Annotated in this window: 50 protein-coding genes (1 of these 50 running past the window's edge); 49 read left to right on the top strand and 1 reads right to left on the bottom strand. The window is 49.9% G+C overall.

Annotated elements, in window-relative coordinates; translation table 11 throughout:
• The 27 genes from M0R35_02365 to M0R35_02235 form a co-directional block, all read left to right on the top strand.
• A protein-coding gene (locus tag M0R35_02365; GenBank protein ID MCK9594502.1) for a DUF1957 domain-containing protein crosses the window boundary here: on the top strand, window positions 1-92 show its 3' portion. It extends 1,489 nt beyond the left edge of the window; 92 of the gene's 1,581 nt are visible here — the last part of the coding sequence; its start codon lies off the left edge, out of view; its stop codon occupies window positions 90-92.
• Between the two features lie 35 nt (window positions 93-127).
• Entirely contained in the window at window positions 128-838 is a 711-nt protein-coding gene (locus M0R35_02360; GenBank protein ID MCK9594501.1) for an isoprenyl transferase, read from the top strand.
• 30 nt (window positions 839-868) lie between these two features.
• On the top strand, window positions 869-1,669 hold the full coding sequence (locus M0R35_02355; protein MCK9594500.1) for a phosphatidate cytidylyltransferase: 801 nt from the start codon (window positions 869-871) through the stop codon (window positions 1,667-1,669).
• Between the two features lie 4 nt (window positions 1,670-1,673).
• Window positions 1,674-2,837 carry a 1-deoxy-D-xylulose-5-phosphate reductoisomerase gene (locus tag M0R35_02350; GenBank protein ID MCK9594499.1) on the top strand — a complete coding sequence of 388 codons (1,164 nt, stop codon included), beginning with the start codon at window positions 1,674-1,676 and terminating at the stop codon, window positions 2,835-2,837.
• 1 nt (window position 2,838) lies between these two features.
• Window positions 2,839-3,927, top strand: coding sequence for an RIP metalloprotease RseP (gene rseP / locus M0R35_02345; GenBank protein ID MCK9594498.1), 1,089 nt, complete (start codon window positions 2,839-2,841; stop codon window positions 3,925-3,927).
• A gap of 11 nt (window positions 3,928-3,938) precedes the next feature.
• Complete coding sequence (gene ispG / locus M0R35_02340) at window positions 3,939-5,024, top strand: flavodoxin-dependent (E)-4-hydroxy-3-methylbut-2-enyl-diphosphate synthase (GenBank protein ID MCK9594497.1); 1,086 nt, start codon at window positions 3,939-3,941, stop codon at window positions 5,022-5,024.
• A gap of 15 nt (window positions 5,025-5,039) precedes the next feature.
• A complete protein-coding gene (proS, locus tag M0R35_02335; GenBank protein MCK9594496.1) occupies window positions 5,040-6,281 on the top strand; it encodes a proline--tRNA ligase in 1,242 nt (413 codons plus the stop codon).
• On the top strand, window positions 6,282-6,746 hold the full coding sequence (locus tag M0R35_02330; protein MCK9594495.1) for a ribosome maturation factor RimP: 465 nt from the start codon (window positions 6,282-6,284) through the stop codon (window positions 6,744-6,746).
• Window positions 6,747-6,822: 76 nt separating this feature from the next.
• On the top strand, window positions 6,823-8,052 hold the full coding sequence (gene nusA, locus M0R35_02325; GenBank protein MCK9594494.1) for a transcription termination factor NusA: 1,230 nt from the start codon (window positions 6,823-6,825) through the stop codon (window positions 8,050-8,052).
• A gap of 32 nt (window positions 8,053-8,084) precedes the next feature.
• Window positions 8,085-10,334 (top strand): translation initiation factor IF-2, encoded by a 2,250-nt coding sequence (gene infB, locus M0R35_02320; protein ID MCK9594493.1) that lies wholly within the window; start codon window positions 8,085-8,087, stop codon window positions 10,332-10,334.
• Window positions 10,335-10,343: 9 nt separating this feature from the next.
• On the top strand, window positions 10,344-11,333 hold the full coding sequence (trpS, locus tag M0R35_02315; protein MCK9594492.1) for a tryptophan--tRNA ligase: 990 nt from the start codon (window positions 10,344-10,346) through the stop codon (window positions 11,331-11,333).
• Window positions 11,330-12,088 carry a segregation/condensation protein A gene (locus tag M0R35_02310; GenBank protein MCK9594491.1) on the top strand — a complete coding sequence of 253 codons (759 nt, stop codon included), beginning with the start codon at window positions 11,330-11,332 and terminating at the stop codon, window positions 12,086-12,088. The genes trpS and M0R35_02310 overlap by 4 nt, the downstream gene beginning before the upstream one ends.
• Complete coding sequence (gene ruvB, locus M0R35_02305) at window positions 12,057-13,157, top strand: Holliday junction branch migration DNA helicase RuvB (GenBank protein MCK9594490.1); 1,101 nt, start codon at window positions 12,057-12,059, stop codon at window positions 13,155-13,157. Before M0R35_02310 ends, ruvB begins: the two co-directional genes overlap by 32 nt.
• Window positions 13,158-13,231: 74 nt before the next feature.
• Entirely contained in the window at window positions 13,232-13,447 is a 216-nt protein-coding gene (locus M0R35_02300; protein MCK9594489.1) for a DUF2905 domain-containing protein, read from the top strand.
• 98 nt (window positions 13,448-13,545) lie between these two features.
• A complete protein-coding gene (locus tag M0R35_02295; protein ID MCK9594488.1) occupies window positions 13,546-14,604 on the top strand; it encodes a SpoIID/LytB domain-containing protein in 1,059 nt (352 codons plus the stop codon).
• A gap of 62 nt (window positions 14,605-14,666) precedes the next feature.
• A complete protein-coding gene (gene queA, locus M0R35_02290; protein MCK9594487.1) occupies window positions 14,667-15,659 on the top strand; it encodes a tRNA preQ1(34) S-adenosylmethionine ribosyltransferase-isomerase QueA in 993 nt (330 codons plus the stop codon).
• A gap of 20 nt (window positions 15,660-15,679) precedes the next feature.
• Window positions 15,680-18,163, top strand: coding sequence for a glycogen/starch/alpha-glucan phosphorylase (locus tag M0R35_02285; protein MCK9594486.1), 2,484 nt, complete (start codon window positions 15,680-15,682; stop codon window positions 18,161-18,163).
• Between the two features lie 109 nt (window positions 18,164-18,272).
• Window positions 18,273-18,647, top strand: a complete 375-nt coding sequence (locus tag M0R35_02280) for a response regulator transcription factor (protein MCK9594485.1) — start codon at window positions 18,273-18,275, stop codon at window positions 18,645-18,647.
• 4 nt (window positions 18,648-18,651) lie between these two features.
• Window positions 18,652-20,757, top strand: a complete 2,106-nt coding sequence (tadA, locus tag M0R35_02275; GenBank protein ID MCK9594484.1) for a Flp pilus assembly complex ATPase component TadA — start codon at window positions 18,652-18,654, stop codon at window positions 20,755-20,757.
• On the top strand, window positions 20,754-23,543 hold the full coding sequence (locus tag M0R35_02270; protein ID MCK9594483.1) for an ATP-binding protein: 2,790 nt from the start codon (window positions 20,754-20,756) through the stop codon (window positions 23,541-23,543). The genes tadA and M0R35_02270 overlap by 4 nt, the downstream gene beginning before the upstream one ends.
• A 27-nt stretch (window positions 23,544-23,570) precedes the next feature.
• Window positions 23,571-23,933 carry a response regulator gene (locus M0R35_02265; protein ID MCK9594482.1) on the top strand — a complete coding sequence of 121 codons (363 nt, stop codon included), beginning with the start codon at window positions 23,571-23,573 and terminating at the stop codon, window positions 23,931-23,933.
• Between the two features lies 1 nt (window position 23,934).
• Window positions 23,935-24,678, top strand: a complete 744-nt coding sequence (locus tag M0R35_02260; GenBank protein MCK9594481.1) for an ATP-binding protein — start codon at window positions 23,935-23,937, stop codon at window positions 24,676-24,678.
• On the top strand, window positions 24,671-25,054 hold the full coding sequence (locus tag M0R35_02255; GenBank protein ID MCK9594480.1) for a response regulator: 384 nt from the start codon (window positions 24,671-24,673) through the stop codon (window positions 25,052-25,054). The genes M0R35_02260 and M0R35_02255 overlap by 8 nt, the downstream gene beginning before the upstream one ends.
• Before the next feature lie 4 nt (window positions 25,055-25,058).
• On the top strand, window positions 25,059-25,838 hold the full coding sequence (locus M0R35_02250) for a response regulator (GenBank protein MCK9594479.1): 780 nt from the start codon (window positions 25,059-25,061) through the stop codon (window positions 25,836-25,838).
• A 15-nt stretch (window positions 25,839-25,853) separates the two neighbouring features.
• On the top strand, window positions 25,854-26,606 hold the full coding sequence (locus M0R35_02245) for a response regulator (protein MCK9594478.1): 753 nt from the start codon (window positions 25,854-25,856) through the stop codon (window positions 26,604-26,606).
• Between the two features lie 27 nt (window positions 26,607-26,633).
• Complete coding sequence (locus tag M0R35_02240; protein ID MCK9594477.1) at window positions 26,634-27,899, top strand: ATP-binding protein; 1,266 nt, start codon at window positions 26,634-26,636, stop codon at window positions 27,897-27,899.
• 34 nt (window positions 27,900-27,933) lie between these two features.
• Window positions 27,934-28,311, top strand: a complete 378-nt coding sequence (locus tag M0R35_02235) for a response regulator (protein MCK9594476.1) — start codon at window positions 27,934-27,936, stop codon at window positions 28,309-28,311.
• Window positions 28,312-28,317: 6 nt separating this feature from the next.
• On the opposite strand, the gene M0R35_02230 is transcribed toward M0R35_02235, so the two are convergent.
• Entirely contained in the window at window positions 28,318-29,358 is a 1,041-nt protein-coding gene (locus M0R35_02230; protein ID MCK9594475.1) for a polyprenyl synthetase family protein, read from the bottom strand.
• 40 nt (window positions 29,359-29,398) lie between these two features.
• Between M0R35_02230 and tgt the strand changes: the two genes are divergently transcribed.
• The 22 genes from tgt to M0R35_02120 form a co-directional block, all read left to right on the top strand.
• The gene (gene tgt, locus M0R35_02225) at window positions 29,399-30,523 is read left to right on the top strand and encodes a tRNA guanosine(34) transglycosylase Tgt (protein MCK9594474.1); all 1,125 of its coding nucleotides are present in this window, start codon (window positions 29,399-29,401) and stop codon (window positions 30,521-30,523) included.
• An 18-nt stretch (window positions 30,524-30,541) separates the two neighbouring features.
• The gene (gene trmD / locus M0R35_02220; protein ID MCK9594473.1) at window positions 30,542-31,264 is read left to right on the top strand and encodes a tRNA (guanosine(37)-N1)-methyltransferase TrmD; all 723 of its coding nucleotides are present in this window, start codon (window positions 30,542-30,544) and stop codon (window positions 31,262-31,264) included.
• Window positions 31,257-31,616, top strand: coding sequence for a 50S ribosomal protein L19 (gene rplS, locus M0R35_02215; GenBank protein ID MCK9594472.1), 360 nt, complete (start codon window positions 31,257-31,259; stop codon window positions 31,614-31,616). The genes trmD and rplS overlap by 8 nt, the downstream gene beginning before the upstream one ends.
• A gap of 69 nt (window positions 31,617-31,685) precedes the next feature.
• On the top strand, window positions 31,686-32,288 hold the full coding sequence (locus M0R35_02210; GenBank protein MCK9594471.1) for a ribonuclease HII: 603 nt from the start codon (window positions 31,686-31,688) through the stop codon (window positions 32,286-32,288).
• Complete coding sequence (locus M0R35_02205) at window positions 32,281-32,652, top strand: YraN family protein (protein MCK9594470.1); 372 nt, start codon at window positions 32,281-32,283, stop codon at window positions 32,650-32,652. Before M0R35_02210 ends, M0R35_02205 begins: the two co-directional genes overlap by 8 nt.
• A 10-nt stretch (window positions 32,653-32,662) precedes the next feature.
• Window positions 32,663-33,220, top strand: coding sequence for a cyclodeaminase/cyclohydrolase family protein (locus M0R35_02200; protein MCK9594469.1), 558 nt, complete (start codon window positions 32,663-32,665; stop codon window positions 33,218-33,220).
• A complete protein-coding gene (locus M0R35_02195) occupies window positions 33,198-34,034 on the top strand; it encodes a bifunctional 5,10-methylenetetrahydrofolate dehydrogenase/5,10-methenyltetrahydrofolate cyclohydrolase (protein MCK9594468.1) in 837 nt (278 codons plus the stop codon). Before M0R35_02200 ends, M0R35_02195 begins: the two co-directional genes overlap by 23 nt.
• 13 nt (window positions 34,035-34,047) lie before the next feature.
• Window positions 34,048-34,155: a DMT family protein gene (locus M0R35_02190; protein MCK9594467.1), complete on the top strand. Its 108-nt coding sequence runs from the start codon at window positions 34,048-34,050 to the stop codon at window positions 34,153-34,155.
• A 48-nt stretch (window positions 34,156-34,203) separates the two neighbouring features.
• A complete protein-coding gene (gene rlmD, locus M0R35_02185; GenBank protein MCK9594466.1) occupies window positions 34,204-35,370 on the top strand; it encodes a 23S rRNA (uracil(1939)-C(5))-methyltransferase RlmD in 1,167 nt (388 codons plus the stop codon).
• Window positions 35,371-35,467: 97 nt separating this feature from the next.
• On the top strand, window positions 35,468-36,337 hold the full coding sequence (locus M0R35_02180; GenBank protein ID MCK9594465.1) for a methylenetetrahydrofolate reductase: 870 nt from the start codon (window positions 35,468-35,470) through the stop codon (window positions 36,335-36,337).
• 5 nt (window positions 36,338-36,342) lie between these two features.
• Window positions 36,343-37,248 (top strand): FAD-dependent oxidoreductase, encoded by a 906-nt coding sequence (locus M0R35_02175; GenBank protein MCK9594464.1) that lies wholly within the window; start codon window positions 36,343-36,345, stop codon window positions 37,246-37,248.
• Window positions 37,241-39,454 carry an acetyl-CoA decarbonylase/synthase complex subunit alpha/beta gene (gene acsB, locus M0R35_02170; GenBank protein ID MCK9594463.1) on the top strand — a complete coding sequence of 738 codons (2,214 nt, stop codon included), beginning with the start codon at window positions 37,241-37,243 and terminating at the stop codon, window positions 39,452-39,454. Before M0R35_02175 ends, acsB begins: the two co-directional genes overlap by 8 nt.
• A gap of 70 nt (window positions 39,455-39,524) precedes the next feature.
• Window positions 39,525-40,019 carry a peptidoglycan-binding protein gene (locus M0R35_02165; protein ID MCK9594462.1) on the top strand — a complete coding sequence of 165 codons (495 nt, stop codon included), beginning with the start codon at window positions 39,525-39,527 and terminating at the stop codon, window positions 40,017-40,019.
• A 243-nt stretch (window positions 40,020-40,262) separates the two neighbouring features.
• Window positions 40,263-48,452 (top strand): HEAT repeat domain-containing protein, encoded by an 8,190-nt coding sequence (locus M0R35_02160; protein ID MCK9594461.1) that lies wholly within the window; start codon window positions 40,263-40,265, stop codon window positions 48,450-48,452.
• Between the two features lie 369 nt (window positions 48,453-48,821).
• A complete protein-coding gene (gene polA, locus M0R35_02155; protein ID MCK9594460.1) occupies window positions 48,822-51,371 on the top strand; it encodes a DNA polymerase I in 2,550 nt (849 codons plus the stop codon).
• Window positions 51,372-51,517: 146 nt separating this feature from the next.
• Window positions 51,518-52,909 (top strand): glycogen synthase GlgA, encoded by a 1,392-nt coding sequence (gene glgA / locus M0R35_02150; GenBank protein MCK9594459.1) that lies wholly within the window; start codon window positions 51,518-51,520, stop codon window positions 52,907-52,909.
• A complete protein-coding gene (coaE, locus tag M0R35_02145) occupies window positions 52,887-53,501 on the top strand; it encodes a dephospho-CoA kinase (GenBank protein ID MCK9594458.1) in 615 nt (204 codons plus the stop codon). Before glgA ends, coaE begins: the two co-directional genes overlap by 23 nt.
• On the top strand, window positions 53,477-54,748 hold the full coding sequence (gene rho / locus M0R35_02140) for a transcription termination factor Rho (protein MCK9594457.1): 1,272 nt from the start codon (window positions 53,477-53,479) through the stop codon (window positions 54,746-54,748). Before coaE ends, rho begins: the two co-directional genes overlap by 25 nt.
• 149 nt (window positions 54,749-54,897) lie before the next feature.
• A complete protein-coding gene (gene rpmE, locus M0R35_02135; protein MCK9594456.1) occupies window positions 54,898-55,098 on the top strand; it encodes a 50S ribosomal protein L31 in 201 nt (66 codons plus the stop codon).
• Between the two features lie 8 nt (window positions 55,099-55,106).
• A complete protein-coding gene (prfA, locus tag M0R35_02130; protein MCK9594455.1) occupies window positions 55,107-56,171 on the top strand; it encodes a peptide chain release factor 1 in 1,065 nt (354 codons plus the stop codon).
• Window positions 56,149-57,000, top strand: a complete 852-nt coding sequence (prmC, locus tag M0R35_02125; protein MCK9594454.1) for a peptide chain release factor N(5)-glutamine methyltransferase — start codon at window positions 56,149-56,151, stop codon at window positions 56,998-57,000. The genes prfA and prmC overlap by 23 nt, the downstream gene beginning before the upstream one ends.
• A gap of 16 nt (window positions 57,001-57,016) precedes the next feature.
• Window positions 57,017-57,671: UDP-N-acetylglucosamine 1-carboxyvinyltransferase (locus tag M0R35_02120; GenBank protein ID MCK9594453.1), on the top strand; the 655-nt coding region annotated here is incomplete at its 3' end.

Genomic DNA, 57,671 nt, shown 5'->3' with positions numbered 1-57,671 from the left:
TAAGATCCAACTCTATAGACGAGGAATGGCTCGGCGAAATAGAATACAGCGACAACATTTTCCCCGATATAGATTACCGGGTGCATAAATAACGATCACGGACGTTCAGCCCGGATCAGACTTTGCTATGACTAAAGAAAGAGATATCCCGCGGCATATCGCGATCATAATGGACGGCAATGGCCGCTGGGCGCAGGCCAGGAAGCTGCCCAGGGTCCTTGGCCATCGCGAAGGGGCGTTTCGGGTCAAGGATATCGTTAATGCCTGCAATGACCTGGGCGTGGGATTTCTGACCCTGTACGCGTTTTCCACTGAGAACTGGTCGCGCCCAAAGCCCGAAGTGGACATGCTTATGCGTTATTTCGAGAGTTTCCTGAGCAAGGAGATGAACCGGATGCATAAGGATAATATCCGGTTCAAGGTCATCGGAAAGCAAAAGCCGCTGCCGCAGAAGGTCCTGGACCAGATGGCTAAGGCGGCCGAGAAGACCCGGGATAATACCGGGCTGACCCTGGTCCTGGCCTTGAATTACGGTTCCCGGCAGGAGATCGTGGACGGGGTAAAGAAATTCGCGGAGGCTTTTAAAAAGGGCAAGGCGGAGCTGGGAGATATCGACGAGAATAATTTCGGGGAGTATCTTTATACCTGCGGTATCCCGGATCCGGACCTGTTGGTCCGCACCAGCGGCGAGATCCGGTTGAGTAATTTCCTGCTGTGGCAATTGTCATACGCGGAGATGTATTTTACCAAAAAATCCTGGCCGGATTTCCGCAGGAAGGACCTGGAGGCGGCGATAGAGGAATACCGCAAGCGGCAGAGGAAGTTCGGTTCTGTATGACCGGATGATCAAGCCAAGATCGGGGTTTGTATGTTGATCAAGAGGATAATAAGTTCCATAGTTCTCGCGGGCCTGGTAGCCGCGGCCATATTCAACCAATGGATGTTGACCGCGGTGATCATAACCCTTACTGTCCTGGGCCTGTATGAGTTTTATACCATGCTGGAGAACAAGGGTATAAGCATATACAAGTATTTCGGTATCGGCATGGGCGCGATCATCCCTTTCTCGATCATCTTTCGTTTCGAGCTTACCAGGAAATGGGAGTTGTCGTTCATTGTCCTGGCTTTGTTGTTCCTGATCATAATGCAGTTAAAGCGCCGCCAGAATTCCGGGGCGGTAGTGGGGATCTCCACCACTCTTTTCGGGATACTTTATGTTTCATGGTTCTTGAGCTTTTTGATCAAGATCCGCCTTTTGCCCGACGGCATAGGCCTGCTTGTCACTGTCCTGGCGGTAACGAAGCTGGGGGATATCGGGGCATACCTGGTCGGTTCTCGTTTCGGCAGGACGCCGTTGATGCCCAGGATCAGCCCCAAGAAATCGGTTGAAGGGGCGGTCGGCGGTATGGTTTTCAGCATACTGGGCGCGTTGGTCTGTAAGTCGATGCTGCCTTTTTCATACTGGGATATGCTGTTGATCGGGGTGTTCCTGAATATATTGGGACAGTTGGGAGACCTTTCCGAGTCGCTGATGAAAAGGGATTGCCAGGTCAAGGATTCCGCGGGCACGATCCCGGGAATGGGAGGTGTCCTGGATCTGATCGACAGCCTGCTTTTTACCGCCCCGGTGTTTTACTTCTATATAAATATCGTATTAAAACATTTTTAGACGGATGAAAAGGATAGCTGTATTAGGCTCGACCGGCTCCATAGGCCGCAATACCTTGAATATTATCCGGGCTTTTCCGGATAAGTTCTCGGCCGCGGCCTTAAGCGTGAATAATAATACCGCGGACCTTGTCCGCCAGATAAAGGAGTTCCGGCCGCAACAGGTCTGCGTTAATGACCCCGGCAAGGCCGCCCAACTGCGTAAAGTCGCTGGAACCAGGGTAAAAGTTCTATGCGGCCCGCAGGGCGTTGAGCATATCTGTAAGTCCCGGGACGTGGATATGGTGGTCTTGGCGATCAGCGGTTCCGCTGCGCTGCGCCCGTTATTGTCGGCGATCGACAATAAAAAAGAAGTGGCTACAGCCAATAAAGAAGCCCTGGTTATGGCCGGGGGGATCGTCCGTAAAAGGGCGGAAAAGTACGGGGTGCGGATCATCCCGATCGACAGCGAGCAGTCGGCGATATGGCAGTGCCTGGAAGGCGGGGATATTGCCAAATTGCGGCGGATATACCTGACCGCTTCCGGCGGGCCGTTTTTGGGGTTTGACCGCAGCCGGATGAAAAAGATCACTCTGAAGCAGGCATTGAGCCATCCGCGGTGGAAGATGGGCAGGAAGATAACCGTGGACTCCGCGACGCTGATGAATAAAGGACTGGAGGTCCTGGAGGCGATGGCTTTATTCGGGGTTGGCGCGGATAAGATAAAAGTAGTAATTCATCCTGAATCGATAATCCATTCGATGGTGGAGTTCGTTGACGGCGTGGTCATGGCCCAGTTGTCGATAACGGATATGCGTATCCCTATCCAATACGCGCTTTCATATCCCGACAGGCTGAATAGCGGCCTGCCCGGACTGGACCTGATAAAGACCGGGAGCTTGAATTTTAGCGAGCCGGATACGCGGGGATTCCCTTGTTTAAGGATGGCGTATCAGGCGGCCCGCAAGTCCGGGACATATCCCTGCGTATTGAACGCGGCGAATGAGGCGGCGGTGGAGGAGTTTCTTAAAGGGAAGATGGATTTTATTTCTATTCCGGAGGTTGTGGGGCGTGTTCTTACCCGGCATAAAGGCATAAGCGATCCCGGTATTGAAGATATCCTGGATAGCTCGGACTGGGCCAGGAGGATAAGCCTGGAGATAGCCGGTAAATTAAGGAAGGCCGGATAGTATGTTTTCATTGATGCTTTTCATAGCGATATTGAGTGTCCTGGTAATGGTCCATGAGTTCGGCCATTTTATAGCCGCCCGCAAGGCAGGGGTGAGGGTGGAGACTTTTTCCCTGGGATTCGGGCCGAAGCTGGCGTCTTACAAAGGCAAACAAACCGAATATATGGTCTGCGCCGTACCTTTGGGAGGATACGTCAAACTGGCCGGGGATAATCTCGACGAATATAAAGGCAAGGCCGATGAATACCTTTCTAAGCCGGTATCGCGCAGGTTCTGGATAATATTCGCCGGGCCGGCGCTTAACTACCTTTTGGGCATCTTATTTTTCTGGGTTATATTTGCAGCCGGATATCCCAGCCTTACCGCCAAGGTGGGAGGGCTTTTGGATGGTATGGGCGCGCAGCAGGCAGGCATACAAATAGGCGATAAGATCATCGCTGTCGAAGGTACGAAGGTCACTCTCTGGGAAGAGCTGCAAAAGAGCATCCAGGCCCAGAAATCCCAGGAATCGATAGAGGTGACTGTATTGCGGCAGGACAAGGAGTATAAGTTCCAGGTGAAGATACAGAATAATGAGCTCTCCGATATCCTCGGCCAGAAACGCAGTGTCGGCCTGATCGGCATAAAGCCCAAGATGGACGAGAGTATAAAGGTAAGATACGGCTTATTCCGCTCTTTGCCGAAGGCTGTTGAGAAGACCGGGGAGCTTACCGTATTGACTTATAAGGCGTTCTGGCTGATGCTCACCCAGAAGATATCGATGAAAGACTCGGTGACCGGGCCTTTGGGGATGTTCTTTGTGACCTCGGAGGTGGCTAAGCTGGGAGTGGTCGCGGTGATGAATTTTATGGCGTTATTGAGCATAAGCTTGGGGATATTCAACCTTTTGCCTTTGCCGGCTTTGGACGGCGGACATCTGGTGTTGCTGGGATTGGAAAAGGCCCGCGGGAGATACCTGAGCAAAAGATCCGAAAATATATTTAATCAGGTGGGTTTCAGCTTTATTATCCTGCTGGCGGCTTTGGTCTTTGTGAATGATCTGGTAAAATTCGGTTTTATCGATAAAGCGGCTAAATTCTTTATAAGATAGGATACTAAGCGATGCGCAGAAAGACCCGGGAAATAAAAATAGGCAATGTCAGGATCGGCGGGAATAATCCGGTGGCCATACAGTCTATGGCTAAAACCAGGACTGCCGATGTCCCTGCCACAGTGAGGCAGATACTAAGGTTGGAAAAAGCGGGATGCGAGATTATCCGGGTAGCGGTAAAAGACCGGTATGACGCCTTGGCGATCAGCCGGATAAAGAAAAATATACATATACCTTTGGTGGCGGATATACATTTTGACTGGCGCCTGGCGTTATCGGCGATAGACAGCGGCGCGGACAAGATACGGCTTAATCCCGGCAATATCCGAAAGAAAGAACAGATCAAGGCAGTGGCCAGCGCGGCAAAGTCAGCCGGCATCCCCATCCGCGTGGGGTTGAATTCCGGGTCAGTGGGCGGCTCTGGCGATCAGGCGTCCAGGATGGCCAAATACGCCAGGGAATATCTGGGCATGTTGGAAGGGTTCGGTTTTCGGGATATCGTCGTCTCGGCAAAGGCCCAGAACCCCGCTGATACCATAAAGGCGTATCGCTTGATATCTGCTGCCTGCGGTTATCCTTTGCATCTGGGCGTGACTGCCACCGGTCTGGCCGCTAAGGGGTTGTTGAAGTCGGCTGTGGCTATCGGGGCTTTGCTATTGGAGGGGATCGGTGATACAATAAGGATATCCCTCACCGATAAACCCGAGGAAGAGGTAAAGTCAGCCAGGTTGTTGCTGGAGTCTTTGGGTTTGAGAAGGTTCGGCCCGGAAGTGATCAGCTGTCCTACCTGCGGCAGGTGCGAGGTGGACCTGGTAAGGATGGTCAAGGAACTGGAACGGAAACTTTTCGCATACGGCGGTCACCTTTGCCGATTGGATGGCCAAGTGCGCGCTTCTGCGCCGCAACTTCCGGCCAAACCAATTACAGTCGCGGTGATGGGCTGCGTGGTCAACGGGCCGGGAGAAGCGAAGCACGCCGACTTGGGCATCGCCTTCGGCAGGAAAGACGGATTGTTCTTTAAAAAGGGCAAGCCGATGCGCAAGATCCCGGCGAAAAAATGCGTGGACGCGCTGCTCGACGAGATAAATAAATTTTAACAGGGAGTAATCATAATGTACTGGTCAAGATCGTTCATCCCGACATTAAAAGAGGCGCCGCAGGAAGCGGAATCAGTCAGCCATCAGTTGATGCTAAGGGCCGGGCTTGCCCGCATGCTTATGGCCGGGGCATATTCTTATCTTCCCCTGGGGCTTAAGGTGCTTAAGAATATAGAGGGGATAATCCGCCGGGAAATGAACGCCGCCGGCGCTAATGAATTGCTTTTGCCCGCGCTTCAGCCGTTGGACCTGTGGGTCAAGACAGGAAGGGATAAGACTATAGGCGAGGTAATGATCCGGTTTACCGACCGCAGGGGACGGAATGTCTGCCTTGGCCCCACGCACGAGGAGATCATTACCGACCTGGCTAAGAACCATATCTCCAGCTATAAGCAATTGCCGCTCACGCTTTATCAGATACAGACAAAGTTCCGGGATGAGCTGCGGCCGCGATTCGGCCTGGTTAGGGCCTGCGAGTTCATTATGAAAGACGCGTACAGCTTTGACCAGGACGAGGATGGCCTGGAAAAAAGTTATCAGGCGATGTTTAGCGCTTACAAGAATATTTTCAAAAGCTGCGGGCTTGATTGCCTGGCGGTGGAAGCGGATTCCGGGGTGATGGGAGGCAATGTCTCGCATGAGTTCATGGTTCCGGCATCCTGCGGCGAGGACCTGGTCTTTGTCTGCCCGGATTGTAAAACCGCGTTCCCTTATAAAGAAGGCGCAGCGGACGCCTGCCCGAAATGCAAAGCGAAATCCGAAAGAGTGAATACTATCGAGGTCGGCCATATTTTTAAATTAGGGACCAAATACAGCGCGGCATTGGGCGCGAATTTTCTGGACGCCAAGGGCAGCCTTAATCCTTTGATCATGGGCTGCTACGGGATCGGCGTTTCGCGGCTGATCTCCACGATAATCGAGCAGAATCATGATCAGAACGGGATCATCTGGCCGGATGAAGTAACCCCGTATGATATCATAGTGGCGCCTTTGGATGTTACCGACGAGAATATACTGAACCAGGCCCGCAAGCTTTACGATGCGCTGGGCAGCAAGGGAAAAAGCGTGCTCCTGGATGACCGCGATGAGCGGGCAGGCGTGAAATTCAAGGACGCTGACCTGGTGGGCATACCGAAGCAGATCATTGTCGGAAAAGAATTCGTGAAAAAAGGGATGGTCGAATTGAAGGACCGCAGGGGCCAGGATAAGATTATCGATACACCGGAAAACATCCTCAAGCTTTTTGGGGTGGAATAATTGGGCAAGCTTGAGATAGCGGCTGATCTGGAAAAAATTATCCGGGAAAGGCTGGAGTCCCTTGGATTTGATCTGGTGGAATTGATCTGCCGCTATGAAGGCCCGAAACTGGCTTTGCGCGTCTTCGCGGATAAGCCTGAAGGCGGGATAAATATGGATGAATGCGCCGAGGCCAACCGGGCGTTAGGAAGGATCCTGGAAGAGGGCGATCTGATAAAAGAGAGCTTTGTCCTGGAGGTGAGTTCTCCGGGTTTGGACCGGGTTTTGCGTACAACAGCGGATTTTTGCCGGGTTGTAAATAAAAAAGTAAAGTTCTTTCTATCTGAGCCGGTTAATGGTAAAATAGAGCACGATGGGGTTGTGCGCCAGGCTGATCCTGAAGCAGTGGATATCCTGACGGTAAAAGAAGAGGCTGTCCGGATACCCCTGGCTAAAATTAACAAAGCCAGGCGTATCCTTGAATAAACCGAGACCGGGTCTTGCAACTTGTTTACGGACAAGGAGTTCTAAGGCCCGGATTTGCAAGAGATGAGGAAATTAAATGAGTAAAGAATTGATCGCTATAATAGAGCAGATTGAACGTGAAAAAGGGATAAAAAAAGAAGTTTTGATCGTGGCTGTGGAAACGGCCCTTTTGAGTGCGGTGCGCCGTAATGTAGACGTGAAGCTTAATGAAGAGCTTAAGGTGGTCCTGGAACCTGTTTCCGGGGAGATCCGCGTGTTCAAGAATACCGAAGAGATCACCCTTAAGGATTTCGGAAGGATTGCCGCGAGCGCGGCGCGCCAGGTGATCATTCAGAAGATCCGCGAAGCGGAGAAGGACGTTGTCTATGGGGAATTCCAGGGCAAGGTCGGGGAGATCATCAGCGGCACGGTTTACCGTTTTGAGAAAGGCAATATCGTGATCGACCTTTTAGGCAAGGCCGAAGGCCTTCTCTTAAAGAGCGAGCAGTCGCCGAAAGAGGAATTCAAGCAGGGACAGCGTATCCGCGCTTTTGTCGCGGAGGTCAAGAAAGAGAACCGCGGCCCGCAGATAATATTATCGCGCAAACACCCGAATTTCGTGAAAAAGCTTTTTGAGCTGGAGGTCCCGGAGATATACGAGGGGATCGTCGAGATCAAAGCTATCTCGCGCCAGGCAGGGGAAAGGACCAAGATAGCTGTCTGGTCCAAGGACGATAAGGTGGATTCGGTCGGCGCCTGCGTGGGTATGCGCGGAGGCCGGGTCAAGAATATAGTCAACGAGCTTTCCGGCGAGAAGATCGATATTGTCCGTTACAGCGAAGACATCCGGGAATATATCAAGGCCGCTCTTTTGCCCGCTGAAGTGGGCGAGATGAAGCTGGATAAAGAGACCAAGCGCGTCGAAATAACCGTGGCTGACGATCAGCTTTCTCTGGCTATCGGAAAACACGGGCAGAATGTCCGGCTCGCCTCGAAACTGGTGGGTTGGGAGCTGGATGTGCGGACTAAAGCTTCTTTGGAGGCAGCGGCAGCGGCGCAAGACGCCAGGAATAAAGAAGCGGCCGCAGCGGAGGCCGTTGCAGTCAAGGCTGAGTCAGACAAGGAAGAAAAGGGAACGGATAAAGCCCCTTCTTTAGAGGAATTATCCGGCGTGGGAGAAAAGACCCGGGAGTTGCTTAAAGAGGCGGGTTTCAAGTCCCTGGCAGATATCGCCAAGGCTGAAGTAAAAGACCTTACCCAGGTAAAAGGAATAGGCGAGAAAAAAGCCGAGAAGATGATCAAGGAAGCCAAGAAGCTTCTTAAATAATAGACCAGCTGTTTATTTTAGAAAGCGGATAAATGGATAAATTAAAAAAAGAAAAAGCCAAGACAACGGTCAAAAAGGCCAAAGAGATTAAAGCCAAGCCTGCGGCAAAAGTAGAGCACAAGCCGGCCAAGGCCAGACCTGCGGTAAAGGCCGCAGGGCATGCTCCGGAAAAGGCCAAAGAAACGCTTAAGCCGTTGCACAAACCCGCGGTTAGCAAGAAAAAAGAACCTATTAAGCACGCGGCTAAGGCTGCCACTGTTGAGCCGGAGAAAAAAACGCATGATACGCATGAATTAAAAGCGCATGTCGCCCATCATGCGGAGCATCCAAAAGCGCATCATCCGGCAGAGGCCAAGCCTCAGCCGAGATCCGAGTCCGCGCCTGTTCATGCGCATCATAAGGCAGAGCATACCGCCGCACATCCGGCAGCGCATCATAAAGAAGAAGTAAGTAAGCCGGCGGCGCCGGTCGTCGAAGCTAAGCCGGAGATCCCCGCGCAGCCTCAGGCAATACAGCCTGTTCTTAAAGACCTGGAAATGGAACTGCCTATATCGGTAAAGGACCTCAGCGTTAAACTTCAGGAAAAGCCTTCGGTATTGATAAAGACGCTTATGGGTATGCGGGTAATGGCCGGGATCAATCAGAACCTGGCTAAAGAAGTAGTGGAGAAAGTCTGCGAAAAATACGGATTTAAGATCAAAGAGGCGTTGGGCCAGGAAGAGACCGCGTTGATCGGCCATAACAAGCCTGACCTGCCCGAAACCCTTAAGCACCGCTGCGCTATAGTAACCATAATGGGGCATGTTGACCACGGAAAGACGTCTATACTCGACGCCATCCGCAACAGTAAGGTGGCTGAATCCGAGCACGGAGGGATTACCCAGCATATCGGGGCGTACAAGGTCAGCCTGCCGAAAGGCAATATAACTTTTCTGGATACCCCGGGGCATGAGGCGTTCACCGCTATGCGCGCCAGGGGAGCAAAGGTCACTGATATCGTGGTCCTGGTGGTCGCCGCGGACGACGGGATAATGCCCCAGACCCAGGAGGCCATCGATCATGCCAAGGCAGCCGGAGTTTCGATAATTGTGGCTTTGAACAAGATCGATAAGCCGCAGGCTGATCCGGATAAGGTGAAAAAACAATTATCGGCAGTAGGGCTTATGGCGGAAGACTGGGGCGGCAAGACCATAACCGTCCCGGTATCGGCCAAGACCGGCCAGGGGATAGATACGCTGCTGGAAATGATTATCCTGGAGGCGGAGATGCTGGAGTTAAAGGCGAACCCCCACCGGCAGGGTAAAGGCGTTGTTCTGGAAGCGAAGATGGTAAAAAGCAAAGGACCGGTAGCCACGCTTTTGATCCAGGCAGGCACAGTCCATCTTAATGAGAATATAATCGTAGGCGGTTTTTACGGAAAGATCCGGGCGATGTTCGACGATCACGGCCGGCCTTTGACCCAGGCTGGCCCGTCCACGCCGGTGGAGGTTTTAGGCATTACCGGCATCCCCGAGGCCGGCGAACAGTTCTTTGTGATCGAAGACGAGAAAACCGCCAAGGAACTGGCGCTTAAACGCCAGGAAAAGGAAAAACAAAGGCAGATGACCCCGGTGAAAAGGCTGGGGTTGGAAGACCTGTATTCCCAGATCAAAGAAGGCAAGATCAAAGAATTGAATATTATCATCAAGGCTGACGCCCAGGGGTCGGTAGAGGCTATAAAAGAAGCCCTGAACAAGATAAATTCTCCGGAGGTAAAGCTTAATATAATACATGACGGAGCCGGCAGCATCAACTCGTCGGACGTGATCCTGGCTCTGGCTTCCGGCGCTTTGATCCTGGGCTTTAACGTTACCCCGGATGATCTGGCCAAGTCCCTGATAGACAAAGAAGGCCAGGATGTCCGGGTTTACAATGTCATATATGAGTTGGTTAATGATATAAAGGCCGCCCTCGAGGGGATGCTTGCCCCGAAATTGAAAAGGATATTCCTGGGCAAGGTCGAGGTGCGCAAGGTATTCAAGCTTTCCACTTCCGGGACCATCGCCGGTTGTTTTGTCCAAAAAGGCAAGATCCCGCGTAACGCGGCGATAACCCTTAACCGCAACGGCGCGGTTGTCCTGGATAACGCGGAGTTGGCTTCCTTAAAGCGTTTCAAAGACGATGTCAAGGAAGTCGAAGAGGGTTTTGAGTGCGGGCTGGCGATCAAGGGTTATCCCGACGTGATGGTTGGCGATATGATCGAGGCCTATCAGATACAGAAGATCGCCCGGACACTGGAATAATACCGAAATATGTCGCATCAGAAAAAAAGAATCCTCAGCGGGATGCGTCCCACCGGCAAACTTCATTTGGGCCATTTGGTCGGCACCCTGGAAAACTGGATAAAGCTGCAGCAGGAATACGATTGTTTCTTTATGGTTGCCGATTGGCACGCGCTGATGGGCGAATATGAGGATCCGAAAGTTTTATCCGAGTATACCCTGGATAATCTCGTCGATTGGCTGAGCTTCGGCATCTCCCCGGAAAAATCCACCATTTTTGTCCAATCCCAGGTCCACCAGCATCTGGACCTTTTTATGATATTTTCCTGCTTTACGCCTTTGGGCTGGCTGGAAAGATGCCCGACCTATAAAGAGCAACTGCGCCAGATCCAGACCCGCGACCTGCATACTTACGGTTTCCTTGGGTATCCGGTGCTCCAGGCCGCGGATATCCTGGTATATAAAGCGGATAAAGTCCCGGTCGGAGAGGATCAGCTCCCGCATTTGGAGCTTACCCGGGAGATCAGCCGCCGGTTCAACGGCCTTTATCACAAAGAGGTATTGCCTTATCCCGACGCCATACTTACCCAAACACCCAGGCTGTTGGGTCTGGATGGAAGGAAGATGAGCAAAAGCTATAACAATACGATAAACCTTTCGGATACGCAGGAGACCATAAAGAAAAAGGTCCAGACTATGATCACCGATCCGAAAAGGATAAAGCTTTCGGATAAAGGCCATCCGGATATCTGCAATGTCTTCTCGTATTATTCCACATTTTTTCCGGGGGCCATGGATGAGGTGAAAGATTGGTGCGTTAACGCGTCAAAGGGCTGCACGGATTGCAAAAAGAACCTGGCGTCAAAGTTGACGGAATACCTGGCGCCTTTTTACGCCAAACGGCAGGAATTGCTGCGCGATAAAACGAAATTAACCGATATACTGGCCGACGGGAACAGGCGTGCGGCAAAGACCGCCGAGGAAACAATGCGCCAGGTAAGGACGGCTTTAGGCATATGAACTATAAAATAAAACTGGAGCTCTTTGAAGGCCCGCTTGACCTTCTTTTGTACCTGGTCAAGCGCGACCATTTGAATATCTATGATATCCCGATCGCCAAGGTCACCGAGCAGTATTTGTCTTACCTTGAGCTGATGAAGTGCCTGGACCTGAACATCGCCGGCGAATTTCTGGTTATGGCCGCCACGCTTATGCAGATTAAGTCCAAAATGCTTTTGCCGGCGGTTGAATCCGAAGAGGCGCAGGATGATGCGGTCGATCCTCGGGATGAGCTGGTCAAACAGCTGTTGGAATACGAGCGTTTCAAAGAGATCGCCCAGGAATTAAGGCAGCGCGAGATAAAACAGCAGGATATATTCAAAAGGCCGAAACTTCAGGAGAAAGACCTGCCGGAGACCGCGCCGGTGTATTTCGAAGCAAGCATTTTTGATTTGATCACCGCGTTTTCCCAGGCTCTTGAAGAAACTCCTAAAGATATTTTTTACAACGTGATCAAGGACGAATACAGCATTGAAGACAAGATCCATCAGATACTTCATCTGCTGTTATTGAAGAACTCCGTGAAGCTTTCGGAATTATTCACCCAGGCCAAGACAAAGATAGAGATAATCGTCACATTCCTATCCATACTGGAATTGGTCAAGCTCAGGGAGATCCGCGCCCTGCAGTGCGAGGCCTTCGGCGAAATAGAGATAGCCCGGAACCAGAACAATATCATACCTTATGACCAGAGAACCGAAAGCCAGAGCAATTAGGCCGGACAGCGCCAAGTTCAATTATCTGGGGCCTGATCCTGAGGCTGTCCCGGCGTTCCTTTTGCGCGAGAACCAGGAGACGGAAGAGGATACTGTTTTAATTATATCTCTGCGCCCCACAAAGCTGGGCGAGTTCATCGGCCAGAAAGAGATCGTCGATAACCTCAAGGTCTGCCTGGCCGCGGCCAAACAAAGGAAAGAGCCGCTTGAGCATGTGCTTTTATCCGGTCCTCCGGGCCTGGGAAAGACCTGCCTTTCGCATATCATCGCCCACGAGATGCATTCCAAGATCACCGCCACCAGCGGCCCGGCTATAGAAAGAGCGGGAGACCTGATCGGCATCCTGACCAATCTGGAAAAAGGGGATATCCTGTTCATCGACGAAATACACCGGCTTTCCAAGGTGGTGGAGGAATTCCTTTATCCGGCGATGGAGAACTCAGAGATAGATTTCATCATCGATAAAGGCCCGTACGCCAAGACCATAAAATTCCATCTCAAGCCTTTTACCCTGGTGGGAGCGACGACCCGGTCAGGGCTTTTATCCTCCCCTTTAAGGAGCAGGTTCGGGATCTTTCATCACCTTGATTTCTACGATGTGGTGGACCTGGCTGAGATCGTCAGCCGTTCGGCCAAGCTGTTGAATATCAGGATCGACCAGGAAGCCGCCCTGGAGATAAGCCGCAGGGCGCGCGGCACTCCCCGTGTGGCTAACCGGCTTTTACGCCGGGTGCGCGATTACGTCCAGGTGGCGAATAAAGACAAGATCGATCAGGCGATAGCCGCCAAAAGCCTGGATGATTTGAGAATAGACAGATCCGGCCTTGACGATATGGACCGCAAGGTGCTTAAGCTTGTGATCAGTTCTTTTGACGGAGGCCCGGTGGGCATAGAGTCTCTGGCTGCCTCATTGAACGAAGAAGTGGATACTATCGCCGACACGGTCGAGCCTTATCTGCTCAAGGCAGGGTATTTGAAGCGCACTGCCCGGGGAAGGCTGGCCACCAAACTCGCCTACGAACATCTCGGAATAACTTATACTAAAGAAAAACAAGAGGAACTGTTTTAAGACCCGGTCTTGCAACACGCTGCTGGTCAATGAGATGCAAGACCGGGTCTTGGAGCGTTAAGCGGGGGAATGAGATGCAGGGATTGGGCAAGGTTTTAATAATTTTCGGGATCATCCTGGTTGGCTTGGGGGTGTCGCTTGCTTTTATGCAGCGCATCCCGTTTTTAGGCAAACTTCCCGGAGATATACTGGTCCAGAAAAAGAATTTTACTCTTTATTTCCCGCTTTCCACCTCAATATTGATCAGCGTTATAGTCTCAATAATCTTCTGGTTATGGCCCCGCCGGTAAAACGCCTATTATTAGCACAAATTATTACAGCCGCGATTCTGGCCTGGCAATTCGCCGCTCCATCCTGCGCGCGGTGCCAATCTTCTAATGAGATACGGGTGCGGATTGTTAGCAGCGCCCCGGAGTTGAAGATAAAGGCCGTTGGCGGATATGAGGTTTTTGACGTCAACAGCGGTAAAAGATTGTTCGCCGGACAGGACCTTGATGCCGCGGTGTTCGCCGGAAAATCCGGGCTTGTCTGGCCGGGTGAAAATATCAACACGGATTCCGTATTTATAAAACCCGGGGGCAGCGCTGAGATCTTGATAAATAACCGGAGATACCGAGGGGGGGTCCGGATAATCCGCAAGAGCAGTTTAGGGCTCAGCGCCGTTAATTATCTGGGTTTGGAGGATTATGTCAAAGGCATAGCGGTCAGGGAGGTGTCGCATTACTGGCCGGCGGAGGCATTAAAGGCGCAGGCGATTGTTTTCAGGACATTCGCCCTTTATCAGATCGAACAGAATAAGAACAAGGATTTTGATGTGACCAGCGATGTCTATTCTCAGGTCTACGGCGGGAAGCAAGCTGAGCGCTACCGCATAAATGACGCGGTAGACCAGACCAAGAACGAGGTGCTGGTTTACAAAGGGAAGATATTTCCGGCATTTTATCATTCTACCTGCGCCGGGCACACAGAGGACGCTTCTCTTTTATGGGATATAAATATCCCGCCATTAAAAGGCGTAGCCTGTTATTATTGCGGGGATTCCCCGCATTTTAGCTGGCGCGCGGGTTTGAATAAGGCCGGCATCAGAGATAGCCTGGTCAAGGCAGGATATAAAATAAACCGGGTGAAATCCATCCGCGTCCTGCAGCGGGACCGTTCGAACCGGGCTATTGACCTGCAGGTTGATACCGATGCCGCAGGGATCAAGATGCAAGCGAAGGATTTCCGCAATATTATCGGGCCGGATATTATCCGCAGCGCCAATTTTACGGTGAAGCCGGGCTTTGGCGGTTTGGAATTCTCAGGCCTGGGCTGGGGCCATGGGGTCGGTTTGTGCCAGTGGGGGGCGTATTTTCAGGCAAAGCTTGGCGGGCTTTACCGCGATATACTGGGGTTTTATTATCCGGATTCCGAAATTGTATCGTTGACCAGCTTGAGCCCGGGGTAATTTAGTTAAATTGAAGCAAAGTGTTGTGGTATAATGTTATTACAGCAAAGGCGCTTATTTAAATGAAATTGGCGGATTTTGATTATGAACTGCCGAAGGAGCTTATTGCCCAGTATCCTTTGGAAGACCGGGCAAGCTGCCGGTTAATGGTCGTTGACCGTGCAGACGAAAGTATCCGGGAATTCAGATTCTCCAGGATAGCGGATTTTCTGGCTAAGAACGACCTGCTGGCGCTGAACAATACCAAAGTCCTTACCTGCCGTTTGAAAGGCCACAGGCTCAGCGGCGGCAAGGTTGAGGTGTTCCTTTTAAGCCGTAAATCCGGGCTTACATTTGAGGCGTTGCTCAAGCCCGGCAGGCTGAAGCTTGGGGAAAAGATAGTATTCAAGAATAAGGATATCTTCTGTTCGATAAGCGGCAGGAATGAAGTGACATTCCTTGATTGCGATGAAGAACAGGTATATAATTTAGGTGTTATACCTCTGCCTCCGTATATTAAACGGGAGCCGGAAGAGCTGGATAAGCTTTATTATCAGACTGTTTACGCCAGCAAAAAAGGATCGGTCGCTTCGCCTACGGCGGGGCTGCATTTCACCGAAGGGCTTCTGGATAAGATCAAGGCGGGAGGGGTTGAACTGGGATACGTTACCCTGCACGTCGGGCACGCAACTTTTAAACCCGTGAAATGCGAGGATATCACGCAACATCCGATGTCCACGGAGCATTTCAGCATTCCGGATGAGACTCTTGTCCTTTTGGACAAGTGCCGGAAGAATAACGGGCGTATCTGCGCTGTGGGGACTACCAGCTGCCGCGCCCTGGAGACTTACGCCGGGCAGGGGATGGCGCAGGGCGATACCAGCCTGTTTATTTATCCGGGGTATAAGTTCCGGATGGTCGACCGGTTATTGACCAATTTTCATCTTCCCAAAACCACGCTCTTTATGCTGGTTTGCGCGTTCGCCGGAGAAGAGCTGGCCAAGAGGGCGTACCGGAAAGCCGTCGAGGATAAATTCCGGTTCTACAGTTACGGCGACGCGATGTTGATCCTGTAAATATCTGATGAAAGGATAGTATGGCCGCGAAAAAGATCGAACCGAAATGGGTGAACGTCCATAAAGACATGACTAAGGCGGGGATCGAGCGTTCTTTTTTTTCCAAGCGCGAGTATTCCCTGGGCAAGGATAAATACAACGCCACCCTGAACGACAATTTCACCGCCCTGGCCATAGCCATACGCGACAGGCTGATCGAGCGCTGGATCAATACCCAGCAGCGCTATCATACCGAGAACGTGAAACGGGTTTATTATTTATCAATGGAATTCCTGATCGGCAGGCTTTTAGGCAATAACATGCTGAACCTCGGGATCATCGATCAGGTTAAGGAATGCATGGAGGCCCTGGGATTTGATATCGAGGATATCCGCGACTGCGAGAGCGACGCCGGACTGGGCAACGGCGGTCTGGGAAGGCTTGCCGCCTGTTTCCTGGATTCTATGGCGACGCTGGGCATACCGGCGCACGGTTACGGCATAAGATATGAATACGGGATATTCAATCAGAGGATAATCAACGGCCATCAGGTGGAATTTCCCGACGAGTGGTTGAACAGGGGTAATCCCTGGGAGTTTGCCCGCCCCGAATACATGGTTAAGATCCGCTTTTACGGCCATACCTATATGTTCACCGACTCCAAGGGAAGGTTGAGGGCAAAATGGGCGGATACCGAGGACGTCCTGGCTATGCCTTATGATATCCCTGTCCCGGGTTATAAGACCGATATCGTCAACACCTTAAGGCTGTGGTCGGCGCGCAGCACCGAGGAATTCGACCTTAAATATTTCAACGACGGCGATTATGAGCACGCGGTTTACAATAAAATGCTCTCGGAGAACATCTCCAAGGTCCTTTACCCCAATGACGCGGTAAGCCAGGGCAGGAAGCTGCGTTTAAAACAGGAATATTTTTTCACCGCCGCGTCGATCGCGGATATAATCCGCAGGTTCAAGACGGAAAATAAAGACCTCGTTCATTTGCCGGATAAAGTGTGCATCCAGTTGAACGACACCCATCCTTCGCTGGCCATCGTCGAGCTGATGCGCATACTGCTCGATGAGGAGAACATGGAATGGGAAACCGCCTGGGATATCACCGTAAAGACTTTCGCTTATACCAATCATACGGTTATGCCTGAGGCGCTGGAGAGTTGGCGCGTGCCGATGTTCGAGGAACTGCTCCCCCGGCACATGCAGTTGATCTATGAGATAAATATGCGTTTTCTTCGGGATGTGGCGATAAAATTCCCCGGGGATACCGACCGGCTGCGCAGGATGTCGATAATCGAGGAAGGCGATCCCAAGAAGATCCGCATGGCCTATTTGTCGTTGATCGGGTCGCATTCGGTCAACGGCGTCTCCAGCCTGCATTCCACACTTTTGAAAGAGCATCTTTTTAAGGATTTCTACGAGATATCCCCGGAAAAATTCAATAACAAGACCAACGGCGTCACCCAGAGGAGATGGCTGCAGAAGGCCAATCCCAGTCTTTCTTCGCTGATCTCGGAGGTTATCGGCGAGAAATGGACAGTGGACCTGTGCCAACTTGAGAAGCTCCTTCCTTTCAAGATGGAACAGGCCTTTCGGAACAAGTGGGACGAGGTCAAGCTGGAGAACAAGCATTTCCTGGCGGATTATATCCACAAGACCACCGGAATAGCGGTAAATACCGAATCTATGTTCGATGTCCAGGTGAAAAGGATCCATGAATATAAACGCCAGCTTCTTTTCGCCTTGTTTATTATCTCGCAGTACCTTAAGATAAAGAACGATCCTAACGCGGATATCGTGCCCAGGACATTCATCCTGGGAGGCAAGGCAGCCCCCGGTTATTATATGGCGAAGATGATCATTAAATTCATCAGCAGCGTGGCCGAGGTGATCAATCAGGACAAGACCGTCAATGACCGGATAAAAGTGGTCTTTCTGGAGAATTACCGGGTATCCCTGGCTGAGAAAATATTCCCGGCATCCGATCTTTCCGAACAGATATCCACCGCCGGGACAGAGGCGTCGGGGACCGGCTGTATGAAATTTATGATGAATGGGGCGTTGACCATCGGCACGCTGGACGGGGCGAATATCGAGATAGCCGAGGCAGTGGGCGAGGATAATATATTCACCTTCGGACTTAACGTGGAAGAGGTCGGCAAACTGCAGGCCAGGGGGTACAATCCGCAGGAATATATCGACCGTTCGCCCGTGCTTAAAGAGATCATCCGTCTTATCCAGAGCAACTTTTTTTCGCACGTCAATTACGGGTTGTTCGTCCCGATAGTGGAAAGCCTGCTTTATTACGACCGTTATTTCCTCTGCGCCGATTTCGATCCGTATTGCCAGGCGCAGGACAAGGTCAGCGAGCTTTACCGCAATAAACGGCTGTGGCTGGAGAAGTCGATCTTCAACGTCGCCAAGTGCGGCAGGTTCTCCAGCGACCGGACGATACAGGAATACGCCAGGGATATCTGGAATGTGCCGGTCAATATACCCTGCGAAAAATAGCGCAAGCCACGGTGGTATTTATGAGAAACGCGGGATTTTTGAGGGAACGGAACGCTTTTAAACGATCCGTTCCCTTTTTGTTTGCTTTTAAAAAAAGGATCAAATAGAGATGCGCAATATAATGATCATTGAGGACGACCTGGATGTTGTGAAGGTATTGCATAAAAGGTTGGCCCAGGAGGGCTTTGAGGTAATGGCGGCTCAGGACGCTTATCAGGGTATAGCAATGATCCATAAAACCCCGCCTGATTTGATCATCCTGGATCTGATGCTGCCCGCGGGCGGTGGACAGGCGGTCTTAAAGAACATTAGATTATCCAATCAGGTCAGATACATCCCGGTCATTGTGCTTACCGGAGTGACGGACCCGGAATACAAGAAGAAGGTCCTTAGCGACGGGGCTGATGCCTATATCGAAAAACCTTATGACCCCCAAGCCCTGATGGCTGCCATTAAGGCGCTGTTGGATAAACCAAGGACCTAACAATATGACTGTTTTGATCGACGAGCTTATCAGGGAAGGGCTCATAACGGCGGAACAGCTTAACGACGCCAGGATCAAGCGCATCGGCGCTAAGAAGCCGCTTCAGGAATTATTAGTGGAGATGGGTTTTATCGCGGAGGAGCAGCTGGTCAGCGCTTCATCCAAGATATTCAATATGCCTGTTACGCAGTTGAGCAAGGAAACAATAGACCCTTCTGCTGTCAGGCTGGTCCCGTATGAACTGGCTATGCGTTACGGGATATTGCCCTTGCGCAAGGAGGGTGACGCGCTGGTATTGGCGATGAGCGATCCCCAGGATATTATGGCCCTGGATGATATAAGGTTGAACACGGGAATGAGCGTAAAGCCGCTACTGGCCGCCAAGAGCGAGATAAACAATCACATTAAGAAATATTATCAGGCGGAGGATAATATTTATGACATCCTGAAGAATGTCATGGGAGCGGATAAGGTCGAGATCGTTACCGAAGACGCGTCTGAATTCTTTTTGGATGAGCGGGCGCAAAGATCCGAAGATGTCCCGGCAGTAAAGATTTGCAACCTTATTTTGAGCGACGCGGTAAAACAAAGGGCCAGCGATATCCATATCGAGTCTCAGGAGAAGACGGTCAAGGTCAGGTACAGGATAGACGGCGACCTGCGCAATATTATGGACCTTCCGGTCAGCCTGCATTCTTCGCTGGCCGCGCGTTTGAAGGTCCTGGCGCAGTTGGATACCGCGGAGAACCGCAAGCCCCAGGATGGAAGGATTAAGATATCGGTCAACGGCAGGAAGGTCGATCTGCGGGTCTCGACTATACCTACTTTTTACGGGGAAAAGATCGAGATGAGGTTGTTGGATATTCAGGCGGCAAAAACCGGGCTGGAAAGTATGGGTTTTCAAGGCCCGGATCTGGATATCTATAAACAGGCGATCACTGCCGCTCAAGGGTTGATCCTGGTCACCGGGCCCACAGGGTCGGGCAAGACTTCCACTCTTTATGCCACTCTTAATGTCGTTAAAACAGAGAAAAATAATATAATTACTATAGAAGACCCCATAGAATATCTGATCGATGGCTTGAACCAGATGCAGGTAAATCCGGTCAAGGATCTTACTTTTGCCAACGCCTTAAAGAGCATTCTGCGGCAGGACCCGAATGTTATCCTGATAGGCGAGATAAGGGACAAGGAGACAGCAGAAATGGCTTTCCAGGCTTCTTTGACCGGGCACCTGGTATTATCCACGCTGCATACGAATAACGCGGTTGCCTCAATAACCCGTTTGGTGGATATAGGTCTGGAGCCGTATCTGATATCTTCTGCGTTGATCCTTGTCGTGGCCCAGAGGCTGGTCAAGATGATCTGCCCGCATTGCAAAGAGAAATATCAACCGGATGGGCACTTGTTAAGCCTATTTAAAAGCCATATAGACCAGCTTGGTATAAAGGAGTTCTATCATGGTTCGGGCTGCAGCTATTGCGGATTCACCGGTTTTCTGGGCAGGACCGCGATTTTTGAGATATTCAGGATCAGCGAAAAGATACGGGGGATGATCGCCCAGAGGTTCGCGGAAGACGAGATTCTGTCGGAGGCAAAGAAGAGCGGCCTGAAGACTTTGGCCAGAGCAGGCCTGGAGAAAGTATCCGCGGGGATCACTACTCTGGAAGAGATCTTCAACATAGTCGGCGCCGCCTCGGAGGAAGAAGCTGTCCTTAGGTCGGCGCAGGCCGGCAAGGATATAAAGATACTTATTGTAGACGATGAGGAAGATATACTGAAGATCCTGGAAAAAAGGCTCACCGACGCGGGCTATCGGGTGGTCAAGGCCAGGGATGGTCAGGAGGCAGTGGCGTTCTGTAATAAGGAAAAGCCGGATCTGGTCATTAGCGACGTTACTATGCCCAAAATGAACGGGTTTGAAGAGGTTAAGGCTTTACGGTCGAAACTGGAGACCGCGGTGATCCCGGTCATCCTTTTGACCGCCAGGGAGGATAAGGAAAGCGAGCTGCAGGGCCTTGACGCCGGGGCGGACGATTACCTGACCAAACCTTTTGACAGCGATAAGCTGCTGGCGCGGGTAAAAATGCTCTTAAGGAGGAAGCAGTGATAAAAAATATAAATAACTCCTTGAGCGCCCGCAGCATAATAATGCTCTTTTTCATATTATTCTCTATACTGGGCATAATGACCGTGATGAACATAAGTAACCAGAACAGGATAATGCTGACGCACAGCGTCAACGAAGGAAGCACCTTCTCGAACGTTATTCTGACCGCGATGCGCCATCCTATGCTGGGCGGCGACCAGGATATAATCCAACTGCAATTCGACAATTACCGTAATTTAAAAGAGGTCAATGACATCCATTTGACGGATTATCTGGGGGTCATTAAAAGAAGCACGGATAAGAGCCGGATCGGCGAAAAGCCCCAGGTTAAGTATCTGGACAGGCTTTTAAGGGGCGAAGAGATCCAGGGAGTGGAGATACGCAAGAAAACAGGAGAGAGCGTCTTTGCCAAGAGCATACCGATTTTTAATGAAAAAAACTGTTTTGGCTGCCATGGCCGGGATAAAAAAGTTCTCGGGGTCTTGAGAATAGTCCTGGATTGGAAGGATAAGCTCGCAGAGGAAAAGGCTACCTGGAAACGCAATATCTATCTTTCCCTGTTCGGGCTAATGGTCATCATAATCCTGACTTTTTTCTTTCTGCTGCAGGCAATAATCCGGCCGATCAAAGACCTGGGAAAAGGGATGAACCTGGTAGCCCACGGTGATTTCAGCCATAAGATAATTCCCAAGAAGGAGGATGAGATCGGCAGGTTGATCGGGCTGTTCAACAAGATGAGCGATGATCTGAGATTGGCCATAGAAAAAGAGCAGAAATTAGTGGCTATAGAACAACAGAAGACCGCGGAACTGGGCAGGCTTAACCGCGTTTTGCTCCAGGAGATAACCAGCCGTAAAAGGGCCGAAGAAGGGCTTCAGTCGAGCAACCGCAAGCTCCTGGATATAATCGAATTCCTGCCTGACGCCACCTTTGTTATAGACCAGGAAAAAAAGGTGATTGCCTGGAACCGGGCTTTAGAGGATATGACCGGGGTATCCAAGAAGGATATGATCGGCAAAGGCGATTACGCCTATGCCGTGCCTTTTTACGGGCAGGCGCGGCCGGTAATGATCGATTTTGTCTTCCAGCATAATTCGAAATTAAGCAAGAAATACGATTTTATAGAGAAAAAAGGGAATAATCTGTTTGCGGAAACGTTCATCCCCGGCTTTTACCAGGGAAAAGGCGCATATCTCTGGGTAGTGGCCGCTCCTCTTTTTGACGATATGGGGCATTTTATCGGCGCTATTGAATCCATCCGGGATATTACCGGGCGCAAGAAAGCGGAGGCAAGGCTTAAAGAGGCAATGGAAACAAAATCAAAATTCACCTCTATCGTTTCCCACGAGTTAAGGACCCCGCTGACCGCGATCAAGGAGGGCATAAATATTGTACTGGACGGATCGGCCGGAGAGCTTAACCTTGAGCAAAAAGATTTTCTGGATACGGCTAAGAGGAATGTGGACCGTTTGGCCCGCCTGATAAACGATGTCCTTGATTTCCAGAAGCTGGATGCAGGCAAGGCCCAGTTCAATTTCCAGGACAACGATATCAATGAAGTGGCCCTGGAGATCGAGAGGACAATGACCGCCCTGATAAAAGCCAAGGGGCTGGACCTGGTGATCAAACTTGACGAGAACCTGCCTGTATTCAGGTTTGACCGCGACAAGATCATCCAGGTCATAACCAACCTGGTGAATAACGCCATTAAATTCACTGAAAAAGGAAGCATCATTTTGGCTACCACAAAGAAAGGGAACGCCGTATGCGTTACAGTGGAAGATACCGGGCCCGGGGTTAAGCAGGAAGATATTCCCCGGCTTTTTCAGAGCTTCGAGCAGTTGGGAGATGTTAAAGAAAGGAAAGGCGGCACAGGGCTGGGTTTGGCTATATCCAAGGAGATCATTGAAAAGCATGGCGGGGCCATTTATGTTGAAAGCGCGGTCGGCGCCGGAACCAAATTTATTTTTACGCTCCCCAGGTACGGCATAGAAAAGATATTGGAGGAGAGCATAAAGCAGGGCAAAGACGCGATAGAAAAAGCGTATTTTGTTTTCGGTTTATTCGTTTTGCGGTGGGATAATTACGGGCAGATCAAAATCCGGGCAGGTTCGGATAAAACAGAGGCTATTTGCCGGGAGATCCAGGAATCTTTAAAAGGCCAGATAGGCGTTTCTGATCTGGTGATCCGCAGGGTAGAGAATGAACTGTTTGTGTCCAGCCTTATTCCCAGGCTGGAAGCCCAGGGGCTTAAGTTAAGGCTGCGCGCGGCAGTTAAAGAAACTATTTTTAAGATAGATGAAGAGTTAAAGGCGCAATTTTCCAGCAGCTACGTTGTTTTTCCGGATGAGGCTAAAACCGTGGAGGAGTTGCTGGATAAGGCGTATAGATCCGTGGTTAATACGCAGGAGGAAAGATCAAGAAGCAGGATAATGCTGGTGGATGATGAACCCGAGGTTTTGAGCACATTGCGCAAGATACTGGAGAAGTTCGGTTATAGCAATATCACCGAGGCTGCCGGAGGCGAAGAGGCTTTGGCCCTGATAGAAGCCCAGCCGCCGGACCTGATAATACTCGATATTAAGATGCCCAGGATGAGCGGTTACGAGGTGATCGGCAGGCTTAAAGGCAGTGTAAGGACCAAGGATATCCCGCTTTTGATAATCTCCGGATACGAGGTAAAAATCGACCGTATAAAAGAGTATATTAAAAAGGAAGCCTTGCCGATGATCGGCAAGCCTTTTGATATAAAGCTGTTGGAAAAGTGGCTGAATTATCTTTTGTGATCAAGACCGGGTCTTGAGAAGGGAACAATGGCGAAAAAAATCGTGGTTGTGGATGATGAGCCTGATGTGTTGAAGGTTGAGGTTTTCAGGCTGAAAAAGATGGGCTATGAGGTTTATGTGGCGGTAAACGGCAAAGAAGGCTTAGAGCTGATCAGAGAGAAGAAACCCGACTTGGTATTGTTGGACCTGCGCCTTCCTGTTATGGAAGGAACAGAGGTATGCATTCAGATGAAGGCTGACGAGGGTCTTAGGGGGATACCTGTTATCCTGGTTACTGCCAGTTCCGATTGCGTTGTGGAGAAGGTTAAACTTTGCAAGGCGGACGATTATATGTTGAAACCGTTCGATTCCGCTGAGATGGCGGCAAAAATCGTTAAATTTCTGGGGTGATATGGGATTATTTGATTTTATTTCTATTAACCGGGATATAGCCCGGCGTAAAAAGCGCGAGAATTCGCAGAGGTTCGCCCAGTTTGGTAAATTTGTGGAGGTTATGGCCCATGATGTGAACAACCCTTTAATGGTTATTTCGGGCAGGGCTCAGTTGTCATTGATGGAAAAGATCGATAACGAGGAATTAAAGAAGAACCTTCAGGCGATCTTCCAGGAAAGCCAAAGGGCAAAAGATATAATACAAAGAATTCTTGGTTTTGTCCGGCCTTCGAAGGACCGGACAGTTCGCGCGGATATAAATAAAAGCCTGGAAGGGCTGATCAGCCTTATTGAACCCCAGTTTTCTATGGATAATGTCAAAATAATGAAAAATTACGGCGTAGGCTTACCGGAGGTTAATATAGACGAAAAACATATGCAGGATGTGTTTATCAATTTGTTGAATAACAGCCGGGATGCTATGTTTAAGGGGGGGCAGATAAAGGTGTCTACCTGCCGGTCCGGGGAAAATGTGAAGATAACCTTTGAAGATACAGGGCCGGGAATGTCCGCCGAAGTTATGGCCAGGTTGTTCGAGCCTTTTTTTACCACTAAAGAAAAACGCGTTGGTTTGGGCCTTTCGGTAAGTTATAGCATAGTCAAGGCGCACGGAGGAGAGTTGGATCTGAAAAGCTCTCCGGGGAAAGGGACGGCAGCCAGCATAACACTGCCGGCAATGCCAGAAGGAGGTAGCAATGCCTAAAATAATGGTAGTAGATGACGAGCAGGAGATAGTGAATATAATCGACGTCTTTTTGCGCAAGAAAGGGTTTGAAGTTTTTAAAAACCTGGAAGGCGACAAGGCGCTGAATATATTAAAGTCCGGCGACAAGATGGACCTGTTGATCATAGATATGCGCATGCCTAAAATGACCGGCATGGATGTTTTGAGGGGATTGAATGACGCGGGGATAAAGCTGCCGGTCATAATCTTAAGCGGGTCAATAGGTCTCCAGAAAGATATTGATGAGTTGTTGGGATTGGGTTATAATGAAAAAGACGTAATGTATAAACCCATAGACCTCTTTGAGATATTGGCTAAGGTTAAGGAAAAATTGGGGGAGAACGAGGATAAATAAAGCTATGTGGAAGGAAAAAATACTGATAGCTGATAATGATCTGGATGCGCGAAACCTTTTATACGAGATATTGTTTTCTTTGAATTATGAGGTTACCTGCGTCCCTACGGGGGAAGAAGCCCTGGCCCGCCTTTCCGAGGAGAGGTTCGATCTGATAATCCTGAATGAGGCTATGCCCGGATTAAGCGGGTGGGATACTGCCCGGAAGATCAGGGGATTCGATAAACAGGCGCATATAATAATTTTTGCCGTTGATAGCCAGTCTGATGAAGCCCAGGCTAAAGTCCTGGCCCTCAGGGTCTCGGCTGTGGTGAAGAAGGATTTTTCCACCCATTTTATGGTGAAGACGATATTGGGGGTATTGCGCTCTGAAGAAGGCGGCATTCACTTGGCGGCGGATGCGTCCAATGCCGGCAGACGCATACTTGTGGTGGATGATAATCTGGAGATACGCAATGTCCTGCAGGATTTTTTGGGCAAAAAAGGCTATAAGGTTGATGTCTCCTCTTCCGGTATGGATGCGCTTATGTCGGTAAGGACAGAGGCTCCTCAGGTAGTGCTCCTGGATATGCGCATGCCCGGGATGGACGGATTAATGGTGTTGAACCAGATAAAAAAGATCAATGGATCGATAAAAGTGATCATGCTTACTTCGGTCCAGGACGAGCATGTTATGGAAGAGGCGGCTAAGGAAGGCGCCTGCGATTATCTGCTCAAGCCTTGCGACCTGCAGAAACTGGACGAGATCATTACTTCCCTTTTTGTGACGGCGGTCAATAAATAAGGAGCGTAAAGGCATATGGAATCCAAAATCCTGGTGGTGGATAACGATTCTCAGATCCGCGAACTTCTTTATGACGCGTTGACCAAAGTCGGCTATAAGGTGATAACAACCCATAGCGGCAAAGAGGCCCTGGAATTGGCGCGGACGCACAACCCCGAATTGATGCTTTTGGATTTCAAGATGCCGGATATGGACGGTGTCGAGCTGCTGGAGAAACTGCGTTATTTCGACCATAAGACCAAGGTGTTGATGGTGACCGGTTTTGCCGACGACGAGTTGGAGCGCCGGGCCCGCCTGGCCGGGGCGAGCGGTTTTCTGCGCAAGGCATTGGGCATAGATGTCATTGTAAAGGCCATTAACGAGATATTGCAGCCTAATAAACGCTACGGCCAGGAAAAGATACTGGTTGTGGATGATGACCCGAATATATCTTCGTTGATCCGCGATTTTTTGTCTAAAAAAGGGTTTAGCGTGGTGACCGCCGCCAGCGGGGAGGAAGGCCTGGAGAAATTCAAGGCGGAAAAGCCGATCCTGGTATTGCTGGACGTGAAATTGCCCGGGATAGACGGACTCCTTACCCTTAAACGGATCCGGGAGATGGATGACAAAGTGGGCGTTATCATGATCACCGGCATAATGGATGAGTCCGTGTTCGAAGAGGCAAAAAAATTCGGGGTATGCGAGTATATCGTTAAGCCTTTTGACCTGGATTATCTTGAGACCTGCGCGCTGGTCAGGATATGCCTGGTTTCCGCGCTTCTGGAATGATAACTCCCTTCAGCAGCACCCGTCGTTATGGCCGATAAAGAGAATATAAGCATTAAGGTCCTTTTGATCGAGGATGACCGTTTGGTCGCCAGGCTGATACAGGATATGCTCGCGAAAGTAAGCGAGATCGACTGTAAAACAGAATGGTTTGAACGCCTGGCCCCCGCCCTTGACCGCCTCGTAAAAAACGATATCGATGTTGTCTTGCTGGACCTGTTTCTTCCTGACAGCGAAGGTATTGACACGCTGGTCAAAGTCCAGGCGCGTTCTTCCGGGATCCCCGTCCTGGTGCTTACCGGGCTTGATGACGAATCCACGGCGATCAAGGCGATGCAGGCCGGCGCGCAGGATTATCTGGTCAAGGGCAGGGAGGATGTCTTTCATTTTATCCGCGCCATCCGTTACGCTATTGAGCGCAAACACATACAAGAGGCTTTGAAAAAGGCCTTGTCCGAGATGGAAGTGCAGGTTGCTTTGCGCACCTCGGACCTGACCAGCGCTAACGCCAAATTGTTGCAGGCCTACTCTGAGCTCCAGGAAACCCAGTCGCGTTTTATCCAGGCGGCTAAGATGCAGGTGGTTGGCGGCCTGGCCAGCGGCGTGGCCCACGAAGTGAAAAACCCGCTGGCAATAATAAGCCAGGGGGTTGAATACCTGACTAAGAAGGTCCCTCTGGATGACGAGAATATTTCTTTTGCTTTAAAGTCCATGACCGACGCGGTAATGCGGGCCAATGATATTATCACCGGCTTGTTGGATTTCGCCAGTTTATCCAAACTGGATGTTTCGCCGCATGACCTGAGAACAGTGCTGGGAAATTCCCTTTTGCTGGTAAAGCACCAGTTTGTAAAGAACCATATCCAGTTGAACGAGGATATTGCGCAGGGCATCCCGCCGATAAACATCGATAAGAACAGGATCGAACAGGTTTTTTTGAACCTTTTTATGAACTCGGCGGACGCTATGCCTTCAGGCGGGACGCTGACCATAAGCATGCGCATCGAAAAGGCCCCGGCAATGACCGGAGGCGCCGGGCGCAGAAAAGAGGATATCTTTAAGCCGGGAGAAAAAATTGTCTTGGTCGAGGTCGAAGATACCGGGATAGGGATACCTCAAGAGATCATTGACAAAGTTTTTGACCCGTTCTTCACCACCAAGCGCGGCAAAGGCGGGACCGGCCTGGGGTTGTCTATCGTCAAAAATATAATGGAGATGCACCGGGGAAGGATCGACATAACGAATAAAAAAGAGGGCGGGATAAAGGCGATGCTTATGTTCCGTATGCAGGGTTAACGTTTGGCATCTTTAAGAGAAAGGGAGGCTGAAAATGCCGAGAAAAAAGATCCTCATAATCGACGATGAAGAGAGTTTTTGCAGGATGGTGAAATTGAACCTGGAGGAAACCGGCAAATACGAGGTCAGGGCTGAAAGCCAAAGCGTCAATGCCATCCGCACGGTAAAGGAATTCAAGCCTGACCTGATCCTTTTGGATATCGTTATGCCGAATGTTGATGGCGGCGAAATATCCCAGAAGCTCAGATCGGATGAGGATCTGAAGAACATACCCATCGTATTCTTGACCGCTATCGTTACGGAAAGAGAAGTAAGGGATCAAAATGGGATCATCTCCGGAAGGCCGTTTCTGGCAAAGCCGGTTCCCGTGGATAAGCTTATTTATTGCATAGAACAGAATACCCTCGTTTGATCCGGCTTAAAGGCTTAGGATGTTGCGGTAGAATTCCGATAGCAGTTTTTTGATATTCGCCCCGGTGCCCAGGGAAGAGATTATCTTATCCGCCTTTTTCGCTGCGGTCGATATTTGCCCCTTCGCGTAAGCCAGCGCCCCGGACCCGTGTATTATCTGTCGCATCCTGCTTAAATCCGTCCGGCCCACTTTTTTCTTGGAAAATACTGCGCTTATCTGCGACCTGTCTTTTTTGGGGGAATTATTGTAAGCGTACCATATAAGCAGCGTCCTTTTGGCTTCCTGCAGGTCGGTCAGCGATGATTTGCCGGTTTCTTCTTCATTGCCGAAGATCCCCAGTATATCGTCTTTTATCTGGAAGGCCCGCCCCAGGATAAGACCGTAATCAAATATTTTTTTGATCTGTTTTTCCGGAGCTCCGGCCAGGGTGGCGCCTATGGACAGGGGATAGGCAAAGGTATAATACGCGGTCTTCAGGTCATATATGCGGTAAATGTCGTTTTTGTTTATTTTATCTATCCGTTTTATCCCGTAAATTATCTCGATGAACTGGCCTGCGCCGGTATAAAGAACGGCGTCCAACAGTTTATTCAGGGCCTTTTCTTTCCTTACCGGGTTTTCTTTGATGGATAAAAAGCTCTTTATGGCCATAGCGTAAATGATATCCCCCACGACGATCGCCAGGTCCTGGCCGTTGAATTTAACGCTTTTATCCAGCCTTAACCGGTTATTCAGCATTTTATGCATTGAAGGCCTGCCTCTGCGGGAATCGGATTTATCGATTATATCATCGTGGATGAGCATAAAGTCGTGAAGCAGTTCGATCGAGAGGGCGCTTTGGTACAGCCCGGAAGCGGGTTTTTTGGCAAAGGCAAGGTATCCCAGGACAAAAAGCATCGGCCTGACCCTTTTTCCGGGTCTGGCGATGTATTCTTTTATGCTTTCGCCAAGCAGAGGAGAGAGCCGTTTGAAAGGGTAAATGCCGTCCATATCGCTTACATGCTTTTTCAGCGCTTCTTCCACAGTATTTTTTATTTTGTTTAACATGATTTTATGTTAACATATATCCTTTAATTAGACAAATAAAATGAATAAATACACACTTATACATAAAGACGCGAAGTGCAATGCCCGGTTAGGCCGGGTGGCTACTGCCAGGGGCGCGCTTGATACCCCTTGTTTTATGCCGGTAGGCACGCAAGGCACGGTAAAGACCCTTTCCGCGGAAGAGCTGAATTACTGCGGGGCGCAGATCATGCTTTGCAACGCCTATCATCTTTTTCTGCGGCCGGGCACAGCCATAATCAAAAAGGCCGGCGGTTTGCATAAATTCATCGGCTGGGATAAACCTATACTTACCGACAGCGGCGGTTACCAGATATTCAGCCTGGCGCTTTTGCGTAAAGTCAACGAAAAGGGCGTGGAGTTCCAGTCGCATATAGACGGGTTCAAGCATTTTCTTACACCGGAGGACGTGGTCAATGTCCAACGCGACCTGGGCTCCGATATAATGATGGTCCTGGATGACTGCGTGCATTATCCCTGCGAGAAGGATTACGCCCGTCAGGCTATGGAAAGGACTATCCAGTGGGCCAGGCGCTCTAAGATCGAGCAGGATAAACAGCCCGGATCGCAACAGCTTTTGTTCGGGATAGTCCAGGGCGCTACTTATGAAGACCTGCGCAAGGATTGCGCCAGGCGGCTGGCGGAGCTGGATTTCGACGGTTATGCCCTGGGAGGACTTTCGGTTGGCGAACCCAAGGATTTAATGTATAATATTGCCGCCTGCGCCCTGGAAGAAATACCCGAGGCCAAGGCGCATTATATGATGGGCGTGGGGCTTCCCGACGACATCATCGGCGCGGTGGAATTGGGCGTGGATATGTTCGATTGCGTGGTGCCTACGCGTTACGGCAGGCATGGGACCGCGTTCACCAGCCAGGGCAAGGTTGTGGTGAAGAACGGCCAGTACAGCGAGGATCTTGGGCCTTTGGACCCGGAATGCGCATGTTATACCTGCACGAATTTCTCACGGGCGTACCTGCGGCATTTGTTCAACGCGCAGGAAGTCCTGGCTTTCAGGCTGACCTCTTTGCATAACAGCTATTTCTATCAGAAAATGATGGCCGGCATCCGCCTGGCTATCGCCGAAGACAGATTCGTCGAGTTCAAAAAAGAATTCCTGAATAAGTATAACAGCGCCACTAAATGAGATAAGCGGACTGAGAAGATGAGGATCGATATCATCACTATATTTCCGGGCATGTTTGCGCCTGTCCTGAACGAGTCTATGGTCAAACGGGCCCAGGAAAAAGGCAGGGTAAAGATCCATATCCACGACCTGCGGGATTATTCCGCGGATAAGCATTCCAAGGTGGATGACCGGCCTTTTGGCGGCGGCTCCGGTATGGTTATGGGCCCTGAGCCGATATTCGCGGCAGTTCGCAAGATAAGAGCGGTAAGCCGGAATAAGAAGGCAAAAGTGATCCTATTGTGCCCGCAGGGGCGGACTTTTGACCAGCCTAAAGCCAGGGAATTATCGGCCTGCGGCCATCTTATCCTGATTTGCGGGCATTATGAAGGGGTGGATGAGCGGGTCAAGACCGATCTGGCCGATGAAGAGATATCTATCGGGGATTATGTCCTTACCGGAGGAGAACTTCCGGCTATGGTCCTGGTGGATTCGGTGGTGCGGCTGGTCCCCGGGGTCCTGGGTGATAAAAATTCCTTGAATTTTGAGTCATTTGAAGGTAATCTATTAGAGTATCCCCAGTATACCAGGCCGGCTGATTTCCGGGGGATGAAGGTCCCTGCGCTGCTTTTGTCAGGAGACCATAAGAAGATCGCCGAGTGGCGCAAGCTCGAGGCGCTCAAGAAAACGAAAAAACGCAGGCCGGATTTGTTAAAAAAAATAAAAACCAATAAAACGGAAAGGAACCTTAAAAATGGATAAGATCAAACTTGTCGAACAGGCTTATTTGAGCAAAAAGAAACACCCGGATTTTAACGTCGGGGATACGATCAAGATCATGACCCGGATCCCGGAAGGTGATAAGATCAGGCTGCATCCTTTTGAGGGCATAGTCATCGCCAAGAAAGGCAACGGGACCAAGAGCAGTTTTACCGTAAGGAAGGTTTCTGTGGGAGAAGGCGTAGAGCTTAAATTTTTCCTGCATTCCGCGGTGATCGAACGCATCGAGCTCTTAAGAAAAGGAAAGATAAAGCGGGCCAAGCTTTATTACCTGAGGAATAAAGTTGGAAAACGCGCCTCGAAGATAAAATCAGTGGAAGTTAAGGCTAAATAATCCCGCGCTTTCTGCGCTACATCCAAGCTGTGGGGATATCTTTGTGTGTGTTTATGCGCTGCCGGCCATATGCTTTATTACGAACGCAAGTTTAAGGGACAAGGCAGGGACCTGGTTATCGGGGTGGATGAGGCGGGAAGGGGCCCTCTGGCCGGCCCGGTAGTCGCGGCGGCGGTTTTTCTAAAGACCTCATCTTTCAATAACCGCATTGACGATTCCAAGAAATTGACCTGCCTGCAGCGCGAAAAGGCTTTTCCCGAGATCATTGAAAAATCCGTATCCGGTATCGGTATAATGAACGAAAAGGTCATTGACCGGGTCAATATCCTGGAAGCCACCCGTTTGGCCATGGAACAGGCTATTAATGGGCTGTTTGCTAAAATGCCCGGGGTTGAGCCCGGCCGCGTGCATATCCTGGTGGATGGGTTAGTCAAATTGAAGATAGGATTTCCTTTCACCGACATAATCAAAGGGGACTCCAAATCCCTGAGCATAGCCAGCGCGTCGATCCTGGCAAAAGTTACCCGGGACAGGATCATGAGGATATACGATAAAACCTTCCCGCAATACGGGTTTTCACGGCACAAGGGTTATCCTACGCAGGCCCACAGGAACGCATTAAAGAAATACGGTAAGTCCGTAATTCACAGAGCTACTTTTTCCGGTGTCTAAAGAAAATATCCTCTTAGGCCGTCAGGGCGAAGATGAGGCGGTCAGGTTCCTGAAGCGTAAAGGCTACAAGATCCTGGCCAGGAATTACCGGACCATGTCCGCCGAGATCGATATTATCGCCCGGGATAAGGATACGTTTTGTTTTGTTGAGGTAAAGACCCGCTTATCCGGCTGGTTTGGAGAGCCGGCAGAGGCTATAGACAGGCGCAAGCAAGGCAAGATATACCGGGCCGCGACGCTTTTCCTGAAAGAAAAAGGACTTTTAGATGCCGGGGCCAGGTTCGATGTCGTTTCAGTAAGCCCGTTCCAAGGCTCCTGGAAAACAGAGCTGCTCAAGAACGCGTTCGAGATCCAAGAGATATAAGGAGAGCCTAATGTACGGAAATCACCTTAAAAAATACCTGGATGATCTGGCTGGGAAATTACCCGCTCCCGGAGGCGGATCCGCCGCAGCGATGAGCGCGGCTTTAGGATCAGCTTTGATCAGCATGGTGCTTAATTTCACCGTGGGCAAGCCGAAATACGCCGAATATGAAAGCCAGCTTAAGAAGTGCCTGGATAAATCCGAAAAACTGCGTTTGGAATTCCTGCATCTTGTCGATCTGGATGTTACCGCCTATAGCAGCAAGGATCTGCGGAAATCCATGGATGTGCCGCTTATGGTCTGCCGGCTTTGTTTTGAGGCGATAGATATCTGCCCGCTTATATTGGGAAAGAGCAATCAGAACCTGATCAGCGACGTGGCGGTGGCAGCGGTATTGCTGGAGTCGGCTTTTTTCAGCGCGTATGTCAATGTGGATATAAACCTTAAATATCTTAACGACCCGGAACTGGCAAAGGGGATCAGGAAAGAGCTGGACGAAAAGGGTAAGGTTGTGAGAAAAATCAGACAGCAGATGGAGGTTAAAGTTGGCAAAATTATTAGAGGGTAAGCCGATCGCGGAAAAAATAAAAGAGAGTATCAAACAGAAGATCCTGGGCTCGGGAAAAAAGGCTCAGCTGGCCAGCGTGCAGGTAGGGGAGAATCCGGCCGCGGAATCATATATAAAGTCGCAGAAGAAGAACGCCGAGCTTTTAGGCGTCGATTACCAGCTGCACAAACTGGATAGCCAGGCTACCGAAGGAAAACTCATTGAGTATATAGGAAATCTTAATAATGATCCGGCGGTGAACGGCATAATCGTGCAGATGCCTCTGCCTTTGCATATGGATTATAAGAAGATCAGCGGCTTCATCTCTGCGGATAAAGACGTGGAAGGGATGCATCCGGCGAACATGGGCAAGATCGTATTCGGCAAAGCCAGGATAGTGCCTTGCACCGCCAACGCGGTTATGGAATTATTGAGCGCCACCGGCCTGGATCTCGCCGGGAAGGAAGTTGTTATTGTCGGGCACAGCGAGATAGTCGGCAAGCCTTTAAGCCTGCTGCTGCTGGAAAAGCTGGCCACGGTAACGGTCTGCCATATCGGCACGGCCAAGGCCGGTAAATTAGAGGAGCATGTCAAGAGCGCCGAGGTCCTTATTGTCGCGGTGGGCAAGGCCGGATTGATCAAGGGCGAATGGATAAAAGAGGGCGCGGTGGTCATAGATGTCGGCATAAACCGGGTCGGGGATAAGATCGTCGGAGACGTGGAGTTCGATGAGGCCCAGAAACGCGCTTCCTGGATCACTCCTGTGCCGGGAGGGGTAGGGCCTTTGACCGTTACCATGCTTATGCGCAACCTGGTGGAAGCGGCAAAACTTTAAGTATACTGCTATAATGGCCAGATGTATGATAGCGCTGGCTGAATACTGCTCCTATGCCCCGGCTAACCGTATCGGTTCCTGCCAGTTATCCGCCACGCAGTTAAAACCATCCAGGATGTGATCCCCCTGGAGGTTCCCGTTATCTTTAAAAAATGGTAAGGTCAGTTTTATGCGAGATATCTGCCGGCATTTTAATTCCTGCGGAGGCTGCGATTCGCAGGATCAGGATTATGAGAAACAGCTCCAATTCAAGGAAAAATATTGCCGTAATCTCCTCGCCTGTTTTAACCCCGGCGAAATAAAAGAGATAATCCCTTCGCAGCCGATCTGGTATTTCCGCAATAAGATGGAATTCGTATTCTCCCGGGACAGCTCCGGAGCGATAATAGGGCAGAGAGAGAAAGCCAAATTCTCCCAGATCATCGACCTGAAAGAATGCCGTGTATTTATAGAGGGGCTTGACCGGATATTCGATGCCTGTAAGCTGTGGATAAAAGACTTCCGAGTTATTCCTTATGACCTGCGCACATCTTCGGGTGAGTTAAGGTATATTTCCTTGCGGCATTCGAAAGCTTACGGCTCAATAATGGCGGTAATAACCGTTGCCCTGACCAGGGAGGATTTTGACAAAGAAAAAAATAAATTCTTTGCTCTGGCCGAACGCTTAATGTCCGCGGCGGATGTCCGGTCGGTCTATCTTTGCTTCAATAAATTATTATCGGATAAAGCCCTCACCGATGAATTGATGCATCTGTCCGGAGATGATGACATCCGGGAAAACATCAACGGGATCGATTATCTGATCGGGCCAAAGACCTTTTTTCAGACTAATCCTTATTGCTGCCAAAAGTTATACGCTGTGGTCCGGGATGAAGTAAAAGACGCGCCGGGCACGGCCCTGGATATTTTTTGCGGAAGCGCAGGGATAACCTTACAGCTCGCCGGAAATTCTTCCAGGGTAATCGGGGTCGATAATTCGGCGTTCAATATCGCCAACGCCGAGAAAAATCTCAGGTTGAATAAAATTGATAATGTCGAATTCGCCTGCCTGGACGCCGACACGTTCCTCGCCGGACTTAAGGAAAGCGATTATATTGAAGATGCCCAGGTTGCGGTTATTGACCCTCCGCGCGTGGGTTTAAGCAAAAAGTTCAAGAAGAGCCTTCTGGATATCCGGCTGAAACGGATCATATATATATCCTGCAATCCGATGTCTTTGCGGGAAGATCTTAAACTTTTGTGCGGCTCTTATTCGCTGGAGCGGGTTATCCCGGTGGATATGTTCCCGCATACCGGGCATTTCGAGGTGGTGGCCGGCTTAAGGCTGAAGGAATAATTTTTGACAAAAACGCGTATTACGGTTAAAATAAAGTCCTTAATCAATATCCCGCGTGAACGGGAAACCAGCCGTAACATAAACAGGGGTGTTTCTTATGACCTTTAAAGAAAAGATAAGACAGGGGAGTTTTGTTCTTACTTCCGAGATCGGCCCGCCTAAAGGGATAGAAACCGTTAAATTGCTGGAAGACGCGGAGTTGATCCGCACCCGGGTTGACGCGATAAATGTGACTGATCTGCAGAGTTCGGTAATGCGCCTGGGGTCGTTGGCTGTTTCCAGCCTGCTCAAGCAAAAAGGATTTGACCCGGTATTCCAGGTTACCTGCCGCGACCGCAACCGCTTGGCCTTGCAATCGGATATCCTTTCCGCCGCTGCATTGGGGATAGAGAACTTGTTGATCCTGACCGGAGATTATCCGACATTAGGCGACCATCCGCAGGCCAAGCCGGTATTTGACCTGGATTCGGTCCAGCTTTTGCAGGTAGTCAGACAGTTGCAGGCAGGCGCGGATATGAACGGCAATAAGCTTGAAGGGAGCGCCCCTGAATTTTGCGTAGGCGCGGTAGTCAATCCCGGGGCTGACCCGATCGAGCCGCAGATCATCAAGATGGAAAAAAAGATCGAAGCAGGCGCGGAATTCTTTCAGACCCAGGCTATATATGATGCGGGTATCTTTGAGAATTTCCTTTCCAAGACCAAACACCTGAAAGTCCCGATCCTGGCGGGCATTGTCCTGTTGAAGTCCGCGGGCATGGCCAGGTTTATGAACAAGAATGTCGCCGGGGTCTCTGTCCCCGATGAATTGATCAAGGAAATGGAAGAGACTAAGGATAAAGTCAGCCAGTCCGTGGCTATCGCCAGCCGCCTGATCAAACAATTGCGGCCGATGTGCCAGGGGATACATATAATGCCGATCGGCTGGGATAAAAAAGTCCCCCTGGTGTTGGATGCCGCGGGTTTATAATAAACATGCCTAAAATAATTATTATCGGTTCGTCGATCGCCGGACATACAGCGGCTATTTCTTTGCGGCAAAAGAACAAGGATTGCGAAATAACCCTGATCACCGATGAACCGTCCCCTTGTTATGACAAACGCAAGCTGCCCGCGTATCTGGCAGGCGGGACCAAAGAAAAAGAGCTTTACCTTGTTAACGCCGATCATTACGCCGGCCAGAACATAAAATTCCTGAAAGAGAGAAAAGTTTACGGCATTAATACCAACCGCCGCCTGGTTTACTTTAAACACGAGGAAACCCGGGGAAACGCCGAATATGACTTTTTGGTCATCTGCTCCGGGGTTAAAACAACGCTGCCGGATATACCCGGCATAAATAAAGAGGGCGTGATCCGGTTGGATTCATTAAACGATTTTAAACAGGCGCGCAAATATCTCTTATCTTCGGATACAGTGTGTTTCCTGGGGTGGAATCCCTGGGCGCAAGAGATCGCCAAAGCGATCACCGGCCAGCAGAAAGAGGTTAAGGCGGTGACCGAACAGCCTGTCGAAGGCCCGGCGCAGATGCAGCATTTGGAGTTTATTAACAGCAAGGTGACTGATATAATCGGCGAGTCCGGGGTCCAGGCGATAAAGCTTAAAGAGGGCAAGATCATCGGCGCCTCTTTGGTGGTTGTATTCGACAGCCCGGCCAAACCGGCCGTAGATTTCCTAAAAGACACGGATATTGAATTATCCGGGGGCGGCGTATGCGTGGATGCCAACTTGCGTACTAACCTGAAAAATGTTTTTGCCTGCGGAGCGGCAGCCGGGGCCCAAGGCTTGCCGGATAAAACAAAGAATTGGGATGATGTTTTAAATGAAAGCGTCCGCTTAGCGGATAATATAAGCCAAGCAATAGGAGGTTTAAATGTCTGAGGTATTAGTTCAAATGGGAACAAAAGGCGCGGACGCGGTATTGGCATTGACCAGGCAAACGCTGGAAAAGGCCGGCAAGGATACCGCGGTCGGCTTTCCCGAGACCAACTATTTCCTGCCCATCATCTACGGGCTGTTCAACGCCGAGGTCAAGACTGTAGGGGACTGTATGCCGATCCTGGCGGCTGCCGAGGGGCTGAACAAGAATATCAAGCCCGCAAACGGCTTTTCTATCCCCGGAGCGCTTGGTCCGGTGCTGAACAAGGGCTGCGCCACGCTGGTGGCGATCGAAATGCTTACGGCGCTGTTGACCGCGACCAAACAGCATCCCAAGGGAGGAATCGGCTTCATCCCGGACAAGATACTGAGGCAGTTGGGCATTCAGCTGGTAGACGGCCGCATCGCGGGCGTCGCCGTCATTCTCGGCCCGGCAAAGGACGCGGATTCCGCGGAAAAGCTGGTGCGCGATTTCCAGACTAACAGCATCGTTTGCCTGCTCTGCGGCAGCGCACCGGCGAGTCCCGGCGCTTCCGATAAAGCCGGGGACAGCGCCAACGGCAAAACCTTCGCCCAACAGCTCGAAGAAAAAGGAGTGCAGATCGGCTTGGATAACTATATTGTGCCGCTCGGCGACGATTATCTCTCGGCAATCTACGCGGTGAACTTCGCCATCCGAGCGCCGCTCATCTACGGCGGTTTCAAACCCGGGCAGTGGCAGGGTATCGCGGATTATGTGCAGAAAAGGGTTCCGGCTTTCATCGTGCTTTTGAGCCACGTGGATGAGATCATCGTGGCGGCGGGGCTGGGGGCGCTGGCCTTCGGCGTGCCCATTATCACCGACCTGGATGTGCCGCAGTTGCCCAAGATCGATACGACTTTATATGAGGCCCTGGTTACTGAAAAAGACTACAAAAAACTGGTTTCCAAATGCCTGCTTACCAGGGGGATCAAAGTTAAGGTCGCCCAGATCAATGTCCCGGTGGCTTACGCCGCGGCTTTTGAGGGTGAAAGGGTGCGCAAGGAACAATTGTTCGCTGAATTCGGCGGTAAGGCTTCCGCCTCGTTCGAGTTCCTTACCAGCGGGAATATAGAGGATATTGAGGACGGGAAGGTAGAGGTGATCGGACCGGATATAGATAATATGGGAAAGGGCGTGAAATCTCTGCCTTTGGCGATCATGGTTGAAGTCGCCGGCCGGAAGATGCAAAAAGATTTCGAGCCTATACTTGAGCGCCAGATCCACAGGTTCGTCAATTACGCCCAGGGTATAATGCATATCGGCCAGCGCGATATGAACTGGATCAGAGTTTCTCAGGAGGCGTTCAATAAGGGCTTCCGCCTTAAGCATATCGGGGTTATCCTGCACGCTATGCTTCATCAGGAATACAGCGCTATCGTGGATAAGATCCAGGTAAAAATCTATACCAGCCAGGCTGATGTGGATAAGCTTTTGCCCCAGGCTAAGAAAGTCTACGATCAGCGCGATGAGAGGATCCTGGGTATGACCGATGAAAGCGTGGACTCTTTTTATTCCTGCACGCTTTGCCAGAGTTTCGCGCCCAACCATGTGTGTATGATCTCCGCGGAAAGGCTCGGCCTGTGCGGGGCTTATTCCTGGCTGGACGGCAAGGCTTCGCATGAGATCAACCCTACCGGCCCTAATCAGCCGGTGGAAAAAGGCCAATTGCTCGATCAAAAACTGGGGCAGTGGAAGAATATAAACGATTATGTTTATGAGAAATCCAACAAAACGATAGAGAAGATGAGTATGTATTCGTTGATGGACAGCCCGCAGTCGTCCTGCGGCTGTTTTGAATGCATTGTGGCTGTGGTCCCTGAGGCCAACGGCGTAATGATCGTGCACCGCGATTTTCCCGGGATGACCCCGGTGGGCATGACTTTTACCACGCTGGCCGGCTCGGTTGGCGGAGGGGTGCAGACCCCGGGTTTCCTGGGTATCGGCAAGCTTTATGTGGCCAGCAAGAAATTCCTTTCCGCTGAAGGCGGACTGCCGCGGCTGGTCTGGATGCCAAAGGAATTGAAAGAGGCTCTGGGCGATAAGCTGAAGACGCGCTGCCGGGAACTGGGTATGCCCGGCCTGGTTGACCAGATAGCCGATGAGACCAATGTTACCACAGCCGAGGAGCTGGTAGCTTACCTGGAAAAGGTAAAGCATCCGGTCCTGAATATGGAGCCGCTCATATAAGTATATTTACAACCGGCCGGCAAAGGTATAAAATAAGATTAAGAAGGATAACGACAAAAAGGAGAAAGAGATGAAACTGGCTATTATTTCCTTTGTTGGCCTTTCCGTTGTTTTATTATCCGGTTGTGCGGGCGTGCAGGATATGGAGGCGACTCAATTGCGGATCATCTCGCTGGAGAGCCAATTCCAGCGCCAGGACGCCGAGGTCAAGAGCTTGAGCAAGAGGCAGCAGAGTTTAGAAATTAAGGTCCAGGAAGATCAGGAAAAGACCGAGGCCGCGCTTAAAGCGAATCAGGCAAAATTAGAAGACGCGCAGAATAAGATAAATAGCCAGGTCCGGAAACAGCGTGAAGAAAAAACCGTCATAAAAGTCCCGAATGCCGGACATATCCAGACAGCCTTAAAGAACGCGAAATTTTATAATGGGGATGTTGACGGAAAGATAGGCCCCAGGACAAAAGACGCGATCCGGGAGTTCCAAAGAGCTAACCAGTTGAACGCGGACGGGGTTGTGGGCAGTGAAACCTGGGCTATTTTGGGAAAATATCTGGAAGAAGGGCAATAAAACAGCGTATAGTATTGTAACTACTTGGTATATAGTAGTTTACTGATAGAATAAATTTTGGCCGCAACTTGACAAAGCAGTTTTCATAGGTTATATTTATTTTATAGTATCGCAGTATAATAATATAATTCCTAAATAGATATCCAAGCCACGGACTCTGATCAAGGATAATGATCAGAAGCCGTGTTTTTTTTAACCAATCATAATTATGTTTATAAAAGTACTTAATAACCAGGGGGCCGGATGTTTAAAAAGATAATCGCGTTTTTGATAAGTTTTGTTTTCTTATTCGAGCAAATTGGGTTTGCCCAGGTTGCGAACGTAATTGATCTTTCCGGATCATTCTCCAGCGTGTCTTCGATCAATAAATTCCGCCCCTTGCATTTGAGGTCCCTGGTTTATGACCGGATCAAGGATGATTTCACCCTTTTGCTTGATAAAGGCGACAATAAGAATGTTAAGCCGGCGCAGCTTAAGGGGTCTATAGCCAAACTGATGGAATATTTTCAGATCGGCGTGACTTTGCCTAATAATACTTTCTGGGTTAATCTGCGTCCGGACGGCAAGAGTGATATCATTGACCCGGCATTGGAGAATACTGATATCGGGAAGATACTCCTGGAAGCAGACCTTCAGTTGAAAAAAGATATGGCTATGGCCACTTCTCCCAAGACCAGGGAAGGAAAGATCTATTGGAAGAGGCTGTACGAAAAGGCTGAAAGCCTTTTAGGAAACCAAAAGATCAATATCCCCACCTTGACCCGCCCCTGGATAGTTCCGGGCGAGATAATCGTCAAGCAGTCGGCTGACAGCGCGTATGTGTATAAAGCGACCTTAAAGGTTATGCTGGAGCAGGATCACCTGAAGAATTCCGCTACTTATGGATTTGACGATCCGCGCCTTAAGGAGTTGAATGAATATTCTTCCGGTTTGATCCGCGAGGCAATCCTCCCTAAATTAACCAAAAAAATTAACAGCGCCAAGGAGTACGCGCCCTTGAGGCAGGTATATTATTCCATAGTCCTGGCCCAATGGTTCAAGAAGAATGCCATAAATATGCCTGCGGAATACAGCCGCCGGATAAACAAGGAGGACCTTGCCGGACTTTCCTCGCGCAGCGCCTGGTCTAAAGATAATTATTTTAATGCCTATCGGAAATCTTTTGTTGACGGTGAATATAATACCCGGGAAACCGTGAACAGCCTGAACGGGATAACCGTGCGCAGATATTTTAGCGGCGGTATTATGCTTATACCTGATACTGTCACTGAAATCGCGGTAATCCCTCAGAAAACTTCGATCGTGCCCGCTGATGTTCTGGCGGTTGAGGGTAAGAATTACCAACCGGTACATAAGGATCAACAAACCCGTGACGGCGGCGTTTTTGCCCCAAAGCGTTCCAGGACCGATGAACTCAGTTCCGCCATCCAAGAGATCAATTGGATGCGCTCGGCTGACCGGGACTTTGTGGACCGGCGTCTGGCGCGGATTAAAACCCTTATTCAGGATAATAAATACACGCAGAATGAGATTAATACGGCGCTGGCGGCGATCAATACAAAAGACCTGGATGATTGGTTTTTTGCCAGGAAAGCCAACACCGCGCTTATGCTTGGTGCATTTGCGATTGTCGGGGGATTAACTCTTGGGGCGTTACTGATAACCGGGCCAGTGTTTTTGCCGATGATCATGGGGTCGGCGGTGACAGCATTGTTAGGGATAGCCGGCGGGTATAGTTTCTATAAATTGATCGCCAGGGATATCCCTGTGCGCGATCTTACAAGCGAATATTACAGTGAAGTCGGGAAAATACTGGGTAATTCCCATCGTGATGGAGGAAGCGCACAAGGGGCAGGGATTCTTTCTCTTGAACGAAAGGGAAAATTGCTTCGTAAACTTGGTGGTTTAGCTCTGCTGGAAAGAATTGATGATTTTGATGCGGCTATTTCCGGTTATACCTGGGAAAATCATCTGGATTCCATACAGGCTGAGTTTGAGAGCAGTTTTAACAACCGGGCGGAGTTCGATGAATTCAAGGCATTTGTAAAAGAGCAGTCCAGCAAGGAATATCCTACCAGAAAGCTTATGGGGGCAGGTTTGGGTTCGGGCTTGATAGGTATTGCTGTTTCAATGTTCATGCCGTTACCGGTAAAAATATTGGTGATATGCGTATCTGTGGGGTTGTCTTTGGGCGCAATCGGTTACTTTCTGCATAAGGGAGCTCTGCCTTGGCTTGACCGCGTTATGGGAGATTTTTCCCTGCGCGATCTGAAATTCGGCGTACCTGTTGAGCCTGGAACGCCTGACGGCGGCGCTGCGGACAACGGATTGCTGCGCGAGAATAAGTATGATCCGGCCAATATCTTCATCCGGACGTTCGTTTCGTTGTGGAAAAGTACGGTTATCCCGTGGCAGGCGAATAAATATATTAAAGAAATTAGCGATCCGCGGACTATGCGTAGAAATAAAGAGGATGCTGCGCGTATCCTGGGCAAGCTTGGAGATGCTAAAGCGATACCGTATTTAAGAGAATATTTGGTCTGGACTGTGCTGGGTGATAATTACGACATTTATCCCGCGGCTGAGATGTCTTTAAAACAATTGGGGCTTAATAATCGGGATATAGAGCGGATATATATCGCAGCTTTTAAAGATACCGGTAATAACAGGTTGATCAGGCTTAATGCGGTTAAGGTCTTAGGAGAGAGAACCGGCGAGCGCAGGACATTGGAAGCATTCGCCAGCCAGCCGGAAGGCAACGATATCCTCATGAAAAGAGCGATAGAAGAAGCGTCCGCAAAGATCAATCAGAGGCTGGATAAAGGCGGAGTCTCTGCCAATTTCGACGGCGGAAAGGCCGACGAATTGATCAGCCAGGCTAAATCGATCATCAACGGGCAGATAAAAAACCCCGGACAGGCCCCGGGTTTATTTAGGATTACTCCGGAGAAACCTTTGGTTATCACAACCCCTGATGAAACAATAACCGTGACCTATGAGGGATTGCAGGAGATAAAGAAGAAACTGTCTTCAGTCCTTAAAGAATATGATGTCCGCGGCAACGACGAATATTTTACCCCGGAAATGCTGGTTTTACTGGGTATTGCCCTGGGAACATCAAAGTTTGATTCGCACCATGGCACTGAAGGATTAAAACCAGGCGATACCTTTATAATAGCCGGTGATAATGGACCGACAACCCCGAAAATGCGCAAATACCTGGCTTTGGGTTTGCGTGCTGCCGGGATCAACGTAATAGATCTGGATACTTGTATAAGCGGCCAATTGTATACCACGGTTTCCCGCTTGGGTGTACAGGGCGGGTTCTATGTTACTCGTTCGCATGTAGAGGTCGGTATAAACGGGTTTAAACCGATCATCGGCAAGACCACGCTTTTCGGGGATATGATCCAGGTCCTGGGCAAGCAGATCGCCGGGGACAGCGCGGATAGCGGTTTGAGGGTCATGGACGCTAAGGATATGGGCGCGTTTATCAATACCCAGGAGTTGCAGGGCAAGATCACCGATATATATAAGGAAAAGCTGAACGTTGAATTTACAGCTCTTATTAACAAACTCAAGGATATGGATATCAAGATCGCCGTGGATTTCGGCGGAGGCTCAGCGACCAGCTATGTGGATTATGTTAAAGGTACCCTGGGTTCCAAGCTGGTGAATGTTTTCAGGGCTCAGTCCGACCCAACTTGCACAAAAGGCCTGCCAGATCCTTCCCGGGACGATGACAAATGCCTGGGTCATCCTAAATCCGCCGGTGATGAGAGTATCCTATCCTGGTCTGCCAGGAATCCGGATGTGGTTGTCTTTTCATTCGACCTTGATACTGACCGCTGCGGTATTGTTATAGCCGGAAAGCTTTATAAAGGCGATATCCTGTTTTATCCGGTGATCGAGTATGCCCTGGGTAAATACGGACAGGACCATAAAAAAATCTATTATGATTCGCGGATGATACCTTCTATAGCCGAATTGGTGGATTATTTAGGGGGTACTGCGATAATCCATACCAAAGGGCATTCCAAGGAAAAGAAAACCGTAGAAATATTGATGACGAAACTCGCCAAAGAAAAAGGGTTCGCTTCCGTTGAGGATTTTGTGAAGGCCACAGGATATAAGAACTACCAGATGGAATATTCTTTGCACCCGTTCATTACCATAGATACCGGGGCTTGTATCGACGACGCTATGCGTTTTATGTACAGCTGGCTGGAGGCTTTTACCGCCATCAGGGAAAAACATCAGCAGCCTAAATGGCTTTTGGATGATTATTTGAAGGACCTGCGGCAGAAAGGCGCGTTCAGCCAGTGGTATTCACTCAGCGAACAAAGAACCTCAATGCAGGAACAATACAAGAAACACCTGATGAACGAGTGGCGGGATGTTGTGACTAAGGCGTTTTCCGGTGATAAAGATTTTGAATACGTAAATTGGGAAAAGTTTGAAGGCCAGAAAGAAACATTCACTTTGGTTGATATCGAGGGCGTTTATTATTTTATGACGCCGCTAGGGATATTTTACTGGGGCTGGTCGAATACCTCGGAAAAGATCGCTTTTGGCGCTCATTCGCGCAGCCGCGAAGACCTGCGGGTATTGACCGAGGTGATGTTATCGATGTTCTTGAAATTAAGGAATGAAAAACCCGGATTGAACCCGAAATCCATCCGCATAGAAGCCCAGGAGACCAAGGCGTTATCCGATCTTTTCAGCGGAGCCGGCATAGAGGATATTGAAAAGAACGCTGCCGAAAAATTCGCTGCTACAGAAGACGCGGTAAAATATCTGAAAACCGCTGTTCCTGAAACTCGTGATGGCGGCAGTACGAGAGCCGCGCTCAGGGTTATTGTCGACAGGTACAAGGGGCTTCCGCCGGAGATCGAGATGTTCCTTACTGACGCGGAGATCAATGCTGTTCTTGCCGGGTTTAAGAGCAAGGATCCGGCTGTAAAAGCGCTGTTAGCGCGGATAGGCGACAGGCCGTTCACCAAAGATACAAATGACCGGTTCTTTGCCAGGGTCGAGCCGCAGTTAAAGGAAGATCTGGCTTATATCAGGCGTAACGCTCCGGTCATTCGCGACGGCGGGGAGGCATATGGTTTTGAGGTCAATAAATTGCTTGATCAACTTAAAGCTAATGATTTTACCAGCCAGCTGGAAGGGGCGGCTAACGGCGCTTCGTATGAAGCCGTAAAGAAGATCGGTAATGGTAAATTATCCGAACTTGGTTTTGAGCTGCTTAAAGGCGAATGGGTGAACAGGCTGGGTTGGACCATAACGAATCTTAAAGCGATCCGCGACGGTTCAGCCGGCAGGACGCTTGAAGATGTGATCAATGACGGGAAAGAACTCAAGGAAAAATATAAATACGTTATTTTCTGCGGCATGGGCGGGTCGGGCTTGAGCGTCCAGTTCGTCAAAGATACGTTCAAGAATGAAGCGGCTGAAAATATATACAGTTTGAGGACTACCGACCCTACGGTCATAACACTCATGTTGAAGGAAATAGCGGAAAAGGAAGGCAGTTTAAAGGCGGCTTTGGATAAGACAGCGATAGTCCTGATCTCGAAATCGGCTACAACTCCCGAAACTGTCGCGCACCGTAAATATTTCGAGGATGTGTATAATACCTTGGGTTTGGATACGCAGAAGAATCTTTGGTTCATTACCGATACTATTTCCCCATGGGGAGTTGAAGCACAGGAAAATCCGGCAATGCGCCAGAGGGAGATCCAGCTTAATGGCCGCGGAGATGTCGGCGGAAGATTCACCGCTCCGGGCACCAATGTGTTCCTTCTTCCCATGGCTGTTGTCGCTCCGGAGTTGATCGTCCCTATTATTGATAACGCTATCGAGATGAACAGTATCAAAGATGATCCATTTCTCCGTCTCGGCGCTTTCATGCTGCATATGGCTAAGGATCTTAATAAAGATAAGCTGACGATCATTGTCCCAGCGGCGTTGAAATCATATCCGATGTGGGCTGAACAGTTGATCGAGGAATCCTTGGGAAAGTTCGGGAAAGGCATCACGTTGTTCTACGATGAAGAAAACTTGGATGTTTCTGTCCTTAACCCCGTTGATTCGAATGACCGTGTGTTCCTGCGTATCAATCTGGGCATAAGAAAGCCTCAGGCAAATCTCTGGAAGTATCTTGAGGATAACGGATACCCAACGTATGAAATCTCATTGAATGATCTTGAAGATATCGGCGGTTTGATGCTCGGTATGCAAAGAGCGGTAGCAGCATTCGGGTATCTGTGGGATATCTGTTTCGTTAATCAGCCGGCGGTAGAGGGATACAAGATCGCTTCAAAGCTGATGGATAAGGAGATTATAAGCGCCGGAGGGAATGTTAAAAAAGTTCTTAATAATATCTACCAGGCGTCAAGCAAGAAAGGTGTTTTAACTCTTTATTATGATCCGTTGATCCAGATGGGGGCCGTAAATATCAATGATATTAATGATCAAGTGCGCGCATTCGGTTCTACAATGGAAGATCCTGCTGCTGTTTATGCGGCAATTATCCTTTTGCTTAAGCATAAGATCGAGGCTGGGGAATTCACCTCATATGGCAACATGACTGATAATCTCAAAGAGATATTTGAAAAAGTCCGTGCCGAGGTGTTCACCCGCGGTCTAAAAATGCCCGCTAAATTGGGGGTAGGCCCGGATAAGAACCACGCGTATCAGCAGAACATCGAAGATGGAAAGAATATGTTCTTTTCCACATATTTCCTTCCTTTGCAGGCGATCCAGCCCACAGAGTTCGGTCTATTGAAAGATATTCGGGGTTTTTCCGATAGTATGATCAAGGCTCAGACCCTGGGGACGGTCCAATCAATGATTAAGAACAAACGTAAGGTCGTGTTGCTCACTTCTGATCTTACAGCGCAGGCATCGGAAACTGAGATGGCCGGATTTTTTACCGCTGTGGTTGGATATCTGGCTAAAACCGACGCGAGTTTCGCGGAAAAGAACATTCGTGACGGCGGGAGTATAACAGACATAGCGTATTTACATAATCAATTAAAGGATACTAATTCAGCGAATCGCGGCAGCGCGGCCAGGGATTTGGCCCAAAGGAAAGATAAAAGGTCGGTTGCTCCGTTGATCGCGGCGTTAAAAACGGAAACTATGCCTAATAACCGTTACGCGATATGCCGGGCATTGGTAGCAATAGGTACGGCTGCGTTTACCCCGTTGATGTTTGTTACCACAGATCAGACTATAAAAGCGGCGATCCGTGAAGAAGCGCTGACTGCTCTTATGGATATTGCGAAACAGAAAAAAGACGGGGGATCGGCGGAACTTCAAGAATTGTACGCGAAGGCGGCGTTGTATTCTCCGGAGATTAAGCCTTTGCTGGACATTTTAACCGACGATACAGTTTCTTTTGAGGCGCAATTGAAAGCGGCGCGGCTGCTTATAGCCCTGCCTGCGGGTAAGGATTTTATTTTGAAGAATAAAGAAGTCCTGTATCGCGAAAGCGGCGTAATGATGGTTTTGTTGAATGGCCCGCTCTCTGACGGCGGGACGGGTATATATTCGACTCAAGGCCTGAAAAACAATCTCAAAAATATCGGTTCTTATGATTACAAGAAAGCCCGGGATCTGGCTATGATCCTGGCTAAACGCATCGGCCGGGGCGAACTCTCCGCGTATTTCGTCGGCAGGTTGACTGTGATCGGGGATGTATCCGTTGATGGACCGATAACAATAGGGTATAAAGAGACGCCTTCTGATACTATTACAATATTATCTATCCCTTCGGTCGAACAAAGTGAGAAAAGCGTTCTGGTTAATCACGTTTTCCCGATACAAATAAAGATAAATGAATTAAATAATGATATCGTAGTGGTTGGAATTGATAAGCAAGTGGTTGTGCCGAGTGGGTTACCGGTAAGCAATACGGACGGCGGCAGCAAAATGCCTACGGGTGAACGTTTTAATGCGTGGGATACTGAGGGTAAGGTTAAGCGGGATAGTAATGATAAACACACCGGGGATGTGCGGGAATACAAAAGCAGTCCCAGCGGAGAAACAAATAACGGCGATAATGTTTTTGACGGTGGGGATAAAACACAGGCTCCACTTGGCGGTATTGATTTCCGCGGAATGCCGATAGTTAGCCAGCCGGCAATAGGCGGGGTGAGGATACCGGTCATGCCGAATCTTACCGGAGCGGTCGCGCTGGAAGAGTTGGATAAACAGTGGATGGAGATCCGCGCATCAATGGTTCAGGGGCCAATGCCGTATTTAAAGATCCAGGAATATGTCGCCTGCTGCAATGCCAGGCCGGATAGCTCTAAACAGATCCAGGCGGTTACTAATTGCGTGGCGGATATCCTTAAGGCGGAAGAAGAAGACGCTTTGCCGACCTGCGGCCAGTTGAAAGAGATCCTTATTCAACTCGGCTAGGGGACGGTTCCTCGGTTTACTACTTATTGTCGGCAAATGATTTACGACGACCTGTTTGTCAAGTTGTTGTTTGGTGTCCCCAACGGAATAAAAAATATTGTTAATATTATTTAGTTTCCAGCTGTTTAATGGCAATGAGGGTGTGGTTATCTTACTGTGAATACGATAGTTAGAAGCAGAGGAACCGTCCCCTATTGGGAGAAATTATTTTGCTTGACAGCTATGCGCTAATTAGGTATTATCTACATAGGATATAACCTGCCATTACTTCAAGATTCACCTGAAATGACACCTTAAAATAATTTAAAAAGTGAGTGGTTCTATTCCCTCGTCGCTTCCTGTTTATTCCCATGATAAGCCTCTTGAATAATGCTTAAACCCAGATTGTTTTTGATCGATGCCACGGCTTTTTGTTACCGGGCATTTTACGCCGTGCGCGGGCTTTCCACTTCTTACGGCCAGCCGACTAACGCGATATACGGATTTTTGAACATACTGAATAAGATCATCAAGGATAAAAAACCGCAATATCTGGCAGTTTGTTTCGATGTTTCCCGCAAGACCTTCAGGTCGGAAAAATTCGCGGAGTATAAGGCGCAGCGCCAGGCCATGCCCGACGGGCTGAGCAGTCAGATCCCGATCATCAAAGAGATCATGGCGGCTTACCGTATCCCGGTGTTCGAGCAGGAAGGTTTTGAGGCGGATGATATTATCGCGACCTTAGCCCGTAAGGCTAAGGAAGAAGGCTTGTATTCCACAGTGGTCAGCTCCGATAAGGACCTTCTGCAATTGGTGGAAGAAACGGTCGAGGTTTTTAATCCCCAGAAAGAAGAAAGCGTCACTTATGACACGGAAAAGGTCCGAGAGAAATTCGGGCTTGCCCCGCGCCAGATACCGGACCTTATCGCCCTTAGCGGCGATGCTATAGATAATATCCCCAAGATCCCAGGGGTCAGCGAGAAAAAGGCCGTCGGATTATTGATTGAATTCGGCTCTGTCGAAGAATTGATAGCCAGGGCAGAGGATATAAAGCCGGATAAGCTCAAGGACGCGGTAATGGCTAATATCGACCAGATCAGGCTGAATAAAGAGTTGGCGTGCCTGGATAATAATATGCATCTTGATTTCAACCTGGGTATGGTCAAGGCCGCGGAGCCTGATTATCAGGAATTGTTCAAGCTTTTTAAACGCCTGGAATTCAAAGGTCTTCTGAAAAATCTTCCTGTCAGCGACAGCCAGGAAACGCCTGGTGATGGTACAGGAATAGAGGTCATTGATGACAAGGTTGTAAAAGGATTGATAAAGCCCGGGGACGAGCTTTTTCTCTATGGCAACGATCAGTCGGATCTGGCTTTTGGCTGCAAAAGCCTGTTCTTCAAGGTGGAGAATATCGGGCCGAACCTTAAAGCGGCATTGGCCGATAGCTCGATCAAGAAGACCGGGCATGACCTTAAGAAGATAAAGCTGGCCTTAGCCCGGGATGGTATAGAATTAGAAGGCTTGTTCTTTGACACAATGATCGCCGCGTATCTGGCCAACCCGTCCAAATCCGATTACGGCCTGAATGAACTGGCCTGGGATTATTTCGAAAGGTCGATAAAACCGGGATCAATAACGCCGGCAGCGGGGTTGGAGCTTATCAAGAAGCTAAAGCCGGAATTAGAGTCCCAACTGAAAGAAAAATCACTGGAAAAGCTTTTTACCGGCACGGAAATGCCCCTGGTCGAGGTTTTGGCGCAGATGGAGCTTACCGGGATAAAACTCGATCTTAAGCTTTTAAAAGACCTTTCCTCGGAGTTAGAGAAGAGGCTGGCTGAGCTTATCGCGGACATTTATGAGATAAGCGGATGCCAGTTCAATATAAATTCCCCCAAGCAGCTGCGCGAGGTCCTTTTTGAGAAGCTCAAATTGCCGGTGGTGAAAAAAACCAAGACCGGGCCGTCCACAGATGAAGAGGTTTTGAACCGGCTTGCCGGTAAGCATAAGCTCCCGGCCGCGCTTTTGGAATACCGGCAGTTGACCAAGCTTAAAAATACTTATATTGACGCGCTGCCGGAATTGGTCGACGATAAGACCGGCAGGGTGCACACCACATTTAATCAGACCGGCACCGAGACCGGAAGGTTGAGTTCCAGCAATCCTAATCTTCAGAACATACCGGTTAAGACCGACCTGGGCAGGAAGATCCGGGCCGCGGTGATCGCTTTCTCAGAAGACAGCGTTTTGCTGGCCTTTGATTATTCCCAGATAGAATTACGGATCCTGGCGCATATGTCCAAGGATGAGGTTTTGCTGGAGGCGTTCAGGAAGGGCGACGATATCCATAGGAAAACAGCGTCTTTGATCTATGACATGCCCGAGGATTCGATCAGCGATGAAATGCGCGATACGGCCAAACGGGTAAATTTCGGGATCATTTACGGACTTAGCGCTTACGGGTTAAGCCGCGACCTGAATATACCTCCTGACCAGGCTCAGGGTTTTATCGACGCGTATTTCGCCCGATACCCTAAAGTAAAGGATCTTATCGACAAAGAGATAAAACAGGCGGAAGAGGACGGTTTTGTGACTACGATACTGGGAAGGCGCCGTTATCTGCCGGAGATAAATAATAAGAACCAGAATATCCGCATGCTTGCCCAGCGCCAGGCGGTGAACACCCCGATACAGGGCTCTGCCAGCGACTTGATCAAGCTGGCGATGGTGGATATTCATAATGAGATCAAAAATAGAAAGCTGGAAGGCCGGATGATCCTGCAGATCCACGACGAGCTGGTCTTCGACGTCGGCAAGGCCGAGATAAATGAATTCGTAAGGCTGGTCAGGGAGAGGATGGAGCATGTCCTTGAGCTGGATGTTCCGGTAAGGGTCAGCATCAAACAGGGGAAGAACTGGTTGGAGATGGAGGAGATCAATTGAATTTATCCCGTACTGTTTTGCCTGAATAATCCATGGGTCTGGACGGCAAAATAAGGCGTAGGGGATTAATTCGCACCTATAACTTATGTCGCTGTAACAAGTGATTAATAGCTCCATAAGTTATGTGCTCATTAAGGAGGGTCAGGATGAAGATAGCGATATGCGCAAGTGAGGTAGTACCGTTCGCCAAGACCGGAGGGTTGGCCGATGTCGGCGGCGCGTTGCCTTTAGCCCTGGAAAAACTTGGCCAGGAAGTGATCATAGTCATGCCCGGGTATAAAAAAGTGCATGATCTGAAAGCCCCGGCAATAAAAACATTAAAAGAAGGGATCTCCTGTTCCCGGATCGGTAAAGGCATAAAGGTATATTTCATAGATAGCGATAAGTATTTCGACAGGCAGGAGCTTTACGGCGATAAGTCGGGAGATTATAAGGACAATCTGGACAGGTTCGCTTATTACAGCCGCAGGACCCTGGAGTTATTGAAGGAGCTGAAATTCAATGCGGATATCATTCATTGCCATGACTGGCAGTCAGCCTTGATCCCGGTGTATTTAAGAACACTTTACGCCGAAGACGACTTTTATAAAAAGACCAGAACAATATTTACCATCCATAATATCGGATACCAGGGCTTGTTCGCCAAGGAAGAATTTCCCAAGCTCGGGCTTGATTGGGATGTCTTTACCATGAATAAGCTGGAGTACTACGATAAGGTCAATGTCCTTAAAGGCGGGATCGTATTCTCGGATATCGTAAATACCGTAAGCGACACCTACAGCAAGGAGATACAGACCAAAGAATTCGGTTTCGGGATGGAGGGCATCCTTAACCAGCGCAGGAATTCGCTTTTCGGGATAATCAACGGCCTGGATTATTCCATCTGGGACCCGGCAACCGATAAGAACCTGGTAAAAGGGTTTTCGCTCAAGGATATGGAAGGCAAGGCCGAGAATAAAGAGGCCCTGCAGAAGATGTGCAAGCTGCCGGTTAAACAGAATGTCCCTTTATTCGGGATTGTCTCGCGGCTGGCCCAGCAGAAAGGCTTTGATATCCTTGCTGCAGGGATCGACACGATCTGCAAGATGGACCTGCAGATGGCCATTCTGGGGACCGGCGACCTGAAATACCACCAGGTTATGGAAGCGATGGTTAAGAAATACCCTAAGGTTATATCGCTGTTTTTGAAATTCGACGATTGTCTCGCTCACCGGATATACGCCGGATCGGATATATTCCTGATGCCTTCGAAATACGAGCCATGCGGCTTGGGACAGATGATCAGCCTGAAATACGGGACAGTACCGTTGGTTTTCAAGACCGGAGGATTGGCGGATACGGTGACGCCGAAGAACGGTTTTGTCTTTGATAAGTACAGCAAGGATGACCTGATCAGCACCGTTAAAAAAGCGGTCAAGGCCTTTAAGGCAAAGAAGTCCTGGCAGGAACTGGTAGCCAGCGGGATGAAATGCAATTTTTCCTGGAACGAGTCTGCCAAGAAATACGTGCAGTTGTATGAGAGAGCCAAAGGAAAATAAGAAGATCGTTCTGGGGTTGACCGGCGGTTTCGGCACGGGTAAAAGCACTGTAGCCGGGATCCTTGCCGGTTACGGCGCCGGCGTCATTGACGCGGATAAGATAAACCATAGCCTTATCGCGCCAGGCACGTTGGTATATAAAAAGATCTTGAAGGCCTTTGGCAGGGATATCTTGAAGAATAACAACGGCGCGATCGACCGGGGAAAATTAGGCGGTATCGTTTTCTCCGATCCGAAAGCGCTGAAGCGGTTGTGCGGGATAACCCATCCTGCGGTCATCCGCGAAGTTAAAAGGAGGGTCAAGTCAGCCAAGAACGACGTTGTTGTGGTGGACGCACCTTTGCTTATCGAAGCAGGACTGGATAAGCTTGTTGATAAGATCATCGTGGTAGCTCTTTCCCGCGGCAGGCAATTGAAAAGGCTTGCCCAAAAAACATCCCTGTCTAGACCAGAGATCTTAAAAAGGATAGGCGCGCAATTGTCCTTAAAGTCTAAGGTCCGTTTAGCGGATTTTGTAATAGATAACAGCGGCACAATTGAGAAAACCAGAAAACAAGTAGCGCTAATATGGAGGTTGTTGTGGAGAAGTTAGACATTAGTAATCTAAAAGAAATGAAGATCACCGAGCTGAACAAACTGGCTAAGGAACTGAACGTCAGCGGCTTCAGCGGTTTGAAAAAGCAGGATTTGATCTTCAAGGTTTTACAGGCGCAGGCCGAGAAAGAGGGCTTGATGTTCGGCGAGGGGGTCCTTGAGATCCTTCCCGAAGGGTTCGGGTTCCTCAGGTCGCCGAATTATAATTATCTTCCATGTCCGGACGATATTTATATCTCGCCTTCGCAGATCCGCAAATTCGATCTGAGGACAGGCGACACGGTTTCCGGACAGATCCGCCCCCCCAAGGAAGGCGAGAAATATTTCGCGCTTTTGAAGGTTGAGGCGGTTAATTTCGAGAATCCCGAGGATGCCAAGGAAAAGGTTAATTTTGATAACCTTACCCCGGTTTATCCCAGGGAGCGTTTTAACATGGAGACTACCCCGAACGAGGTATCTACCAGGATCATGGGGCTGCTTACCCCGTTGGGCAAGGGCCAGCGCGGCTTGATCGTCGCCCAGCCGTACAGCGGAAAGACAGTGCTTTTGCAGAAGATCGCCAATGCCATAACCGCGAATAATCCGGATATTATATTGATCGTCCTGTTGATCGACGAGCGCCCTGAGGAAGTCACGGATATGCAGCGCCACGTAAAAGGCGAGGTCATATCCTCAACTTTCGACGAGCCGCCGGAAAGACATATCCAGGTGGCTGAGATCGTCCTGGAAAAGGCGAAAAGGCTGGTCGAGCATAAAAGGGACGTGGTCGTGCTCCTGGACAGTATCACCAGGCTCGCCCGCGCGTACAACTCGGTAGTCCCGCACAGCGGCAAGGTTCTCTCCGGGGGTATTGATTCCAACGCGCTGCAAAAACCCAAGCGTTTCTTCGGGGCAGCCAGGGCCATAGAAGAGGGCGGAAGCCTGACTATTATCGCCACGGCGCTGGTTGATACCGGCAGCCGTATGGACGAGGTTATCTTCGAAGAGTTCAAGGGCACCGGAAATATGGAACTGCAACTGGATAGAAACCTCTTTCAGCGCAGGATATATCCGGCCATCGACATCAAGCGCTCGAATACCCGCCATGAAGAGCTGCTTTTGAAGCCCGACGAGTTGACCAAGGTATGGATACTGCGCAAGGTCTTGAACGAGTTGAATAATGTGGAAGCCATGGAGCTTCTGATCGAAAAACTGGTAAAAACCAAAACCAATGAGGATTTCTTGGGATCGATGAACCAGAAATAAAGTTGTGCCCCCGGCAGGCTTGTCCGCAAAGTCAGCGGGCAAATCAATGCTCCGGGGTTAATTCGCGGACGGCCAAGGGCCTATTGCTTATGTCGCAGAGAATATAGGCTAGTGCTCCATAAGCAATCCGCTCATTAAGGAGAACTGAAATGAAAGACAAGATCCATCCTGGTTATAAAGACTGTACCATAGTTTGCGCCTGCGGGGAGACCATTCATACCCGCTCGACCAAACCGAACATCCGCGTAGAGATCTGTTCGAAGTGCCACCCGTTTTTTACCGGCAAGAACAAGCTGCTGGATTCGGCCGGGCGCGTGGATAAATTCATGAAGAAGTACGCCAAGAAATAATCACAGGCATGCAGGCTAAACTGGGAAAAATAGAAAAGCGCTACGAAGAGCTGGAAAATCTTCTGGCAGACCACGAGCTTATCGCCGATACCGAGCGTTATGGCAAGCTGGTCAAGGAATTGTCCGACCTTAAAGAACCGGTGATGCTTTATCGGGAATATAAGCGCCTGGACAAGGAATTGGCTGGCCTGGAATCAATGATCTCGGAGAAGCATGACAGTGAGTTGCTGGAGATGGCCCGGAAAGAGCTTGCGCAGATCAAGGAGCAGAAAAGCAGCCTGGAGACAAAGCTTAAAAAGGCCTTGGCCGGCGAGGACAAGGATGCCGGAAAGAGCGTGATCGTTGAGATCCGCCAGGGGACGGGCGGAGCTGAAGCTGCGTTATTCGCAGCGGACCTTTACCGCATGTACGCCAAATACGCCGACGCCAAGAGCTGGACAGTGGAACTTATGTCCGGCCACGCCACCGATGAAGGCGGTTTCAAAGAAGTGGTTTTTAGCGTTAAGGGCCGGGATGCTTTTCGCTGCCTGAAATTCGAGAGTGGCGTGCACCGGGTCCAGCGCGTGCCGCAGACCGAGGCCCAGGGCAGGATACATACCTCCACGGCTACAGTCGTTGTCCTGGTAGAGCCGGAGAACGTGGACCTGGCTATAAATCCCAGCGACCTGAAGATTGAAACCTACAGGTCTTCCGGGCCGGGCGGCCAGCATATGCAAAAGACCGATTCCGCGGTGCGGATCACCCATATCCCAACAGGGGTGGTGGTCGCCTGCCAGGATGAGCGCTCGCAGATAAAAAACAAAAGCAAGGCGATGAGGATCCTGGGATCGAAACTGCTGGATATGAAGCAGCAGGAAGAGGCAAAAAAGATCACGGATGCCAGAAGGGCGCAGGTGGGCACCGGCGACCGTAATGAAAAGATCCGCACCTATAATTTCCCCGACCGCCGGGTCACCGATCACCGCATAAATTTCACTTCCTTCCAGCTGGAGTCGATCATGGAAGGAGAGTTGGGCGAATTCTCCGAGGCATTGATCAAAGCGGCGCAAGATGCCGCGGAAAATAACGGCTGACCCTGATATGGACGAAAGCGAATTATTGTTCACGGATATCCTGGGATGCGACCGGGTTTCTTTATATCTGAATAAGAGCCGTTTGCTGGGAAAAGACGCCGGGGCCAGAATATCCCGGGTGTTGAAAAAAAGGATCCAGGGCGAACCCTTGGAATATATCCTTGGCAAAACCGAATTCATGGGATTGGAATTCAAGGTTACCCCGGATGTCCTTATTCCCAGGCCGGATACCGAAATACTGGTCGAGACTGTTTTACAGCTTATAAAGGAGCGTTACGGGCCGGGGATGGCCTCCGGCACTTTGAATATCCTGGAAATAGGCGCCGGCTCAGGATGTATAGCTGTAGCTTTGGCTAAATACCTGCCGCAGTCCAGGATCATTGCGGTGGATATATCGCAAAAGGCCCTGGATATTGCGGGGGAAAACAGCCGGTTGAACGGCGTTGACCGGAATATAGATTTTGTCCGCGCTGACCTGTTCGATTCTAGGCGGATAAAACAAGCCGGATACGATATTATCGTCAGCAATCCACCTTATGTGGGGACCGCTGAGATACCCGGGCTTGCCCCGGAAGTAAGATGCCAGCCGGAGATCGCCCTTTATGCGGGAGAAGAAGGCTTGGATATTTACCGCAGGTTGATACCGCAGTCCGCGGATTACCTTAAGCCGGGCGGCCTGCTTTGCCTGGAAATAGGCTACAGCCAGATGGATAGAGTAAAAGAGATCTTCAGGTCTGTTGAGAAATTTGCGGTAAAAAGAACGGTCAAGGATTATAATAATATAGAAAGGGTTATTCTTGCCCGGTTAAATGACTCAGCTTTAAGCTGACGAATGAGAGAGGGAAATGGATAAACTGGTAATTGAAGGCGGGGTAAGGCTTAAAGGCAACGTGGTCATATCCGGTTCCAAAAATTCGGTCCTGCCGATAATGGCGGCGACTTTATTGACCGACGAGCCCTGTTTGATCAAGGGCGTGCCGAACCTGCGGGATACCAATACTATGGTAAAGATCCTGCGTTCTTTGGGTAAATCCGTTGAATTCGAAAAAGGCGCGTTGCATATCGGCCCCACCAGGATAACCAGCTGCGTCGCGGATTACAAACTGGTTTCTACCATGCGCGCGTCTTTTTGCGTGTTAGGCCCGCTTTTGGGGAGGTTTAAGAAGGCTAAAGTTTCTTTGCCCGGGGGATGCGTCATCGGCGTAAGACCTGTGGATCTTCATCTTAAAGGGCTTAAGGCCCTGGGAGCCTCGATCGATATCGAATCCGGTTATGTCGTGGCCAAGGCTAGCCGCCTGCGCGGGGAACATATGTATCTGGGCGGCGAATACGGCTCATCGGTCCTGGCTACCGGCAATGTGATGATGGCCGCCTGCCTGGCTCATGGTAGGACCGTGATCGAGTCAGCCGCCTGCGAGCCGGAAGTCGCGGACCTCGCGGAATTCCTGATCAAAATGGGCGCGAAGATCAAAGGACACGGCACTCCGATCATCGAGATAG

The sequence above is a fragment of the Candidatus Omnitrophota bacterium genome, assembly GCA_023227985.1.
In the GTDB taxonomy this organism is placed as follows: domain Bacteria; phylum Omnitrophota; class Gorgyraeia; order Gygaellales; family Profunditerraquicolaceae; genus JALOCB01.
Note: the sequence above shows the minus strand (reverse complement) of the source record. Positions and strands in the feature narration are given on the sequence as shown.

What these genes read in the sequence shown, in the direction of transcription:
- M0R35_02360 (MCK9594501.1), top strand. Translation starts at nt 128, where the DNA reads ATGACTAAAGAAAGAGATATCCCGCGGCATATCGCGATCATAATGGAC.
- M0R35_02355 (MCK9594500.1), top strand. Translation starts at nt 869, where the DNA reads ATGTTGATCAAGAGGATAATAAGTTCCATAGTTCTCGCGGGCCTGGTA.
- M0R35_02350 (MCK9594499.1), top strand. Translation starts at nt 1,674, where the DNA reads ATGAAAAGGATAGCTGTATTAGGCTCGACCGGCTCCATAGGCCGCAAT.
- rseP (MCK9594498.1), top strand. Translation starts at nt 2,839, where the DNA reads ATGTTTTCATTGATGCTTTTCATAGCGATATTGAGTGTCCTGGTAATG.
- ispG (MCK9594497.1), top strand. Translation starts at nt 3,939, where the DNA reads ATGCGCAGAAAGACCCGGGAAATAAAAATAGGCAATGTCAGGATCGGC.
- proS (MCK9594496.1), top strand. Translation starts at nt 5,040, where the DNA reads ATGTACTGGTCAAGATCGTTCATCCCGACATTAAAAGAGGCGCCGCAG.
- nusA (MCK9594494.1), top strand. Translation starts at nt 6,823, where the DNA reads ATGAGTAAAGAATTGATCGCTATAATAGAGCAGATTGAACGTGAAAAA.
- infB (MCK9594493.1), top strand. Translation starts at nt 8,085, where the DNA reads ATGGATAAATTAAAAAAAGAAAAAGCCAAGACAACGGTCAAAAAGGCC.
- trpS (MCK9594492.1), top strand. Translation starts at nt 10,344, where the DNA reads ATGTCGCATCAGAAAAAAAGAATCCTCAGCGGGATGCGTCCCACCGGC.
- M0R35_02310 (MCK9594491.1), top strand. Translation starts at nt 11,330, where the DNA reads ATGAACTATAAAATAAAACTGGAGCTCTTTGAAGGCCCGCTTGACCTT.
- ruvB (MCK9594490.1), top strand. Translation starts at nt 12,057, where the DNA reads ATGACCAGAGAACCGAAAGCCAGAGCAATTAGGCCGGACAGCGCCAAG.
- M0R35_02300 (MCK9594489.1), top strand. Translation starts at nt 13,232, where the DNA reads ATGCAGGGATTGGGCAAGGTTTTAATAATTTTCGGGATCATCCTGGTT.
- queA (MCK9594487.1), top strand. Translation starts at nt 14,667, where the DNA reads ATGAAATTGGCGGATTTTGATTATGAACTGCCGAAGGAGCTTATTGCC.
- M0R35_02285 (MCK9594486.1), top strand. Translation starts at nt 15,680, where the DNA reads ATGGCCGCGAAAAAGATCGAACCGAAATGGGTGAACGTCCATAAAGAC.
- M0R35_02280 (MCK9594485.1), top strand. Translation starts at nt 18,273, where the DNA reads ATGCGCAATATAATGATCATTGAGGACGACCTGGATGTTGTGAAGGTA.
- tadA (MCK9594484.1), top strand. Translation starts at nt 18,652, where the DNA reads ATGACTGTTTTGATCGACGAGCTTATCAGGGAAGGGCTCATAACGGCG.
- M0R35_02265 (MCK9594482.1), top strand. Translation starts at nt 23,571, where the DNA reads ATGGCGAAAAAAATCGTGGTTGTGGATGATGAGCCTGATGTGTTGAAG.
- M0R35_02260 (MCK9594481.1), top strand. Translation starts at nt 23,935, where the DNA reads ATGGGATTATTTGATTTTATTTCTATTAACCGGGATATAGCCCGGCGT.
- M0R35_02255 (MCK9594480.1), top strand. Translation starts at nt 24,671, where the DNA reads ATGCCTAAAATAATGGTAGTAGATGACGAGCAGGAGATAGTGAATATA.
- M0R35_02250 (MCK9594479.1), top strand. Translation starts at nt 25,059, where the DNA reads ATGTGGAAGGAAAAAATACTGATAGCTGATAATGATCTGGATGCGCGA.
- M0R35_02245 (MCK9594478.1), top strand. Translation starts at nt 25,854, where the DNA reads ATGGAATCCAAAATCCTGGTGGTGGATAACGATTCTCAGATCCGCGAA.
- M0R35_02240 (MCK9594477.1), top strand. Translation starts at nt 26,634, where the DNA reads ATGGCCGATAAAGAGAATATAAGCATTAAGGTCCTTTTGATCGAGGAT.
- M0R35_02235 (MCK9594476.1), top strand. Translation starts at nt 27,934, where the DNA reads ATGCCGAGAAAAAAGATCCTCATAATCGACGATGAAGAGAGTTTTTGC.
- M0R35_02230 (MCK9594475.1), bottom strand. Translation starts at nt 29,358, where the DNA reads ATGTTAAACAAAATAAAAAATACTGTGGAAGAAGCGCTGAAAAAGCAT.
- tgt (MCK9594474.1), top strand. Translation starts at nt 29,399, where the DNA reads ATGAATAAATACACACTTATACATAAAGACGCGAAGTGCAATGCCCGG.
- trmD (MCK9594473.1), top strand. Translation starts at nt 30,542, where the DNA reads ATGAGGATCGATATCATCACTATATTTCCGGGCATGTTTGCGCCTGTC.
- rplS (MCK9594472.1), top strand. Translation starts at nt 31,257, where the DNA reads ATGGATAAGATCAAACTTGTCGAACAGGCTTATTTGAGCAAAAAGAAA.
- M0R35_02210 (MCK9594471.1), top strand. Translation starts at nt 31,686, where the DNA reads ATGCTTTATTACGAACGCAAGTTTAAGGGACAAGGCAGGGACCTGGTT.
- M0R35_02200 (MCK9594469.1), top strand. Translation starts at nt 32,663, where the DNA reads ATGTACGGAAATCACCTTAAAAAATACCTGGATGATCTGGCTGGGAAA.
- M0R35_02190 (MCK9594467.1), top strand. Translation starts at nt 34,048, where the DNA reads ATGGCCAGATGTATGATAGCGCTGGCTGAATACTGCTCCTATGCCCCG.
- rlmD (MCK9594466.1), top strand. Translation starts at nt 34,204, where the DNA reads ATGCGAGATATCTGCCGGCATTTTAATTCCTGCGGAGGCTGCGATTCG.
- M0R35_02180 (MCK9594465.1), top strand. Translation starts at nt 35,468, where the DNA reads ATGACCTTTAAAGAAAAGATAAGACAGGGGAGTTTTGTTCTTACTTCC.
- M0R35_02175 (MCK9594464.1), top strand. Translation starts at nt 36,343, where the DNA reads ATGCCTAAAATAATTATTATCGGTTCGTCGATCGCCGGACATACAGCG.
- acsB (MCK9594463.1), top strand. Translation starts at nt 37,241, where the DNA reads ATGTCTGAGGTATTAGTTCAAATGGGAACAAAAGGCGCGGACGCGGTA.
- M0R35_02165 (MCK9594462.1), top strand. Translation starts at nt 39,525, where the DNA reads ATGAAACTGGCTATTATTTCCTTTGTTGGCCTTTCCGTTGTTTTATTA.
- M0R35_02160 (MCK9594461.1), top strand. Translation starts at nt 40,263, where the DNA reads ATGTTTAAAAAGATAATCGCGTTTTTGATAAGTTTTGTTTTCTTATTC.
- polA (MCK9594460.1), top strand. Translation starts at nt 48,822, where the DNA reads ATGCTTAAACCCAGATTGTTTTTGATCGATGCCACGGCTTTTTGTTAC.
- glgA (MCK9594459.1), top strand. Translation starts at nt 51,518, where the DNA reads ATGAAGATAGCGATATGCGCAAGTGAGGTAGTACCGTTCGCCAAGACC.
- coaE (MCK9594458.1), top strand. Translation starts at nt 52,887, where the DNA reads ATGAGAGAGCCAAAGGAAAATAAGAAGATCGTTCTGGGGTTGACCGGC.
- rho (MCK9594457.1), top strand. Translation starts at nt 53,477, where the DNA reads ATGGAGGTTGTTGTGGAGAAGTTAGACATTAGTAATCTAAAAGAAATG.
- rpmE (MCK9594456.1), top strand. Translation starts at nt 54,898, where the DNA reads ATGAAAGACAAGATCCATCCTGGTTATAAAGACTGTACCATAGTTTGC.
- prfA (MCK9594455.1), top strand. Translation starts at nt 55,107, where the DNA reads ATGCAGGCTAAACTGGGAAAAATAGAAAAGCGCTACGAAGAGCTGGAA.
- prmC (MCK9594454.1), top strand. Translation starts at nt 56,149, where the DNA reads ATGCCGCGGAAAATAACGGCTGACCCTGATATGGACGAAAGCGAATTA.